This window comes from Agrobacterium salinitolerans, assembly GCF_027498475.1.
Taxonomy (GTDB): Bacteria; Pseudomonadota; Alphaproteobacteria; order Rhizobiales; family Rhizobiaceae; genus Agrobacterium; species Agrobacterium salinitolerans.
The window spans coordinates 1-57146 of record NZ_JAPZLN010000009.1 but is presented as its reverse complement, the minus strand read 5'-3'; the positions used below and the strand labels follow the sequence as shown (position 1 = coordinate 57146).

Sequence of the window (57146 nt, the reverse complement as noted above, 5' to 3'; positions counted from 1 at the left end):
AGGGCATCATCGAAAAGCATATCGAGGGCATGCGCGGGCTCGGCCATCGCATCGAACAGATTTCGCTTGCGGGTGAGACCGGCAGGGGCACCTTCGTGCCGCCGACGATCATCGAGATGAAATCGCTTGCCGATCTGAAACGCGAAGTCTTTGGCCCGGTGCTGCACGTCATCCGCTTCAAGCGCGACAATCTCGACCGGCTGATCGACGAGATCAACGCCACCGGTTACGGCCTCACCTTCGGCCTGCACACCCGTCTCGACGATACGATCCAGCACGTTCTGTCCCGCGTCGCGGCCGGTAATCTTTATGTGAACCGCAACATCATCGGCGCGGTTGTCGGCGTGCAGCCCTTTGGCGGACGCGGCCTCTCCGGCACCGGCCCCAAGGCGGGCGGCCCGCTTTATCTCGGCCGCATGACGCAAAAGGCGCCGAAGATCGACCGCATCGCCAGCCAGCAGGATCAGGCAGCCGTCGATCTCGCCCGCTGGCTGGATGAAAACGGCGAAACCGTCGCGGCCGAAGCCGCACGGCAGGCGGCAGCGCTTTCCGGCCTCGGCTTTGAAACCGAGCTGGCGGGGCCTGTCGGCGAGCGCAATGTCTATGCGCTGCATCCGCGTGGAAAGGTTCTGCTGGTTCCGGCAACCGAACAGGGGCTTTACCGCCAGCTTGCGGCAGCGCTTGCGACCGGAAACGCGGTTGTCATCGACAATGCTTCTGGACTGGAGAAGTCGATCTATGGCTTGCCGGCAACTGTAACCTCGCGCATCGTCTGGGCGGATGATTGGGAAAAATCCGGTCCCTTCGCCGGCGCGCTGGTTGAGGGAGACGCGGATCGTATCGTGACGGTCAATAAAAAGATCGCCGCCCTGCCCGGCCCGCTCACTCTCGTTCAGGCCGCGGCGACGGAAGCGCTTTGCGGGGAAAGCCAGCCCTATAATCTCGACTGGCTGGTCGAAGAAGTCTCCGTCAGCGTCAACACCACGGCCGCCGGCGGCAACGCCAGCCTGATGAGCATTGGCTGACGATATTGTCCGGCGGGTCTCGACCCTGCCGGTTCATGCCTTGTCCGTTGGTGCCGCCACGGCGAATAGAAATGCCGGCGTGGATGAAGCCGCGCCGGCATGGTGGATCAATTTCTCTCTGGAAGAGGCGATTATTCGATATCGAACGAAACACCCTGTGCCAGCGGCAGCGCCTTGGAGTAGTTGATGGTGTTGGTGGCGCGGCGCATATAGGCCTTCCAGGCGTCGGAGCCGGATTCACGGCCGCCGCCGGTTTCCTTCTCGCCACCGAAGGCGCCGCCGATTTCCGCACCCGAAGTGCCGATATTGACGTTGGCAATGCCGCAATCGGAGCCTTCCGACGACAGGAACCGTTCCGATTCCTGCATGTCGCGGGTGAAGATCGATGACGAAAGACCGGCGGCAACGGCGTTGTGGTCGTCGATCGCCTGATCGAGATCGCTGTATTTCATGACATAGAGGATCGGCGCGAAAGTCTCTTCCAGCACAGGCCCCGCCTGCTTCGGCATTTCGACAAGCGCCGGCTGGACGTAATAGGCATCAGGCGCACCCGTATCCACGCGGCCGCCGCCATTCACCACGCCATCATGCGCTTTCGCCGCTTCGAGGGCCTTCTGCATGCCGTCAAAAGCCGCCTTGTCGACCAGCGGACCGACGAGTGCGGAGGTTTCCAGCGGGTTGCCGACGGAAACGGACGCATAGGCCTTTTTCAGGCGCGGCACGAGCTGGTCATAGACACTGTCATGCACGAAGAGACGGCGAAGTGTGGTGCAGCGCTGACCGGCCGTGCCCATGGCGCCGAAGGCGATGGCGCGTAGCGCCATGTCGAGATCGGCGGAAGGGCAGACGATACCGGCATTGTTGCCGCCGAGTTCCAGAATGGCGCGGGCGAAGCGTTTCGCCAGACGCGGGCCGACATCACGGCCCATGCGGGTGGAACCGGTGGCCGAGACGAGCGGCACCTTGGGATTATCCACCAATGCCTCGCCAACGGCGCGGTCGCCGATCAGAAGCTGCGAGAGACCTTCCGGCGCATCGCCGAAGCGGGCGGCGGCGCGCTCAAAAATGCCCTGAACGGCAAGTGCCGTCAGCGGGGTCTTCTCCGAAGGCTTCCAGACCACCGAATTGCCGCAGACGATGGCGAGCGCCGCATTCCACGACCATACCGCGACCGGGAAATTGAAGGCGGAGATGACGCCGACAACGCCAAGCGGATGCCAGGTTTCCATCATGCGGTGGCCTGGACGTTCGGTGGCGATCGTGAGACCATAAAGCTGGCGGGAAAGACCGACGGCGAAATCGCAGATGTCGATCATTTCCTGCACTTCGCCGAGACCTTCGGACGGAATTTTGCCTGCTTCCAGCGACACGAGACGGCCGAGATCGCTCTTGAAGGCGCGCAGTTCCTCACCGAGCAGCCGGATCAACTCACCACGACGGGGAGCCGGCACATTGCGCCATGCCTTGAAGGCGGCGTCGGCCCGGTCGATCACGGCTGCGACACCTTCGACCGAAACGGTCTTCAGGCTCGCGACCTGCTCACCCGTCACCGGGCTGAAGGACGCCATATCGCCGCTGGTATAAAGTTCGCGGGCAACGCCCATCCTGTCGAGCAGGGCCGCCGCTTCCTGTTTCACATCGAGCTTCGTGGTCGCATCCATATCCGTCGTCCTTTTGGCTAAAAAAGGGAGGAAAGGCCGTTTTGATGCGGCGCTTTCAACTCCCGTCACTTTTCTTTCCCCGAATTTGTCATCCGTTCTCTGGAACTGGCGTTTTGCACCGTTCCATTCTTTCCCGTAATCATATATGGCTACAATAACGCTTTCTAATGAGGAAAGCGGGTAAGTTGATGCGAGAATGGAATGGATCCACGCAGAAGACTGGTCCCTGACATCGTTACCCTGCAAGCGTTCGAATGCGCGGCGCGGCACGGCAATTTTACGCGTGCGGCGGAAGAACTCAACCTCACGCAGAGCGCGGTGAGCCGGCAGATCGGTGAACTCGAAGCGCAGACGGGAATGCAGCTTTTCGAGCGCATCCGCAGGCGGGTCGTGCTCTCGGAGGCGGGCCGCAAATTCCTGCCGGACGTGCGACGCCTGTTGCAGCAGTCCGAACAGCTGATGGTGCGCGCGGTTTCAGCCGGAACATCGCACGCATCGCTTTCCGTCGCGACATTGCCGACATTCGGCAGCCGCTGGCTGATGCCGCGCCTCCGCCGCTTCATCGACAACAATCCTGATGTGGCAATCACTATCGGCTCGCGCTCCCACCCCTTCGATTTCGATGAGGAAGGTTTCGATCTCGCCATTCATTACGGCCAGCCGGTCTGGGCGCATGGCACCTGCACATTTTTATGCAACGAGGTGATCGTGCCGGTTGCGAGCCCCACCCTCCTGCGCCGCGCCAGCGTGAGCGTGCCGCAGGACCTGACCGGACAACCGCTCCTGCATGTGACGACGCGGCCGAAACTATGGACGGAATGGCTGGAGATGAACGGTGTGACGGCGGCTAACGCTTATCAGGGCAGCCGTTTCGACCAGTTTTCGATGATCATCGAGGCAGCCGCGAGCGGCATCGGCTTTGCCCTTCTGCCAAAATATCTCATCGAGGCGGAGATCGCCTCCGGCCGCCTCGAAATCGTCTTCGACATTCCCCTGCGGACCGACAAGAGTTATTACATCGCCCTGCCGGAAGGACGGCAGGACAATGCGCTGGCCCGCGCCTTTCAGGCCTGGCTGCTCGATCTGGTCGGCAAGCCGGTGTAATCCATCATCTGCTCAGAGAAAAGGGCGAAGGGAAACACCGTCAAGTTCCGGAAGATCGGGACCGACAGGCACGATACGGGTCGGATTGAGCGCCTTGATGGAATAATAACCACGCTTGATGTGATCGATATTGACCGTGTCGCGCACGCCCGGAACGTTCAGCACGCGCATCATATAGGCGTGTAGCGCGGAATAATCGGCGATGCGGCGAAGATTGCATTTAAACAGGCCGTAATAGGCGGCGTCGAAACGCACCAGCGTCACAAAAAGCCGGACATCCGTTTCGGTCAGAAGATCGCCGAAAAGGAAAGGCCCGCCTGAGACAAGACGGTTTTCAAGCTCCTGAAGCGTTGCGAAGACGTCGGCGAAGGCCTCTTCATAGGCCACCTGCGTGGTGGCGAAACCTGTTCTGTAAACGCCGTTGTTGAGGCGCGGATAGATGTGGTCATTGAGAGCATCGATTTCATCGCGCAAACCTTCCGGATACAGGTCCACGCCATCATCGGCCAGAGCGCCGAAACCGGAATTCAACATGCGCAGAATATCGGCGGATTCGTTGTTGACGATGGTTTTTGTTTTTTTGTCCCAAAGCACGGGCACGGTGGCGCGACCGGTATAATGCGGATCCGCGCTGGTGTAGGCCTCGTGCATATAGGTAAAGCCGTTGAGCGTATCGCGGTCCGAACCCGGATAGTCCCCGAATTTCCAGCCCTCATCGGAAAGCGCCGGCTCGACCACGGAAACGGAAATCACCTCTTCCAGCTTCTTCAGCTTTCGGCCGATCAGCGTGCGCGATGCCCAGGGGCAGATCAGCGCGACATAAAGATGATAGCGGCCACTTTCGGCCGCAAAACCACCCTCGCCCGTCGGCCCCGCCGAACCGTCAGGTGTCACCCAGTTGCGGAAGCCGGAGGTCTGGCGAACGAAGCCGCCCTTCTTGTCGGTCGCCTGCACCGGATGCCAGTCGGCGGTCCATTTTCCATCCACGAGCATTTGCGGCTCCCCGTTCATCTAAAGATGAAAGCCTTATGGGCCGGGTCGCCGCCGCTTCACAAGCCGCGCTTCGGTTGACGCACTGTTTCCGATCAAGGGTGAGTTCAAAGACGATTGCGGAAAAACGGGTTCCAGCGCACGGTGCCGAGCCTTACCTTCTCACGGATCATCGTCAGCAGTCCCGATGCGGCGATGACGGCGAGCCCAAGCACAGCAGTGGCGTCAGGATATTCGTGGAAGAAAGCAATGCCGATCGCCACGGCCCAGAGGATTTGCGAATAATGCGAGGGCGCGATCTGGCTTGCCGGCGCGATGCGGGTTGCGACCAGAAGGGTGATCTGGCCCGTTGCCGTGCAAAGCCCGATGAAAGCGAAGGCGAGCAACTGGTGAAGATTGGGCATGACGAAATCGGGGATCGACGCGATGCCATTAAAGGTCAAACCATAGATCAACAGCACGCCCATGATCGAGGTGCGCTTTTCCCTGCCCGCCAGCGAGCGCAAAAGAACGATGGTCATGGCCGCAAGGAATGCCACGCCGATCGCGGCAATATGCCCGAGCTCCAGTGTCTTGAAACCAGGCCGCACGACGAGAATGACACCGACGATGCCGGCCAGAACCGCCGCCCAGCGCCACGGGCCGATATTCTCCTTCAGCACGGCGGCGGAAAGGACGGTCACGAAGAGCGGCGACAGGAAGATCAGCGCATACGCTTCCGCCAGCGGAATGGTGGTGAAGGCATAGATTCCGAAAATACCGGCGAAGAGGCCGGAGATGGCGCGCCCATGCACGGCGAAGGGCCGGCTCATGCGCCAGAATTCACGCCACCTTTCTTCGCGCGGCTTGCTGAAGAAGATGAAGATGCCGGAGAAAAGAATGCTGAAAAAGCCGATTTCGAAAACGCTGATCTGCGATCCCAGCGACTTGATTGTGGCATCGCCCATGGAAAAGGTCGCATAAGCGAACAGACCGAGCAGAAAACCCTTTTGCATTTGACTTCCCCAACATCGACCGCAATGCAAAGCATCCCCCGGCCGCGTGACGCGACCTGGACTCCCCAACCAAGGGACAGACGGTCTGGCAGATTTGATCCTCGACCCTATGGCTAGACCCGGCTACCTATGAGTGCAAGCCGCAAAACAGGCAAAAATGGGCGATCTCACAGCATCGATGCAATCGGCTGCAAGGTGCGGCAAATTTGTCCCGCCACGGCCATCACATCACCGTCATGGAAAGAGGTTAGCCGGTGTTGATCGCAGCGCTTGGCGACGGACATGAAGGCGGCTAAACATCATCATGCGATTTTTCACCCGCCGATTTCCCCGGCCGGTGCAGCCGCGTTAACATGGCCTCGCTAACCGAAAGGAAAAAGAATGCGGATTGTGATGATCGGTTCGGGTTATGTCGGCCTCGTGTCCGGCGCGTGTTTTGCCGATTTCGGCCATGACGTGGTCTGCGTCGACAAGATGCCGGAGAAGATCGAAGCCCTGAAAAGCGGCCATATCCCCATCTTCGAGCCGGGTCTCGAAACAATCGTCGCCAACAACGCCAAAGCCGGTCGGTTGAGCTTCACGACCGATCTTTCCGCAGCGGTGGCCAATGCGGACGTCGTCTTCATCGCGGTAGGCACACCCTCGCGACGCGGCGACGGCCATGCCGATCTCGGTTATGTCTATGCGGCGGCGAAAGAGATCGCCCATGCGCTTGACGGCTTCACCGTCATCGTCACCAAATCCACCGTTCCCGTCGGCACCGGCGACGAGGTGGAACGCATCATCCACGAGGAGAACCCCTCGGCCGATTTCGCCGTGGTCTCCAACCCGGAATTCCTGCGCGAAGGGGCCGCCATCGAGGATTTCAAGCGGCCGGACCGCATCGTCGTCGGCCTTTCGGATGAGCGCGCCCGCCCCGTCATGACCGAGGTTTACCGCCCGCTTTACCTCAACCAGTCACCGCTGCTCTTCACTACAAGACGCGCTTCCGAACTCATCAAATATGCCGCCAACGCCTTTCTGGCGATGAAGATCACCTTTATCAACGAAATGGCTGATCTCTGCGAAAAGGTCGGCGCCAATGTGCAGGACGTCTCGCGCGGCATCGGTCTCGATGGCCGCATAGGCCCGAAATTCCTACATGCCGGCCCCGGTTATGGCGGCTCCTGTTTCCCGAAGGACACGCTGGCGCTCGCCAAGACCGCGCAGGATTATGATGCGCCGGTGCGGCTGATCGAAACCACCATCGCCATCAACGACAACCGCAAGCGCGCCATGGGCCGCAAGGTCATCAACGCCGTGGGCGGCGATGTGCGCGGCAAGAAGATCGCCGTGCTTGGCCTCACCTTCAAGCCGAATACCGACGACATGCGCGACAGCCCGGCAATCGCCATCATCCAGACTTTGCAGGATGGTGGCGCAAAAGTGGTGGGCTACGATCCGGAAGGCATGGCGAATGCCCGGCACCTGATGGAAGACATCGACTATGCGGCCGGCCCTTACGAAGCCGCGGAAAACGCCGACGCCGTCGTGATCGTGACGGAATGGAACCAGTTCCGCGCGCTCGACCTGCCGCGCCTCAAAGCCATCATGAAAAGCCCTGTGCTCGTGGACCTGCGCAATATTTACCGAACGGATGAAGTTGCCGGCCATGGCTTCATCTATGCCGCCGTCGGCCGCCCGCATGAAGGCAGCCCGGGCAACGGCACCTGAAGGCTGCGCTTTCGCAATTTCATCAAAAGATTTTCCGCGCTTCGGTCTAACCGCAAACGCACCAACGGATTCGGGACTTAGTCATCATGCGTTATCTGGTTACCGGCACGGCAGGATTCATCGGCTTTTACGTTGCGAAACGGCTGCTGGACGCCGGCCATTTTGTCACCGGCTTCGATGGCATGACGAAATATTACGATGTCAGCCTCAAGGAAAAACGCCACGCCATCCTTGCCCGCTCCAACGGCTTCCGGGCCGAGATCGGCATGTTGGAAGATACCGATGCGCTGAAGCGGGCGGCAGAAGCAGCAGAACCGGAAATCCTCATCCACCTCGCCGCACAGGCCGGGGTTCGTTACAGCCTTGAAAATCCGCGCGCCTATATCGATTCCAATCTCATCGGCTCGTTCAACATGCTGGAGCTCGCCAGAAGCCTGGAGGTCAAGCACCTGATGCTGGCGTCTACCTCTTCCATCTACGGCGCCAATGAAAAAATCCCGTTTGCGGAAAGCGACAAGGCCGACGAGCCGATGACGCTTTACGCCGCCACCAAAAAATCCATGGAGTTGATGGCGCACAGCTATGCGCATCTGCACAAGCTGCCCACCACCGCCTTCCGCTTTTTCACGGTCTACGGCCCGTGGGGACGACCGGACATGGCACCGATCAAATTCGTCGATGCCGTTTCCAACGGCCGGCCTATCGATATTTACGGGCAAGGCAATATGAGCCGCGACTTCACCTATATCGACGATCTGGTGGAGGGCATCGTCCGGTTGAGCCAGATCATCCCTTCCGAGGAAAACCGCGTCACGCAGGAGGGCGTGACCGACACGCTCTCGCACCATGCGCCCTTCCGCGTCGTCAATATTGGCGGCGGCCAGCCGGTGGAGCTGATGCATTTCGTTGAGACGGTCGAAAAGGCCGTTGGCAAGCCGGCGATCCGCAATATGCTGCCGATGCAGCAGGGCGATGTTCCCCGCACCTTCGCCTCGCCCGATCTCCTGAGGGCATTGACCGGTTATGTGCCGCAGACCCCGGTCGAGGAGGGCATCAAGGCCCTCGTCGCCTGGTATCGCGACATGAACGGCAAACTGAAAGAATAATAATAATCAGAGTGTCGCCAGCAGCCTGTTCGACAGGGCACCACCGGATGCCGCCTGCATCGACACCTTGGTTTCCACCGCCTCGATGATTGTATCGCTGAAGTCCACATTGGTGAGTTCAAGGATATTCGACAGCCCGCCCGGCGAAAACACGTTCACCTCCAATATCTTGTCGCCGACGATATCGAGGCCGACAAGGAACATGCCATCCTCCACGAGCTTCGGCCGCATCATTTCAGCCAGTTCAACGATCTCATCCGTCACCTTCACCGCTTCGGCCGTGCCGTTGGCGTGGATGTTGGAGCGCAGGTCTCCCTTGGCCGGCACCCGGCGAAGCGCGGCATATTGGCCATCGCGCATCAACGGCCTGCCATTCATCATGAAGAACCGAACATCACCCTCTTTCGCGGCCGGCAGATAGGCCTGCGCGATCAGATAACCCTCAAGGCTCACCGCCTCGAAAATCTGATTGAGATTGGTCTCCTTGCTCGACCCGATCTTGAAAACATTCTTGCCGCCGGAGCCCTGCAGCGGCTTGACGATGACGCCCTTCGGGTGCGCATCGGCAAAGGCGCGGATTTCCTCGACGTTGCGGGAAATCAGCGTCGTCGGGCGAACGATTTCAGGAAAGCTCTGGAAATAGAGCTTGTTCTGCGCAAGCGCCAGACCTTCGGGGTCGTTCAGCACCACCACACCGCGCTGCTCGGCAAGCCTGCCGAACAGAATACCGGCATGAACGGCCCATGGCCGGGTAGTCTGGTCGAGCGACGGATCGTTGCGCAGCATCAGCGCGTCGATTTCCTCCACGTCCATGGTCATGCGCTCAAGCGCCTTGTCCTGGAGTGCCGCATGGAAAGCCTCGGGCTTTTTGTATTTGCCCTTGCGGACAACAGTGGCATGAACCGCCAGCGTGTCATCGGAGCGCAGGGTAAAATCCCCCGGTGTCAGATAGACCACATCATGGCCGCGATTGAGCGCGGCCATGGCCAGCAGGCCCGTGGCGAAGGTCGGCCCCTCGGTTTCGATGGAATTGACGAAAAATGCGATACGCATGAAGCCCCTCCTATAAAGTCGCCAGTTCGGCGATGGATAATCCCGCCCGGATTTTCTCCAGGCGCTCATTGGCCTTGGCGGGCAATAAAAATGCAGGCCTGACCCCAGGCGGGCGTAACAGGCCGCGCAAGGCCAGCTCCTGCATGACAGGAAAATGCTGAGCGGCGATCTTACCCATCCAGAACGGATCGAGCGCCCCGCCCTTTCTTAGATGGTCCATCACCTCGGCCAGCCCGCGCAGATAAATCGCATCCTTGGAGAGACCGCCGCCGCGATAGATGCGCAGCACCATGTTGAAGGCGCCGGCCTCATCGAACCCGTGATCGCGGGTCATGATGCGGAAGGTCTCCACGAAGCTTGCACCATCCAGCATGGCGGCGCATCCGACAACGCGGCCAGCGATCAGCCGCAGGCGCTCACGCGTCATGCCGCCAGCCAGATATTCCGCCAGCACTGCCAGCCCCTCCTGCACGCCTTCGTAACCGGAAAGGCCGGTGCGGAAGAGCCGCAACCCCTGAAACGAGCCATTGAAATAGGTGAGAAGATGCACCCCGATCTCATGCGACAGCAGCGCCTCGACACGGCGCTGTTCCATGACGGTATGGCGGGAGATCAAAAGCTTCTCGCCCGTCACCATCATGCCCGGCGGCAGGTCGTCGCGGATTTCGACGCGCGCCTTGAACTCCGGTTCTTCCGCCAGATAGGTCTCGACCATCTCGCGCGACTTCTTCGCGACAGCATAACAATCGACCATGGCGATTTCGCCACTTTCCTGCCCGCGCGGGCAATCCTTGAGCACATGAAGCGCCAGCGTCAGAAGCGCGGGTTCGACGGCGCCGTAGAGCGCGCGGGAGAAATCGGTGAAGGTACGATGATGCAGGCTGGCCAGCATCGTCAGCTGCAGATCGATCTCCCGCTGTTTCTCCCGATAAAGATGATAGAGCACCGGGTCTTCGAGGTGATCGAAGGCGACGGAATAAAGCTTGCGCTTCTGCTCTTCCACATCCACGCCCAGCGGTCGGTAAAGCAGGCGCGGCGCGTATTGGAAGCCGCCGTCGCGAAACTCCTCGAAAGCCCGTCGCGCATTGATGGGCGTGACGGAGAGTAGAAAATCGAACGACGAGACGATGTCGTCGATAGATCGGTCGGCGCGTTTCACCGCATCCACAAAGGCCTTGCGACCCAGCGCCCTGTGACTGGCGACGTTTAACGCATCCATATCGGAGGAAAAAGACGAAAAGGCCTGCAAACCCGCATCGAAAAGATCGGCGATCATCGTCTCCCGCAAACCGGGATAATCGGCACCGGATTCCGGCTGGCGATAGATCGGCGCAAAACGCACGCTGATGCAGGGAAAATCCAGCCCGGCATTCTGAAACCGGAGGATCGGATCGGCTTCCGGTTCCGGCCGGGTGATGCGCGGCGTACGAAAGCGTACCTCGGCATCGCAGACTGCCTTTATGAAGACCCGACGCGCTTTCTGGGTTTCCGGTTCTGACGTGGCGGAGACCGAAACCTCAAAATGCGGCAGGAAAGGTGAATCGTCGGCCAGCAGGATGTCATGCTCCAGTTCGCCGATATCGAGCACGATGAAGGCGCCGAAACGCTGCCGCATGACCCTGCCAATAGCCTCGATCAGCGGCGCCGCCTCCTGAATGGTCGGCACGATCAGATAGGAGGCATGGGCGGCGGCGATTTCGCGGGCGGCGAGATTTTTCGTGCCGCCGGTCAGATGCAGGCACAGGAACGGCAGCGGCCGGTCGATATGCAGACGACCGTCTTTGCCGACATCGCGGCGGATGGCCTTGCCGGCCTCGAGGCAGGACACGACGTCATCAACCAGATCGGCGATGGGAGAGGGCGCGCTGGGGGCGGATGAAGGGTTCATCGCCGCGATCTCAGACATTCTTCGATTACTGGCTGGAGTGCCGCGATCGCTTGGCGAATATCCGCCACCACACGCTCATCCGGCTTTCCCGTCCACTCGTCCATGAAAAATTTCTTGAACTCGATTGCGATGGCGCAGCCATTTTCTGCGAACCTTTCGTGGATGAAACGGGTCTGCTCTCCCTTGCCCTGAAACGCCACGTTCTCGCGAACATCGAGGTGGCGTTCGCCGATGGTCGCTGACGCGAAATGGCGCCCGACCGCGCTCACGATATCGCCCCAGCGGCTGCGATCCATGGAAAAGGTGCCTATATTGATATCGGGCGCTTCCGCCTGCGCCGTCGGTGGCGCGGCCGCACCCTGCCGGCGATGATTATAGCTGTGTATATCGAGCACCACGAAAGCCCCATGCCGCCTTTCGATTGCGGAGAGCATAGTCTCCAGCATCGTGTAATAGTCGGCGTGAAAGTCGAGCGACTGCCGGACGGCGTCCTGCGCCGGCTCTTCTTTCCAGACCTCAAGCCCCCAGGATTGTTCCGGCTTCAGATAGATCGCCTGATCGGCCGCTCGGTTGAGATCGATTTCGAAACGTGAATGGTGAACGACGATACGGTTCGTCAGCCCGGCGATCATCTCACCGGTGAAAGGATCTTCCTCCCTCAGCCTCTGTTCCGGGGAAAGGGCCATGAGCCGCGACACGTCAGGTCTAATGCGATGGCCGTCATGGATGGCCGTGCCGATAACGGGCGAGCCGCCGAAATCGATCGACCAGAAGCCTTTGTTTTCGTGGTTATTCCGGTATTCGCCGTCGCTCTGTCTGGCTGCCATGCCGCCTCCCCTGCATCGGGGATAAAACAGCGGGACATGCCCGTTTGTTCCGGTGAAAAATTGCGCGCGATACATTCCGCTCGGCAATGACGCCGCCGGAAAACTACGGAACCTTACCGGAAAGATCACGTTGTTCAAACTGGAGGGGCCGCCGTGTCAAACGGACGCGATGGCGGTGAAGAACATCGGGATTTTTCCGTTTTCTCCCGATGGCCAACGAAACGGCAGCCGAGCTTCTTACCCATCCGGCGCCCCTCCGTTCCCGCTTTCGACGCACAAGGAGCCGCGACATGGAAAAGACCGAAACACGCAAACTTGCGGAAGAATATCTGCGTCTCGGCGGCACGCGTCAGGTGATGATCGACGATAACAAGACCTTCGTGCGCCAATGGGAGCACGAACCGGCGGAGGCCGAACGGTTCTGGCAAACGCATATCGAAAATCTCGATGCGGAGCGCCGCAAGGACGTGGAGTTTTTCCTGCCATCTATCAATTCCGACAAGGACGACTAAACCGACAAGGAGAAAGACATGACTGCTATCAACGCCGCAAAAATCCTCATTCTCGCAACGGACGGCTATGAGCGTTCCGAATTGCGCGTGCCCTATGACCAGCTGAAGGCCAAAGGTGCAGACGTGAAGATCGCCTCCATCGAGGAGGGCGAGATCAAGAGCTGGGACAAGAAGAACTGGGGCGACAGCATCGCCGTCGATCTCTTGGCGAAAGCCGTCAAAGCGGAAGATTTTGACGCGCTGGTTCTTCCCGGCGGCCAGATCAACCCAGATATTCTGCGTCACGACGAGGATGCGATGCGGGTGGTCCGCGATTTCGTCAAATCCGGCAAGGTGGTCGCCGCCATCTGCCATGCACCGTGGCTGCTTGTCGAAGCCGACGCCCTGCGTGGCCGCGACGCCACCTCCTATTGGTCGATCAAGACCGACCTCAAGAATGCCGGCGCCAACTGGAAGGATGAAAAGGTGGTAACGGACAAGGGGATCGTTACCTCCCGCAGCCCTGACGATCTCGACGCCTTTGTCGCCAAGATCGTGGAAGAGGTCGAGGAAGGCCGCCACGAACGCCGCGCCGCTTAAGACACGCACCTTTATTCCCGTGCCGCCGGTTTTCCGGCGGCACTTCTATTTGGGAGGAAGACATGAAAAGCAGATTGCTGGCAAGCGGCGCGGAGCGTACCTTCATCCTCGTCATTGATCCCGAAGAAGAAGCATTCGAGGCTATCAGGCGCTTTGCCAAGGCCGAGAACATCAACGCCGCCTCGGTGAGCGCGATCGGGGCTTTCGCCACGGCGACCCTCGCCTTTTTCGACCTTTCGACGCGGGACTACAATGAAATACCGGTCACCGACCAGAGCGAGGTTCTGAGCCTGCTCGGCGATATCACCCTTGACGAGAACGACACACCCAATCCGCACCTGCATGTGGTTCTGGGCTTTGCCGACGGCTCCACGAAGGGCGGCCATTTTCTCAAAGGAGTGGTGCGGCCAACGCTGGAAGTCGTCATCCGCGAAACACCTGCGGAGTTGCGGCGCAGTTATCGCCGGGAATTCGGCATCGCTCTCATCGATCCCGCGAAATAAACCCACGGAACCGGAAAAACACCATTGCGTTATCGCTCTGGACAGGGGGTAGCATGGTGGCGGCGATCAATCAAAGAGATGCGGATGATGACGAGGTCGGGCAATTTCTGATCGGTCTCGCACGCGGCACGGCGGGTGCATTGCTGTTTGCCCTGCCCATGCTGATGACCATGGAAATGTGGTTTCTCGGCCTTTACATCAATTCATGGCGGCTTTTTCTGCTTTGCATCCTCAACCTGCCGCTGCTGCTGCTTCTCGCCCGCCGCATCGGTTTCGAGAATGTTTACTCCTGGAGCCAGGCGCTGCGCGACGCGATAACGGCCTATGGGCTGGGCATCGCCGTCAGCGCCGCCGTACTCCTGCTGTTCGGCATTCTGAACGACCAGATCACCGCCTCCAACTTCATCGCCAAGATTGCGTTGCAATCCGTTCCAGCCAGCATCGGCGCGCTGCTTGGGCGCAGCCAGCTCGGTCAGCATTCTGATACGAAGGATGAAGAGGAGGGCGAATATTCGGGCGAGACGGGTTATCTGCACGAACTGTTCATGATGATGGTCGGCGCGCTTTTCCTCGGCCTCAATGTCGCCCCGACGGAAGAAATGATCCTGATCGCCTATAAGGTGACGCCCTATCACATTCTGGCGCTTTGCCTGCTGTCGATCGCCATCATGCATGGCTTTGTCTACGCGCTTCACTTCAAGGGCTCGCACCAGCTGCACGAAGGGCAGAAGTGGTGGCAATCCTTCATCCGCTTCACCCTGCCCGGCTATGTCGTCGCCATCGCCATCAGCATCTATACGCTTTGGACCTTCGAGCGCCTCGACCACACCTCGCTATCGCAGATCATGAATGCCGCCGTCATTCTCGGCGTGCCCGCCTCGATCGGCGCGGCGTCGGCCCGGCTGATCCTGTGAGGACAAGATGACGATATCCAAAAACGGAAAACAGATGGAAAGCGCCGATCCGCATTGGATCGAATGGGTGACGGGAACCATCTGCACGCTTCTGGTCGCCGCCATGCTAGGCTCGATCGGTTATGACATTTATCGCTACAGGCCGGAGGATGCCCGCTTCGACATCGCCGTTACCGGCGTAGAGGGGCAAGCCGGGCAATACCGGGTGAAATTCGACATCCGCAACCTTTCCATGACGACGGCGGCGCAGGTGCAGGTGCGCGGCGACCTGCAGCAAAACGACGCAACGCTGGAGAGCGCCGATGTGACATTCGATTACGTCGCCTCGGAGTCTCGCGACACCGGCACGCTTTTCTTCCGCAACGATCCCCGCAGCGCAACGCTCACCATCAATGTCGCCGGCTATACCGAGCCGTGACACCTTTCAGGATGATTTCATGCCGACATCGGAACTGACAAAAGAACGTGACCTCAGGGACTCAAAACCCGTGTGGGCGGATAGCCCGCGTATCGGCGTCCGCAGCAGGCGCACGCCGGAGGCCGACCATTACGATACGATTGTCGTCGGCGCCGGCATCAGCGGCGCACTCGTATCCCACGCCCTGCAACGGCCAGGTCAATCCATGTTGATCGTTGACCGGCGTGAGCCGGTCATGGGCAGCAGTGTCGCCAGCACGGCGATGATCCAGCACGAGATCGATACGCCGCTGACGCAGCTTCGAAAGATGATCGGCGGGCACGCGGCTGACAGGGCATGGCAGCGTTCCGCCCGCGCCGTCCTGCGGCTGGAGGAAATCGTCTCCTCGCTCGGCATTTCCTGCAGCATGAGGCGCAAACAGGCGCTTTATCTCGCCGGAGACGACATGGGATCGCGCGCGTTGAAAGCCGAAGCGGATGCCCGCAAAGAAGCGGGCATCGAGGCCCGTTTCCTCACCGCTGCGGAACTGAGAGAGCAATATGGGCTGGATCGGACCGCCGCCATCCTCAGCGATATCTCGGCCTCCGCCAATCCCGCACAGCTGACGGCCGGCCTTTTGCGCCACACGGCGGGCGCGGGCGCCGAAATCGTCTCGCAGCTTGAGATCACCGATCTTAGAAACCTCGGCGACGCGGTTGTCCTTGCCACCGCCGGTGGCAAAATCCTTTCCGCACGCAATGTCGTTTTCTGCACCGGCTATGAATTTCTGAAAATGCTCGAAAGCCCGAAGCACCAGATCATTTCCACCTGGGCGCTGGCGAGCAGAAAGGGGCTTGACCTGCCCGACTGGCTGGAGAACCACATCGTCTGGGAGGCCTCCGATCCCTATCTCTACCTGCGCACCGACCGGGAGGGGCGGATGATCGCCGGAGGCGAGGACGAGGAAAACCCCACCGCCTACCAGTCGGAGCGCAAGCTCGCCGCCAAGGCGGAAACGATCCGTCGCAAGATCGAAAAGCTTCTCGACATCGATGTGGGAGAACCGGAATATCGCTGGGCGGCGGCCTTCGGCACGACCACCACCGGTCTGCCGCTGATTGGCCCCGTGCCCGGAATGAACAACGTTTATGCAGTGATGGGTTTTGGCGGCAACGGCATTACCTTCAGCCAGATCGCCGCTGAAATCGTGGCCGCCGCCGTCAATGGCGGCAAGGACCCCGACGCCGATCTTTTCCGCTTCGACTGATGTCGTTTAGTCCTCCTTGATGCCCGCCGCCACCTGCATGCGGCGCAGCGTCCACAGGACGACAATACCCATCCCCGAAGCAAGAAGGGCAAGCGGCCACATGCCAAGGCCGGCCGAAAGGCCGATTGCCGCCGAAAGCCACATGCTGGCGCCCGTCGTCAAGCCTTTGACATCGCCTCTGGTATAAACGACCACACCCGCCGCGAGAAAGGCGATGCCGGCCGTCACCGCCTCCACCAACCGGATGGGATCGAGCCGTGCGGCTTCATGACCTTCCGCCATTGTCTCCATCATATGAACGGTGATGACGCAAAAGGTGACGGCGGCGAGGCCGATCAGCATGTTGGTGCGCAGTCCAGCGGTGTTCTTGTGAAACTCCCGTTCCAGACCGATCAGGCCGCACAGGATGACCGCGCCAAACACACGCACCAGCAGCACCTCGAAGGGGATGGAAATATTCATCGAAAATTCTTCTGCTAGGCTTTGGGGCAAGGTCGCATCTCCTCCGGCAATTTCTTCACACTAAGTTTAAGGAGACGTGTTGGTTCCACTCGGCAATATAAACGTTGCGCGCAACAGAGCCGGAACAATGGCCGAGGCAAAGGGTTTGCCTCCCGTGCGCATGGGCGCACGTCACATATTTTCACACATGGGAGAAGGACCAATGGCCGAGAAGAAACTCGACGATCTGTTTTATGACACGCTGAAGGATATTTATTACGCCGAGAGGCAGATACTGAAAGCCCTGCCGAAAATGGCCCGGGCGGCCACCGACCCGAAGCTGAAACAGGCTTTTGAAAAGCACAAAGAAGAAACCCAGGGCCAAATCGAACGCCTGCAGGAAGTGTTCGAAATCATTGGCAAGCGGGCTCAGGGCAAGACCTGCGAAGCCATTCAGGGCATCATCGCCGAAGGCGAAGAGATCATTGAGGATTTCAAGGGAACGCCCGCTCTCGATGCCGGCCTTGTCTCCTCGGCACAGGCGGTCGAGCACTACGAGATCGCCCGCTATGGCACGTTGAAGGCATGGGCGGAAAAGCTTGGCCACACAAAGGCCGTCGCACTGCTGGATGCCACGCTCAAGGAAGAGTCCAAGACCGACGAGGCCCTGACAGCGCTCGCCAAGACCTCTGTTAATGCCGCCGCAGAGAAAAAGGCAGCGTAAGGCGCTCTCATCCAAAACAAAAACCGGAATGGTCACCCATTCCGGTTTTTTTGTGCCTGAAGACCCGTAGACCCTATGGCAGCGTATAGGCGATGACGTAATCGCCGGGCTTGGTTCCAACCGAACCGTGGCCGCCCGCTACCATCACAACATATTGCTTTCCGTTTTCCAGCGAATAGGTCATGGGCGTTGCCTGACCGCCGGCCGGCAGACGCGCTTCCCAGAGCTGCTTGCCGGTCGTCAGGTCATAGGCGCGCAGATAGTTGTCGACGGCAGCACCGAGGAAGGCGACGCCGCCCTTGGTGATCATCGGCCCGCCAATGCCCGGCACGCCCAATTTGAAGGGCAGCGGCAGCGGCGTCATGTCATGGACCGTGCCGTTCTTGTGCTTGTAGGCGATATCGCCGGTGCGCAGGTCAGCGCCCGCGACGTAACCCCATGGCGGGGCCTGGCAGGGAATCTGCAGCGGACCGAGGAACGGGCCCATGAACACGCCATAGGGCGCACCGTCGTTGCGGTTCAGGCCCTGTTCGCTGCCTTTCTCGTCCTGACCCTTCGGCGGAATGTCGGCGCGCGGCACGAGCTGCGAAGTGAAGGCCAGATAGGTCGGCATGCCGAACATGACCTGACGTTCGGGATCGACCGCCACGCTGCCCCAATTGAAGGTGCCGAAATTGCCGGGATAGATGATCGAGCCGTTCAGCGAGGGCGGCGTATAGCGGCCCTCGTAGTTCAACTGATGGAAGCGGATGCGGCAGGCGAGCTGGTCGAACATGGAAACGCCCCACATGTCCTTTTCCTGCAACGGCTCCGGCTTGAAGGACAGCGCTGTCGTCGGCTGAGTCGGAGAGGTGAAATCCTCGGGGATTGCCCCGCCCGGTGCAGGCTCTTCGGTGATCGGCAGCAGCGGCTCGCCGGTGCGCCGGTCGAGAACGTAGATATCCCCCTGCTTGGTCGGGCCGACGAGGGCCGGCACGGTCTGGCCGTCCTTGGTGATGTCGAGCAGCACCGGCTGAGCCGGCACGTCCATGTCCCAGAGATCGTGATGAACCGTCTGGCGCACCCAGCGATCCTTACCGGTATTGATATCCAGCGCGACGATGGAGGAGGAGTATTTCTCCACATTCTCGCTGCGGCCCATGCCGAGCTGATCCGGCACCTGATTGCCGAGCGGGACATAAACGAGACCGAGGCCTTCATCGTAACTGAAGACCGACCAGCTGTTGGGCGAATTGGTGGTGTAGGTCTCACCCGCCGCAATCGGTTCGGTTTTCGCCGGATTGCCGGAATCCCAGTTCCAGACGAGCGCGCCGCTGTTCACATCGAAAGCGCGGATGACGCCGGACTGTTCCTGTGTGGAATAGTTGTCGTTCACCGCACCGCCAATAATGATCTTGCCCGCGGCGATGACGGGTGGCGAGGTTGAATAATAATAACCGGCAGGATTGTATTTCATGCCCTGCTCAAGATGCAGCACACCCTGATCGGCAAAGGACGTGCAGACCTGACCGGTGGCAGCGTCAAGAGCAATCAGCCGCGCGTCCGAGGTCGGCAGGTAGACGCGTTGTGCGCAGGCCGTGCCTTCAGCGGCATTCGGCTCGGCATAATAGGAAACGCCGCGGCAGGTCTGGTGCTGGCGGTCCGGATTGAGACCGACATTGGGGTCGTATTTCCACTTTTCCTTACCGGTGGCGGCGTCGATGGCGATCGCCCAATTATGCGGCGTGCAGATATAAAGCATATTGCCGATCTTGAGCGGCGTCACCTGATAGGTGGTTTCACCCACGTCATCTGGCAGCTTCACATCACCCGTCTGGTAACGCCAGGCTTCCTTGAGCTGCGAGACGTTGTCGACATTGACCTGTGTGAGCGGTGAATAACGCTGGCCATAGGGCGTGCGGCCATATTGATGCCAGTCACCGTCAGGGACATCGCCACCATAAACGGGCGTGGCCGAGGCCGTTTCCTGCGGCAGGGAACCTGCCGTATCGTGCGGATCCTGCGCCATGGAATATCCGGCAACGACGATGGAGGCGAGGACGGAAAGGGCAAGAGGCCAGGCATTCGGCCCATAGCTATGTCCGGTCGGGCTTGCAAAACCGAGCGGCTTTCTGACCCATGGAACCAGAAGCCAGAGACCGATGAGAATGATGACGCCGCCGCGCGGGCCAAGTTGCCACCAGTCGAAGCCGACTTCCCAGATGGCCCAGGCAAGCGTCGCGACAATGAAGACGGCATAGACATGGAGGGCTGCGCGATTGCGCTTGAACAGCAGAAAGGCCGTCAGCAGAAAGGCAAGCCCGGAAAGAACGTAATAAAAGCTCCCGCCCAGCATGACGAGCTGAGAGCCGAAACCGAACAGCGCGAGGCCGATCAGCGTGAGAAAAACTGCAGTGACGGTGACTGCCATGAATGAAACCCCCGATTCCTGTCACTTTGCGTGAAATGAAATCGGGCGCGATATGGTTCCATGAAAATCATCGTCGTCGCGAAAAAACTTCACGCCATGGTGGTCACGGGTTTTGTGGGGCTCCGGTCGAATCCTGCGGTACGGGATTTGTCTCTGTCGACGATGGCGGCTGGGCACGGCCATTTGCCGGATTGTTGTCGAAGGTTCCGGACCCGGACGGCTGCTGCGGCACGGGCGCTGTTTCTGTCTGCGAATTCTGCGGCCGGTTTTCGTCGGGTTCGAAAACCGAATATTCGACAACGGCCCACACCACCAGTGCAAGAAACACGCTGACGATCAGAATGACAAGGACGGGACGCCCGCGCGATCCCTGCCGCGCACGTGTTGCCGTTTCGCTTTTCGGCGCATCCCGACCGCGAAGATAGCTGGCATTATCTCTGGCCATGTCTTTCACTCCCTGTAACCCTGCTGATCTAATCCCCGGGGTCAGGGTTTTGTTCCAGATCACCGGAGCGCCTTAACCGCACTCGACCGGTATACGAGACCTCTCTGAGCCGTCGCAGCCTGTCACATCCACCGCGCTGAAGCTTTGCCCGAGCCCAAGCCAGGAGACCGGCAAGTGCACTCCGTCATCATCCATTTCCCATAACTCGTCTGGCAGGCCGTCCAAATCCGCCAATAGCGAGGGCGATGGCGCCTTGAGAAATTCGGCGTCCGAAAAAGAAAAGTATTTTTTCACCGCAGGGCGCCATCCGCGCCACAGGTCCAGAAAAGCAAGAATTTTCAGCATCATGATTGTCAGGCAATATATCTAAAAAAATAACCTCGCCTTTTTGGCACGTCTGGCGGCCATGCGCATCCCCGTTGCGCCGCAACTGCAGCGAATGGTCGAATTGTGCCAACAAGCCGCCATTGAGTGCCAGATTAACGCCCGACCAGGCGTGATCAGCGGCCGAGCCGTACGATCCAGCGTGTCCATTCGGCGCTATCCGGCTTCAGAATATCCGGTGCAATATCATGGCTTTCCAACGCGAAATGCCGCATCTGGCGCGGCGAAAGGCCGAAGGTCTTCTTGAAGACGCGGCTGAAATTTTCCGGATTGGTGAAACCATAGGACGCAGCCACCTCGGCAATCGTCATATGCGCCGATTGCGGCGCCCGCAGGAAATCCATCGCGCGCTCGAGACGCCGGTGGGTGATGAAGGCCGAAAACCCACCCAGCGGCTCGAAGAGCCGGTAGACGGTGCGTCGCGACACGCCGAATTCGCCCACGACCTTTTCCACTGACAGCGCCGGATCGAGCAGGTGATTGTCGATATAACGCCGGATGGATGCCCTGAGCGCCCGCTGCACGCCCTGCGCATTGCCGTGCCCGACATGATTGTTGATGGCGGCTGCAGCAAGTTCCAGAAGCGGAGAGACCGTGGCTGCGCCTTCACTGGCGTTCATGACGTCGAAATGGCGATAGATGCTCGTCATCGTTTCGCGCAGCAGCGATACCAGCGGCAGACCGGCCGGCAGCACGCGTTCATGATGATTGCCGGAACCGCAAAGCCTGCCTTCCAGCAGCCGGCGCGGCACGACGAGGCTGAGATGATCGTGATCCGACGTAGTAGTGGCCAGCGGCTGCGCCATATCGATGAGATAGAGGTCGCCGGGGCCTGCTGTCTCGCCCGATCCGCGCCGCGACATGCTACGTCCGCTGGCGTAGAACTGCAGGAGAAAACCATCCATGCCGTCGCGGGCGATCTTATGGCGCGAACGGTCGAAATCCTGCGCGAACGACTGGGTGCGGCCAAGCGCGACATTGCCGATGAAAGCGGCATCGACACTGGCGAAGAAACCGTCATCCTGCGATCGCCGCAGGCGGGCATCGAACAGCACATTGATCGAATCCCGCCACAGCGCCATGGCGTCGCGTTTCAGCGCCTGGCGCGTATCAAAGCGTGAGCGCGCCAGCGGCGCCTCAAAAGACCCTGTGTTCGTCATCCCGCTTTTCCGTGAATACGGCGCTGAACCCCGCCGTCCACGAAAATTATACAGGATTGAAACCGTTCAACAATGACGGAAGTCGACGAGACGGTTCGCTTAAAGCGGGTATGCGAAAATTATTTCGCGGTCCAGCCGCCATCGATGGAGATGGTGGCACCGGTGATGGAGCGGGCCATATCGCCCGCGAGATAGAGCGCCATTTCCGCCACTTCTTCCGGTTGTACAAACCGTCTGGTCGGCTGCGGCGCAAGCATTACCTTTTTCACCACGTCCTCCTCGCTCATGCCATGCACGCGCGCCTGATCGGCGACCTGGGCGGCGACAAGCGGTGTCCAGACATAACCGGGGCAGATGGCGTTGCAGGTAATGCCAAGTTCGGCCACCTCCAGCGCCACGCTTTTCGTCAGGCCCACCACCGCATGTTTGGTCGCCACATAAGGCCCCTTGAAGGGCGAGGCACGCAAACCATGGGCGGAGGCGATATTGACGATGCGACCCCAGCCCCTTTCCTTCATGCCGGGCAAGGCCGCATGGATGGTGTGAAACGCGCTGTCGAGCGAGATGGCGACGATGCGGGAGAAATCGGCGAAATCGAACTCGTCGATCGGCGCGACCTTCTGAATGCCGGCATTGTTGACCAGGACGTCGATATGGCCGAACTCGGCGATGACGGTTTCCGGCAGATGCGCGCTCTCGTCATAATGGGCGAGGTTGGCGGCAAAATAGACCGGCCTGTGCCGCGCCGCCTTCGCGACCGCCTCCAGCGCCGGCGTCGCCTCCTCAGCCGCCTCTATGCCATGCAACGCGACCCGAAATCCCGCTTCGGCGAAACGCTTGGCGATGGCAAGTCCAATGCCGCTGGTGGAGCCCGTGACGAGCACGGTTTTCGGTTGATCCTCCATAGGCCTAGTCCTTCAGCTGCGGCAGGTTGCGGAAAAGTTCAAGCGCTTCGGGATTGGCCAGCGCATCGACATTCTTCACCGGCCGGCCATGGATGGCGTCGCGTACCGCGATTTCGGAAATCTTGCCGGAACGGGTGCGGGGAATGGCGGCAACGGCAATGATCCTTGCCGGCACATGCCGCGGCGTCGCGCCTGAACGGATGCAGCTGCGGATGGTCTTTTCCAACTCCTCCGTCAGGGCAGTGCCTTCTTTCATGCGTATGAAAAGGATGACCCGCTGGTCGCCATCGATATCCTGTCCGACGGCAATGGCCTCCTCGACTTCGGGGACGGTTTCCACCTGCCGGTAGATTTCCGCCGTCCCGATGCGGACCCCGCCGGGATTGAGGGTCGTGTCCGAACGCCCATGAATGACGTATCCGCCGGAGGGGCGCAGCTCGGCAAAATCGCCATGCGCCCAGATGCCCGGAAACCGGTCGAAATAGGCGGCCTGATACCGTGAACCGTCCACATCGCCCCAAAATTTCACCGGCATGGACAGATGAGCGTTGCGGCAGACAAGTTCACCGGCGACGCCGCGAACGGAACGGCCCTCGTCGTCAAGCGTATCGATATCCATGCCGAGCATCGCGCCCTGCAATTCGCCGCGATGCACCGGCTGCAAAGGGTTGCCGCCGAGGAAACAGGCGCAGATATCCGTGCCGCCGGAAATGGAGGCGAGGTGCACGTCGGCCTTCCAGTCGCAATAGATATAATCGAAGGATTGCGGGATGAGCGGCGAGCCTGTCGAAAGGATCGTCCTGAGCGATGAAAGGTCATGGCTTTCACGCGGCTTCAGCCCAGCCTTCAGGCAAGCGTCGATGAACTTCGCCGATGTGCCGAAAGTGGCGATCCGTTCGGCGTCGATGAGATCGATCAGCCGCGCGGAGGTTGGATAACCGGGATTGCCGTCATAGGTGACAAGCGTTGCGCCGAGCGCCAAACCGGATACCTGCCAATTCCACATCATCCAGCCGCAGGTGGTGAAATAGAAGAAACGCTCGCCTTCCTGAATGTCGCATTGCAGCTTCTGCTCCTTCATGTGCTGAAGAAGCAAACCGCCGCCGGAATGGGTGATGCATTTCGGTTTGCCGGTCGTGCCCGAAGAATAAAGGATCGCCAGCGGCGCCTTGACGGGCAGACGGTTGAAGGCAATCTCACCCCCCGCATAAGGCGCGACGAAATCCGTAAGCGTCACGCAGCCGAGATCGGCAAGGCTTTTGGGAACGGCATCGCCGATCAGCACGATCTTTTCGGGACTTGCACTTTCCGCCACCGCACGGATGGTCGGGGCTACATCGATGCGCTTACCAGCATAACCATATTCCGGCACGGCGATGAGGACTTTCGGGTCGATCTGGGAAAGGCGGTCCGAGGCCCCGGCGGGGCCGAAATCGGGGGAGCAGGACGACCAGATCGCCCCGATGGCGCTGACAGCCAGATAGCTGACGATCGTCTCGATATCGTGGGTGACGATGGCGCCGACACGGTCGCCTTCCCTCACACCGGCTTGGGCAAGAGCCTGCACCATGCGGGACACTTCGGCGTAAAGCTCTTTGCGAGTAATCTCGCGCCTTGTTCCATCGTCGCGATAGGCGATGATGGCCAGCCGCTCATCCGCATCGCGCAGCAGGTTTTCGGCATAATTGAGCCTCGTGCCCGGATAGAACTCGGCCTCCCGGATCGTCGCGCCCGGTTTGAACGCCACGTCGCCTCGCGTGCCGATAATGCCGAGTTCGTCCCACAGAGCATCGTAAAATTCATCCGGCGCGTCGATGGACCAGCGCAGCAGGCCGGCATAATCATCGGCGGCCTGCCCGTGCAGCTTTGCCGTTTTCGTCGCGAAGGAAAAAAGCGACGAATGCTCCAGCCTTTCACGCGGCGGCACCCACAGAATATCGGAAGGCGTGGCGTCCATCATGCATCGCCCCCACGCAGCATCTCAACGATGGCGGAAAAATCGCGCCCGCCGCTTCCCGCATCGACGAAGTTTTCATAAAGCGCCGCCGCCGCCGCGCCGAGCGGGGTGGAAGCCCCGGCTCCATTCGCCGCCTCCTGCGAAAGCTTCAGATCCTTCAACATCAGGGCCGCCGCAAAACCGGGCTGGTAATCCTTGTTGGCGGGCGATGTCGGCACCGGCCCGGGCACCGGGCAATAGGTGGTGAGCGACCAGCATTGCCCGGAAGAAGTGGCGGCGACATCGAACAGCGCCTGATGGGAAAGCCCGAGTTTTTCGCCCAGCACGAAGGCTTCCGAGACTGCGATCATGGAGATGCCGAGGATCATGTTGTTGCAAATCTTCGCCGCCTGGCCGTTACCGCCCTTGCCGCAATGCACGATCTTCTTGCCCATTGCCTCAAGCACCGGCTTTGCCGCAGAGAAGGCCGCAGCCTCACCGCCGCACATGAAGGTGAGCGTGCCGGCGGCAGCTCCGCCTGTTCCGCCCGATACGGGCGCGTCAACCGAGGAGCAAGCGGCGGAAGCGGCGAGTTCATGCGCCTTCAGGGCGCTTTCCATATCCACCGTCGAGCAATCGATGAGAAGCGTTCCAGCAGGGATTTTCCGAACCAGATCGCCATAGACCGACACGACGTGTTCGCCCTTCGGCAGCATGGTGATGATTACTTCAGCGGCTTCGATGGCCTCGGCCGAATCCGAGGCGACGGGAACGCCCGCCTCTTTCGCCGCCGCGCGGCAGGCGTCGGCAAGATCATATCCCCTGACGGCATAACCTGCCTTGACGAGATTGGCGGCCATCGGCAGGCCCATATGTCCCAGCCCGAGAAAAGCGACGGTCTTCATAGGTGCGCTCCTTTCAGCGATTATCCGCAAGGATCATGTCGGCAGCCTTTTCGGCAATCATGATCGTCGGCGAATTGGTGTTTCCGGATGTAATGCGCGGCATCACCGATGCGTCGGCGACGCGCAGCCCGGCGAGCCGGCGGAATTTCAGCCGCGCATCGACAACGCTTTCCATATCCGACCCCATGCGCAGCGTGCCGACAGGGTGGAAGATGGTGGTGCCGATATCGCCCGCCGCTTTGGCAAGATCATTGTCGTTTTCAAAGGAGGGACCCGGCTTGTATTCCTCCGGCTTGAAGCGCGCGAAGGACGGCTGGGCCACGATGCGGCGCGTCAGCCGCATGGCGTCGATGGCCACCTGGCGGTCGCCTTCGGTGGAAAGATAGTTCGGGCGGATTTCCGGCTGCATGGCGAAATCCGGTCCTTTCACATGCACTGAACCCCGGCTTTCCGGCCGCAGATTGCAGACACTTGCGGTAATGGCCGGAAAATTGTGAACCGGATCGCCGAACTTGTCGAGTGAAACCGGCTGGACATGATATTCCAGATCGGCGGTTTCCTTTTCCGGCGAGGAGCGGGTGAAGACGCCGAGCTGGCTGGGTGCCATCGACATCGGCCCGGAGCGCGTCAGCGCATATTCCAGCCCGATCCTCGCCTTGCCGAACAGGGTGGAGGCCCTTTCATTCAGCGTCAGGACGCCGGAGACCTTGTAGACCATGCGCAATTGCAGATGGTCCTGCAGGTTCTCGCCCACACCCTGAATCTCGGCCACGGTGTCGATACCGGCCGCCTGCAGCACATCGCCACGGCCGACGCCGGAAAGCTCCAGAACATGCGGCGAACCGATCGCGCCGGCGGACAGCACCGTCTCGCGCCGCGCCCGCATCGTTTTCAAGACGCCGTCATGGTGAAACTCGACGCCGGTCACCCGGCCCTCTTCGATGATGAGACGCTTGACATGCGCCTTGGTCAGCACCGTCAGGTTCTTGCGACCAAGCACCGGCTTCAGAAAGGCTTTCGCCGTGTTCCAGCGCCAGCCGGCCCGCTGGTTGACATCGAAATAACCGGCGCCTTCATTGTCGCCCCGGTTGAAATCATCGGTCGCTGGAATGCCCGCTTCGCCCGCTGCCTTCTGGAAGGCGTCCAGCACATCCCAGCGCACCCGCGCCTTTTCCACGCGCCATTCGCCGCCGGCGGCATGCAGATCGCTCTTGCCGCGATAGAAGTCTTCCGACTTCAGGAAATAGGGAAGTATATCGTTCCACCCCCAGCCCTCGCAGCCGAGCTGCCGCCACATATCGTAGTCGCGCGCCTGGCCGCGCATATAGATCATGCCATTGATGGAGGAGCAGCCGCCAAGCACCTTGCCGCGCGGATAGATCAGCGAGCGGCCGTTAAGCCCCGGCTCTTCCACCGTTTTGAAACACCAGTCGGTGCGCGGATTGTTGATGCAATAGAGATAACCGACCGGAATGTGGATCCAGTGGTAATTATCGTTGCCGCCCGCTTCCAGAAGCAAAACGCGGTTGTTCGGATCTTTCGAAAGGCGGTTGGCGAGAACGCATCCGGCACTCCCCGCTCCGATGACGATATAGTCATATTCGCCCATGCTCTTCTCCACGCGTCACCCTTGCCGCACCGTTCCGGACGCGGAGGCCGCCTTCCAAGTGTTTTAAAAATGTCTAGCTGCGGTGCTGAAAGCCGAGTTTTCTCCCGAGCCGCGACGCGTAAAATTCGCCGATAAGACCACGCCGGAACACCAGGACGCAGGCCATGAAGACAAGGCCGGTAATGATGGTGACCGGGAAATCCGATGTCGCGAGATAGTTCTGCAAGGTAACGACAAGGCCTGCGCCAAAAATCGGGCCGATCATGGTGCCGATACCGCCGAGCAACGTCATCAGGATCACTTCGCCGGACATCTGCCAGGTGACGTCGGTGAGCGTTGCGAACTGGAACACCAGCGCTTTGAGGCCTCCCGCAAGACCGGCCAGCGTCGCCGACATGACGAAAGCACCGAGCTTGTAGCGCTGCACGCTGTAGCCCAGCGAAATGGCGCGCTGCTCGTTTTCGCGGATCGATTTCAGGATCATGCCGAAGGGCGAATTGACGAAACGCCAGATGACCAGCAGTGCCAGCACAAAGGCTGCAAGCACCGTGTAATAGATATTGAGCGGCGCATTAAGGTCGAGAAGGCCGAAGAGATGGCCTCGCGGCACGCCCTGCAACCCATCCTCGCCATGGGTAAACGGCGCCTGAAGGCAGAAGAAATAAAACATCTGCGACAGTGCCAGCGTGATCATGGCGAAATAGATGCCCTGGCGGCGGATGGCGAAAAAGCCGATGACCAAGCCGAGAAGGGCCGCCCCTGCCATGCCGATGACAAGGCCGATTTCCGGCGTCACGCCCCATTCCTTCACCGAATAGGCCGTGAAATAGGCCGCACCGCCAAAGAATGCCGCATGGCCGAAGGACAACAGTCCCGTGTAACCGATCAGCAGATTGAAGGCGCAGGCAAAAAGCGCAAAGCACAGCAGCTTCATCAGAAAGATCGGATAAACGAACATCGGCGCGGCGACGAGGACAGCAAGGCCAGCCAGAATAAGCACGGTCTTGATGGCGCCGGCGGTCGCAGAGACTTCGGTTTGCGGCATCGCACCGGCGGTGGGGTTGTGGGTGGCTTTGGACATATCAGGCGTCCTTTCCGAAAAGTCCGGCGGGGCGGATGAGCAGCACAAAGGCCATGATGACGAAGATGACGATGTTGGAGGCTTCCGGATAAAACACCTTGGTCAGGCCTTCGGCGACGCCCAGCATGTAGCCGGTGACGATGGCGCCCATGATCGACCCCATGCCGCCGACGACGACCACGGCGAAGACGACGATGATAAGGTTGGTGCCCATCAGCGGCGAGACCTGATAGATGGGCGCTGCGAGAACTCCGGTGAAACCGGCAAGGCCAGCGCCCAGGGCGTAGGTCAGCGTCAGCAGCACCGGCACGTTGATGCCGAAGGCCTGCACCAGTGTCGGGTTTTCCGTCGCAGCACGCAGATAAGAGCCGAGACGCGTCTTTTCGATCAAGGCCCAGGTGGCGATGCAGACGATGAGCGAAATCACGACGACAAAGGCGCGGTAGTTCGGCAGGAACATGAAGCCGAGATTGGTGCCGCCGGCAAGCTCACGCGGCACCGAATAAGGCTGGCCGGCAGCGCCGTAAAGCCAGCGGAACGTGCCTTCCACCACAAGCGCCAAGCCGAAGGTGAAGAGCAGCCCGTAAAGCGGATCGAGATCATAAAGCCGCGACAGCAGGAAGCGTTCGACGATCGCGCCGAAAAGCGCAACAACGAGCGGTGTCACCACCAGCGCCGCCCAGAAATTGATGCCGAAATATTGCAGGCCGAGAAAGGCGACAAAAGCGCCGAGCATATATTGCGCCCCATGCGCAAAATTGATGACGCGCAGCAGGCCGAAAATGACGGCAAGGCCCAAAGACAGCAGCGCATAAAAGGACCCGTTGATAAGGCCCACCAGCAATTGCCCGAGCAGCGCCTGAATTGGAATACCGAAGAGCATCGTCATCGTTAAACCCCCAGCACTTTGTTGAGTTCGCCCATGCGGCCAGAAAGCTCGCTGACCGGAAAATTGCTGACCATCTGGCCGTGATCCATCAGGTAGAAACGGTCGGCGATACGGCTGGCGAAACGGAAATTCTGTTCGACCAGAACAACGGTCATGCCGCGACTCTTCAGCTTTTGCAGCACCTCGCCAATGCGCTGCACGATAACGGGCGCAAGTCCCTCTGTCGGTTCGTCGAGCAAAAGCACCTTGACGCCGGTGCGCAGGATGCGCGCCATGGCCAACATCTGCTGTTCGCCGCCAGAAAGCTTGGTGCCGGGGCTGGTGCGACGTTCGTATAGATTGGGAAACAACTCGTAGATTTCATCGAGCGTCATGCCACCGGAGGCGACGACGGGCGGCAGCATCAGATTTTCCTCGACACTCAGCGTCGCGAAGATGCCGCGTTCCTCCGGCACGAAACCGAGGCCGTATTTTGCCGTGCGATGCAGCGGCACCGGCATCATATCCTTGCCGCCCAGCTTGATGGAACCCTTGCGGTTGCGGATGATACCCATGATGGTGCGCAGCGTCGTGGTCTTGCCCACACCGTTGCGGCCGAGAATGGTGATGGTTTCGCCCTCGCCGACCGTCAGATCGACACCGTGCAGCGCCTGGCTTTCGCCATACCAGGATTTGAGGTTGGAGACTTCGAGCATTGCCGCCATATCAAGCCTCCTCCGTGCCCATATAGGCCGTGCGCACCCGCGGATCGGCTGAAACGGTGGCATAATCACTCTCCGCCAGAATTTCGCCGCGCTGCAACACCGTGACCTGATGGCAGATATCCGCCACGACTTTCAGATTATGTTCCACCATCAGCACCGCGCGAGTCTTGGCCACCTCCCGGATGAGTTCGGCCACATGGGAGACATCTTCCCCGCCCATGCCGGCCATCGGCTCATCGAGCAGCAGAACCTTCGGATCGAGCGCCAGCGTGGTGGCGATTTCGAGAACCCGCTTGCGGCCGTAAGAAAGATCGGCCGCAAGCGCATGTTTTTCCCGTGTGAGGCCGACCGTGGCGATCAGTTCCTCGGCGCGGGCGTTCAGCCTGTCGAGTGAGGAGAGCGGCAGCCAGAACTGCGTTGCAAGGCCATTCGGCCGCTGCAACGCCACCCGCACATTTTCCAGAACCGTCAGATGCGGAAACACCGCCGATATCTGGAAAGACCTGACGAGGCCGAGACGCGCCACCTTGTCCGGCGGCGTCCTTGTTATATCCGTTCCCATGAAGGTGATCGCCCCGCCCGTCGGCTGGAGAAACTTGGTCAATAGATTAAAGACCGTTGTTTTGCCGGCGCCGTTCGGACCGATCAGCGCATGCACGCGGGCATGGTGGACGTCGAGATCGACGTTTTTCACGGCCGCGAATGCGCCGAAGGTCTTGGAGAGACCACGCGCCGAAAGAACGACGCGAGGTTCGGCCTGCCCGGCGGGGGCGGGAGCGATCATCATCAAGCTTTCCCCTTTTTATTCTTCTTTACTGCGTTACCAGCGGGCAACCGCTTTTTGCGGGGTCCATGAAGGCTTCCTTGCCGGGAATGGTGGCCAGCACCTTGTAATAATCAAAGGGCTGCTTGCTTTCGTCCGGCTTCTTCACTTCCATGAGATACATGTCGTGAATCATGCGGCCGTTGGCGGCGACCTGGCCATCCTTGGCGAAGACGTCATTGACCGGCATTTCCTTCATGGCCTTTGCAACGGCATCGGCATCGTCGGTGCCGGCCTTTTCGATGGCCTTCAGGTAGTGCAGCACGGCGGAATAGGTGCCGGCATGGACCATGTTCGGCATGGCGCCGGTGCGCTCCTTGAAGCGTTCGCCGAATTTGCGCGATTCATCGTCGCGATCCCAGTAAAAACCTTCCGTCAGCGTCAACCCTTGAGCCGCTTCGAGACCGAGGCCGTGAACTTCGGCGAGTGTGAAGAGAAGCGCCGCGAGCCGCTGGCCACCGGCGACGATGCCGAACTCGGCCGCCTGCTTGATGGCGTTGGAGGTATCGAGACCGGCATTGGCAAGACCGATAACCTTCGCGCCCGAGGACTGCGCCTGCAAAAGGAAGGAAGAGTAATCCGTCGTGGCGAGCGGATGGCGCACGGAACCCAGCACCTTACCGCCATTGGCCTTGACGAAATTGCCGGTGTTTTCTTCCAGCGAATAACCGAAGGCATAATCGGCGGTCAGGAAGAACCAGCTGTCGCCGCCCTGCTTGACGAGCGCACCGCCGGTGCCGACCGCCAGCGAATAGGTGTCATAGGCCCAGTGGAAACCATAGGGGCTGCACTGCTTGCCGGTCAGTTCGGTGGTTGCCGCACCCGTATTGATGGTGATCTTCTTCTTGTCCTTCGACAGCGCCTGCACAGCCAGACCCACCGACGACGAGGTCAGTTCCATGATCGAATCGACCTGTTCGGTATCATACCATTGGCGGGCGATATTGGAGGCGACATCCGCCTTGTTCTGATGATCGGCGGTCACCACTTCCACCGGCGCGTCGAGCACCTTGCCGCCAAAATCCTCAACCGCCATCTTCGCGGCCTCATAAGAGTATTTGCCGCCGAAATTGGCGTAGACGCCCGACTGGTCGTTCAAAATGCCGATCTTGACCTTGCCGTCCGAAATCTCGGCGGCATAAGCGGCGGTGCCAGCGGCCAGCACCATGGCCGTGGATAAAACGATACTCTTGCGCATGACTTCTCCTCCCAGAGATGATTGCGAGCCTCAGATTGTCTGTGCAACGGTGAACGAAACCATTGCACCTGAACGGTCACACCGCCCTCCTCAAAGCGATGCATCCTGAGCCTAGACTTCTCGAATTCGGCCGTTGACACAAGAGCGGGGCATCATCAAATTGCGAACAGGAACTGTTCATTTTTGAACAGAACTTTTGATGGGAGACGAATATGGCCACCCCTTTCACCTGGGACGACCTACAATATTTTCTGGCCGTGGCCCGCACCGGGCAGCTCTCATCGGCCGCCCGAAGCCTGCGCACCAGCCACGCCACCGTCTCCCGCCATATCGACCGGCTGGAATTTTCCCTGAAAACCAAGCTGTTCGAGCGCAATCCGCGCGGTTATGAACTTACGACCGTCGGGCGGCGGCTGGTCGATACCGTCGAGCGCATAGAGGCTGAAGCGGAAAGGCTGCAATCGGACATTTCCGAAAGCGGCAGCTTGCTGCGCGGCGTGGTGCGCCTTAGCGCGCCTGAAGGTTTTTCCAATTTTTTCTTCGTGGAGAGGCTGAAAGACTTCGCCGTCACCCATCCCCACATCATGGTGGAGATGGTGACGATCCAGCAGATCATGGCGCTGTCCAAAAAAGAGGCGGATGTGGCGGTAACGCTCGATCCGCCAAAGGCCGGTCCTTACATCAATGAACAGATCATCGATTACACGCTGCATATCTATGCCTCGCGTTCCTATCTCGCCGGGCGGCCGAAAATTGTAAAGCGCGAGGACCTGCTCGACCACTTCTTCATCGGCTACGTGCAGGACCTGATCTTCTCACCGGGCCTCGATTATATGCGTGACGTGCTGCCCGGTCTGCGGCCGAGTTTCCAGTCCTCGAGCATTTTTGCGCAGCTGACCGCAACGCTAAGCGGCAGAGGGCTGTGCATTTTGCCGAATTTCATCGCCGCCCGCTTTCCGGATCTGCAAATGGTGCTTTCCGGTGAAGTGGAGCTGCGTCGAGGCTATTGGCTGACGAGCCACCAGGACCTTGCCAACGTGCCGCGGGTGCGCTCGCTTATGGATTTCATTCTCACCACCGCCCGCGCCCACCAAAATCTCTTCGTGCTCGATCGAAAGACGACCGCTTGAGCGGCATCGTTCACATTTCGGCGACACCGTGTCTACCGGTGGCGAATTGGAGAACGCGCCCAACTGCTTATATGACTGACAACAACAAAGCTGGCTGGCAAAGCCGGCATCCTCCGACATCTGGAAGGTCATCATGAAAAAGATCGGATTCCTGTCCTTCGGCCACTGGACGCCCTCGCCCCAGTCGCAAACCCGCTCGGCTGCGGACACGCTGCTGCAATCGATAGACCTTGCCGTGGCTGCGGAAGAACTGGGCGCTGACGGCGCCTATTTCCGCGTGCACCATTTCGCCCGCCAGCTTGCCTCACCCTTTCCGCTGCTGGCCGCCGTCGGCGCGCGCACGAAGAAGATCGAGATCGGCACCGGCGTCATCGACATGCGCTATGAAAACCCGTTCTACATGGCGGAGGACGCCGGTTCGGCCGATCTCATCGCCGGCGGGCGCCTGCAGCTCGGCATCAGCCGCGGCTCGCCCGAGCAGGTGATTGATGGTTGGCGTTATTTCGGTTACCGCCCGGCCGAGGGCCAAAGCGAAGAAGACATGGCGCGCCAGCACACCGAAGTCTTCCTCGAGCTTCTGAAGGGCGAAGGTTTCGCTGAGCCGAACCCGCGCCCGATGTTCCCCAACCCGCCCGGCCTTCTGCGGCTAGAGCCGCATTCCGAAGGGCTGCGCGAGCGCATCTGGTGGGGCTCAAGCTCCAATGCGACGGCGGTCTGGGCGGCAGAGCTTGGCATGAACCTGCAAAGCTCCACCCTGAAGACGGATGAAACGGGCGAACCTTTCCATGTCCAGCAGGCGCAGCAGATCCGCACCTTCCGGGAAGCCTGGAAGGAAGCAGGCCATAACCGCGAGCCGCGTGTATCGGTCAGCCGCAGCATCTTCGCGCTCGTCAACGACCGCGACCGGTCCTATTTCGGTTACGGCAACGAAGGCGACGACAAGATCGGTTATATAGACGACAAGACGCGCGCGATCTTCGGGCGCAGCTATGCCGCCGAGCCGGAAAAGCTGATCGAACAGCTGAAGGCAGATGAAGCCATCGCCGAGGCCGACACGCTGCTCCTGACGGTGCCGAACCAGCTGGGCGTCGATTACAACGCCCATGTGATCGAAACGATCCTCAAGCAGGTAGCACCGGCCCTCGGCTGGCGCTAACGGCACGCTTGGAAATGAGGGCGGCGCATTTTATGCGCCGCCCTTTTATTTCACCGCCTTGCCGTAGCGGGCGAAGCTTTCCGCTAGCGGCGTGGTGCTAGCGCCGGGGCGCTCCGGACGTTTGTAAACACCGTCCCGCACATGGATCGGCTCTTCGAAATGATCCTTGATCCACGGAATATATTCGAGAACAGTCGAGGCCGGGTGCCAGTAGCTCAGATGCACATGCACCTGGCTCATCTCGCCGGCATGCGGCACAACGGGCAGGCGATGGGCAAGCGCCAGATCGGCGACCTGAATATATTCGGTGATGCCGCCGAGCCGGGTCACATCCGGCTGGACATAGGCGACCGCACCCGCATCGATGAATGAGCGGAACGCATCCACCGTGTAGAGCTGCTCCCCGAGCGCAATCGGAATGGATGTATTGCGCGCCAGCCGCGCATGGCTCGTCACATCGTCATACCAGAGCGGCTCCTCGAACCAGTAAATGTCCAGATCCTTCGCCGCCGCGCAGAAACGCAGGCAGGTCGGCAGATCCCACTTGCCGTTGCCGTCGATGGCGATGCGGATGGACGAACCGACACGCTTGCGCACGGCCGCAAGGCGGGCAATGTCGATATTCGGATCGTCATGCCCGACCTTGATCTTCAGGCGGGTGAAACCGTCTTCCTCCACCGCCCTTGCGCTGCCCGCCAGCAAATCTTCCAGCGCGAAGGAAAGCCAGCCGATATCGGTATTATAAGCCTCCACCGCCGCCGTGCGCGCGCCGCCGAGATAGTGCCAGAGCGGCACGCCCGCCTTTTTCGCCTTCAGGTCCCAGAGCGCAACGTCCACTGCCGCCAGCGCCAGATGGGTGATGCCCGCCCTGCCGACCCATTGTAGAGCCGGATAACGGGCCAATTTCGTCCAGAGCCTCGAATGCTCCGACGCATCCTCCCCCACCAGCAAGGGCGCGTAACAATCGCTGATGCAGGATGTGATCAGCCTGTCCGACGGCAGATGCGCGTGGGTGCCGGTAAAACCATAGCCCTCAAGGCCATCGCTGGTGGTGATCTTTGCACCGACGACGCCCCAATGGGTGATGCTATGGGTGGAATCGGAAATGGACTCCGATGTCAGCGGCAGGTGCAGGATGAAAGGTTCGACAGCGGTAATTCTCATGATCGGTCACTCCTCGATGCTTGATCGCTTCCGGGGAGGAATAGACGCCGCGCGCCGCGACCACGGGCCGCGAAGATGGCTTTCGGGAAATTGCCAGACCGCCCTCCTCCAGCAGCCGGCTTCCAATGACGGATAGAGCTAAAGCAAAAATGGCCTTTGTAAAATAAAAAATTTTTTATTTTTAATATTCTACCATTGCCAGTTCTGCAAAGCTGGGCGATGATGCCGCCATGAACTCGCTGGTCAAAGTCACGCTCGCCGAACAGGCGCATCAGGAACTGCGCGCGCGCATTGTCAGCGGCAGATTGCGCGGCGGCGAACGCCTGCTCCCGAACGAGCTTGCCGCCGATCTCGGCATCAGCCCCACGCCGGTCAAGGAAGCGTGCCTGAAACTCGAGGCCGATGGGCTGGTGGTCAATTCCTCCCGGCGCGGCATGGTGGTTCGCGATTTCACCGTGGAGGATGTGGAGGAACTTTACGCCGCCAGAATGCTGCTCGAAAAAGGTGCGGTGGAAGTGGCCTTCGATGCCGGGCAACTGGATGGAGCCCTGCACGCGGAGCTTCTGGAAAGCCTTGCGAAACATCGCGAATTCGCCAAAGGCTCGACGCTCGACGAATTGTCGAAAGCGCTTTTTTACGACCGCAGCTTCCATGCGACCCTTGTGTCGGCGGCGCGCATTCCGGTCATTTCCGGCTCGCATGATCGCATTCTCGACCAGACCCACACGGTTTTCGTCTCTATCCTCGGCGATTACGCCCGCTCGGTTGAGGAGCACCAGAATATCGCCGATGCCATCTCCGCCGGCAGCAAGGCCCAGATCGTCGATGCCCTGTGGCGGCATCTCGAGCGCAGCCGCCAGAATACGCTGCGCCAGGTCCGGCTGCTCAAAGAGGCCGGCGCCTGATCATTCCGCATGTAAGGGGAGGAACCGACATGATGCGCCACAAGCCGGATGCCGCAACGAGAGCGGCGCAAGCCACAACCGCCCCGTTCCGCATGGGGATTTTGCATCGATGACAGATCGGCTTTCCGCTGCAACCCTGCCCCGCCTGGCGCAATCCGTCACGACACCCGCCTATGACCGTCAAAGCGTCACGCCCGGCATCGTCCACCTCGGCGTCGGAGCCTTTCATCGGGCGCATCAGGCGGTTTTCATCGACGATTGCCTTAATCGCGGCGAAACCCGATGGGGCATCGTCGCGGCATCGCTGCGCAGCCCTGATACGCGCGACGCCATCGAGCCGCAGGATAATCTCTACACCTTTTGCCTGCGTGACGGTGAGAGCGAGCGCATGCGCGTGATCGGTTCTATTCTCGAAACCATCGTCGCGCCGGCAGAGCCTGAACGGCTGTTGGAGCGGATGGCCGATCCGCGCGTCCTCATCGTCACCCTGACCGTGACGGAAAAAGGTTACCTGACCAATCTCGCCTCCCGCAGCCTGCTGCGCGATCATCCCGATATCGTCCATGATCTCGAAAACCAGGAGCGGCCGCGCTCCATCTTCGGCTTCATCCTTGCGGCCACACGGCGCAGGCGTAAAGAGGGTTCCCGGCCCCTGACGCTCCTTTCCTGCGACAACCTGCCCGCCAACGGCCATGTGCTGCAAAAGCTTCTGCTGGAGTTTGCGGAATTGACCGATCCGGAACTGGCATCCTTCATTAGAACCAATATTGCCTGCCCCTGCTCGATGGTGGACCGGATCGTTCCCGCCACCACGGATGCCGATCGCGAGGCGATTTCGACCGCACTCGGCCTCAGCGACGCCTGGCCGGTGGTGGCCGAACCCTATTTCCGTTTCGTCATTGAAGACCGTTTTCCGCATGGAAGGCCGGCGCTCGAGAAATCGGGCGTGGAATTCGTCGGCAATGTCGAGCCATACGAGCATATGAAGCTCAGAATACTGAATGGCTCCCACAGTGCCATCGCCGCCATCGGCCAGATTGCCGGCCTTGCGACGGTGGCGGATGCATGGGATGAAAAGCCCGTGCGCGATTTCATCGATGCCTATTGGCGCGAGACCGAACGGACGCTCGACCCCGCCGTCGACGGGGCGGAATTCGCAGACGGCCTGCGGGAGCGTTTCGCCAACCCCTCATTGCAGCACAAGACCATGCAGATCGCCTCCGATGCGTCGCAGAAAGTGCCGCTGCGCATTCTTGGCCCCTTGCGCGAATTGCTTGCGGAGAAGGCTGAAAGCCGGGCGGTCATTTTCGCCGTCGCGCTCTGGATCAGGTCCTGCGCGGACAAGAATGAAAAGGGGCAGCCGATCACCATTCTCGATCCCGCTTTCAAGGAGTGGGATGCGCCGGATCAACTGGCAATGACGCCGGATGCAGTCGTCGACCGATTTTTGACTTTCGAGCGCACATTTGGCAGCGACCTGCCCAGGAACGAAACCTTCGTCCTAGCGCTGAAAGCCGCCTATCGCGACATTCGCGAACAGGGCGCGCTTGCGGCAATCGAGCGTTTCCTGAAGTCCTGAAAAAAGAACAGGCCGGAAATCCGGCCTGTTCTTAACCTCGGTCGTCAGCCTTCAGGCCGTCGCTGCCAGCCGTGCCGCCTTGCGGCGTTCCACGCGGGCGCGGATGGCATCGACATCCGTGATCGGCGTCGCGGCGAAAAGCTGGCGGGTATAGGGGTGCTTCGGATCGGCGAAGAGTTCCTCGCGCGTGCCCTGCTCCACCGCCACACCCTTCGAAATGACCATCACATCGTCGGCGATGTAACGCACCACCGAAAGATCGTGGCTGACGAAAACATAGGTCAACTCGAATTCTTCCTGAAGGTCGGCGAGAAGGTTCAGCACCTGCGCCTGCACCGAAAGATCGAGCGCGGAGACCGGCTCATCCAGCACCAGCAGCGCCGGGTTCAGCATCAGTGCGCGCGCAATGGCGATGCGCTGGCGCTGGCCGCCGGAGAACATGTGCGGATAACGGTTGAAATGTTCAGGACCGAGACCGACCTTCACCAGCATGGCTTCGGCCCGCTCGCGTCGCTCGGAAGCCGGCATCTTGGTATTGATGACCAGCGGCTCCATCAGGACGTCACCCACCTTCTGGCGCGGATTGAGGCTGCCATAGGGGTTCTGGAACACCATCTGCACCTTGGAGCGCATCTCCGTATCGGGACGGCGTCTGGCGATGTCAACCGGCTTGCCTTCAATCTTGAGTTCGCCGCCGGATGCCGGATCGATCAGCGCGATGATGCGGGCCAGCGTCGATTTACCGGAGCCGGATTCACCGACGATGGCGAGCGTCTTGCCGCGCTCGACGGTAAAGTCGATGCCCTTCAGGGCCTGCACCGTCTTGGCGCCGCCGAACATGCCGCCGGGAACGTGATAGTCGCGGGTAATGCCCTTGCCTTCGACAACGATACTCATTGAACGCCCTCCTTGCCGAAGAAATCGGAAACCGTGGGCAAACGGTCGCCGGTGGCATTTTCCGGCAGGGCCGAAAGCAGTGCCTTGGTATAGGGGTGCTGCGGGGCTTCGAACAGGCTCAAGACATCCGCCTCCTCCATCTTGCGGCCCTTATATTGTACCACGACGCGGTCGGCGGTTTCCGCCACGACGCCCATGTCATGGGTGATGAGAATCAGCGCCATGCCGTATTCTTCCTGCAGATTCATCAGCAGATCGAGGATCTGCTTCTGGATCGTCACATCAAGGGCGGTGGTCGGCTCGTCGGCGATCAGCAGGCGCGGCTTGGAGGCGATCGCAATCGCGATCATCACGCGCTGGCACTGGCCGCCGGACATCTGGTGCGGATAGGCCTTGAGCTTGGTTTCCGGCTCGGGAATACCGACAGCCCGGAACAGTTCAAGGGCGCGGGCGCGCGCGGCAGCGCCGCTCATGCCGAGATTGAGGCGCAGAACCTCCTCGATCTGGAAACCGACCGTGAAGGACGGGTTGAGCGAGGCGATGGGCTCCTGGAAGATCATGGTGATCTCGCGGCCGATCAGCCTGCGGCGCTCCTGCGGCGACATGGCCAACAGGTTCTTGCCGTCGAAGGTCATCTCATCGGCAGTAATCGTCGCCGTATCGGGCAGAAGCCCCATGACGGCGAGCATCGATACCGACTTGCCGGAACCGGACTCGCCGACGATGGCCAGCACCTCGTGTTTGTCGACGGAGACATCGATGCCGTTGACGGCCGTGAAGGCGCCGGTGGCGGTGGCGAATTTGACGGTGAGGTTTTTGATTTTCAGCAGGCTCATTGCTCAGCTCCGCTTCAGTTTGGGATCGAGCGCATCGCGCAGGCCGTCACCCATGAGGTTGATGGCGAGCACCGAGATCAGGATCGTCAGGCCCGGAAGGGTCACGACCCACCAGGCGCGCAGGATGAACTCGCGCGCTTCCGCCAGCATCGTTCCCCATTCGGAGGCGGGCGGCTGCGCGCCCATGCCGAGGAAGCCGAGAGCGGCGGCATCGAGAACCGCGGACGAGAAGGAGAGCGTCGCCTGAACGATCAGCGGTGCAAGGCAGTTCGGCAGGATGGTCTTGAACATCAGCCGGAAATTGCCGGCACCGGCCACGCGGGCGGCGGTGACATATTCTCGTCTCAACTCAGTCATGACGGCCGCACGCGTCAGACGCGCAAAATGCGGTTGGTAGACGATGGCGATCGCGATCATGGCATTGGTGAGACCCGGCCCGAGGACCGCAACCAGCACCAGCGCCAGAAGCAGCGACGGAAACGCCAGAATGACGTCCATGACGCGCATGATGACGGTGTCCACCCAGCCGCCGAAGAAACCGGCGACAAGACCGATGACGATGCCGCCGACAAGGGCGATGGAGACGACGACGATGCCGATGAACAGCGAATATTGCGCACCATAGATCAGGCGGGACAGCATGTCGCGGCCCACCGCGTCGGTGCCGAAGAAGAAGGCGGCACGACCGCCTTCCTGCCAGACCGGCGGCACGAGCAGCGCATCGCGATATTGTTGTGTTGGATCATGCGGGGCCAGGATGGGCGCGAAGATCGCCACCAGCACAAGCAGGATGAAGACGGCAAGCCCGATGACGGCGCCGCGGTTCTGGCGGAAATAGAACCAGAAATCGGCAAGCATCCGGCGGCGGATGGCGGCGTCCGAAAGACGGACGCCGGGAGTGGTGGTCACATCGGTCATTTGTGACGGATCCTCGGATTGATGAGGCCATAGGTCAGATCGACGAGCAGGTTGACGATCATCACCAGACCCGCAATCAGGAGCAAGCCGCTCTGCACGACAGGATAGTCGCGGCGCGAGATGGAATCGATCATCCACTTGCCGATGCCCGGCCAGGAAAAGATGGTTTCGGTCAGGATGGCGCCCGCCATCAGCACGCCGATCTGCAGGCCGATGGTGGTGATGACCGGGATCATGGCGTTGCGCAGCGCATGGATGCCGACGACACGGGCTGGAGACATGCCCTTGGCGCGGGCGGTGCGCACATAGTCCTCACCCATGACTTCCAGCATGGCCGAGCGCGTCTGGCGCGCAATCACCGCCAGCGGAATGGTGGCGAGCACGACGGAGGGCAGGATAAGATGCGAAAAGGCCGACACGAAGGCGCCCTTCTGGCCCGAAATCAGACTGTCGATCAGCATGAAACCGGTGACGGAGGGGAAGAAATACATCAGCGAAATGCGGCCCGACACCGGCGTCCATTGAAGAATGCCGGAGAACATGATGATCAGCAGCAGTCCCCACCAGAAGATCGGCATGGAGAAGCCGACAAGCGCGGTCGTCATGGAAATCTGGTCGAACCAGGAACCGCGACGGATGGCAGCGATGACGCCGACCGGCACGCCGATCAAGGTTGCGATGATGATGGCGACGAGACCAAGCTCGACCGTCGCGGGGAAGAGCGACAGGAACTCGGTCAGAACCGGCTTCTTGGTAACCAGCGAATTGCCGAGATCGCCCTGAAGCAACCGTCCGAGAAAATGAAGATATTGTTGCCAGATGGGCTGGCTGAAACCGAGTTGTTCGGCAAGCTGCGCATGCCGTTCGGGTGAAATGCCGCGTTCGCCCGCCATCAGCAGCACGGGATCTCCCGGCAGGACGCGCACGAAGGAGAAGGCGACAAAAGTGATCCCGAGAAATGTCGGAACGAGATAGAGAAGTTTGCCGAGAATGAACCGGATCATGGCTTTTTCCTGAAAAGACGCGCGGAAGAACAGGGTCCTTCCGCGCGTCCGTTGTTTGGGATTATTCCGCGATGTCGACGTTTTCGAAGGTGAAGTCGCCAAGCGGGCTCATGGTGAAGCCGGAGACCTTGGCGGACATGGGAACGAACTGCGTGGAATGCGCAAGCGTCGCCCACGGAGCCTGTTCCTTGAAGATCACCTGCGCCTGTTCGTAAAGCTTGGTGCGCTCGGCAACGTCAGTCGCCTGCTTCGCCTTGGAAATCAGGTCGGAGAACTCCTTGTTGCACCACTGCGCACGGTTTGTGCCGCCTTCGCCTGCCGAAGCGCAGGAGAGCAGAACGCCCATGAAGTTATCAGGGTCACCGTTGTCACCGGTCCAGCCGAGGATGACGGCGCCGTCGCGGTTCACTTCCGTCGACTTCTTGAGATATTCACCCCATTCATAGGAGACGATCTCGGCCTTGACGCCAACCTTGGCGAAATCCGCCTGGATGAGTTCGGCGGTGCGGCGCGCGTTCGGCATGTAAGGACGCTGAACCGGCATTGCCCAGATCTTCATCGACAGATCCTTGACGCCAGCGGCTTCGAGAGCCTTTTTGGCCGCTTCCGGATCGTACGCATCGTCCTTGATGCTGTCGTTATAGGACCACATGGTCGGCGGGATCGGGTTCTTGGCAACCTGACCGGCGCCCTGGAACACGGCGTCGATGATCGCCTGCTTGTTCATCGCCATGTTCAGCGCCTTGCGGACTTCCGGCTTGTCGAAAGGCGCAACGGTCGTGTTGTAGGCGAAGTAAGCGACGTTCAGACCCGGCTGCTCATCGAGCTTCAGGTTCTTGTCGGCGCGGATGGTCGCCAGATCAGCCGGAGCCGGGTATGGCATCAGGTGGCATTCGCCAGCCTTCAGCTTCTGCAGGCGAACGGCGGCGTCAGGCGTGATCGCGAAGATCAGGTCGTCGATCTTCGGAGCTTCACCCCAATAGTCGGCATTCTTCTGGTAGCGGATGACCGCGTCCTTCTGATAGGCGACGAACTTGAACGGGCCGGTGCCAATCGGCAGGTTGTTGAAGTCTTCCTTGGTGCCGGCCTTTTCCAGCGTATCGGCATATTCCTTCGACACGATGGAGGCGAAAGGCATGGCGATATTGGCGAGGAACGGCGCTTCCGGACGCGTCAGCACGAACTTGACGGTGTAATCGTCGACCTTGACGATGTCCTTGATCAGCGACGGCATTTCCATGGAGTTGAAATATTCGTAGGTGATGCCTGCGATATACTGGTTCCACGGGTTCTTAGCATCGCGCTGGCGGTCGTAGCTGAAGATCACGTCATCGGCGTTGAATTCGCGGCTCGGCGTGAACTTTTCGTTGGAGTGCCACTTCACGCCCTTGCGCAGGTGGAAGGTATATTCCAGACCGTCGCTCGAAACTTCCCATTTTTCGGCAAGGCCGGGCTCAACTTCGGTCGTGCCCTTCTTGAACTCGGTCAGGCGGTTGTAGACCGGATGCGCGGAAGCGTCGAAGGTGCCGCCGGCGGTGTAGGGCGACGGATCGAAGCCTTCCGGCGATGCCTCGGAGCAATAAACGAAGGTCTTCGCCATGGCGGGCATGGCGGAAGTGATCGCAATCGCAGAGGCGATAAGCAAACTGCGGGTCAGCGTTTTCATCTGGTGGTCCTTTCCCTCTTTTTCTGAGTTCCTGCGGCCCCGTCCGGGGGCCTACCTCTTCTGGTCAGCAGCGACGCGGGAGCCCCATGTCGCCGTTCGGTCCTTTGCCTCCCGACCAATTACCCGGCGACCGGCTGAAACAACCGGTCGAGGTTCTTCTCCGGCGGGCAGAACCAGAGCGGTCCCGCCTCCGTCATATAGGCTATGTCTTCGAGACGGACGCCGCATTCGCCATAAACGCACAGCATCGGCTCGATGGAAAAACACATGCCCGGCTTAAGCGCCGTGGTGTTTCCTGCAACGATATAGGGTTCTTCGTGAATATCCAGCCCAAGCCCGTGGCCAGTGCGGTGCGGCAGGCCGGGAAGCTGATAATCCGGGCCGAAACCGGCCGCTTTCAGGCTCTCGCGCGCGGCCCTGTCCACATCCGAACAGGCAGCGCCGACTTGGGCTGCGGCAAATGCCGCCGCCTGCGCGTCGCGCTCGGCGTTCCAGAGGAAACGCTGCCGTTCCGTCGGTTTGCCGAAGACATAGGTGCGGGTGATATCGGAACGATAACCGTGAAGAATGCCGCCGAGATCGACCAGCACCATATCGCCTTCGCTGAGCGTCTGCGCATGGGGCACGCCATGCGGATAGGCCGTCGCCTCGCCGAACTGGACGGCCACGAATAGCGGCTTCAGGCCAAGGGCAATATGCGCCGCGTTGACGAAATCGGCGACTTCCGTGGTGGAAACGCCGGGACGCAGCCCTTCGAAAACGGCCTTCTGCACGCGGTAGCTCGCGTCCATCGCCGTCTGGATGATGGCGATCTCGGCTGCGGATTTGACCTGCCGCTGGGCGACGATCATCGGCTGGGCGGAAATGATGCGGCCTTCCAGACGTTGCATGAGGGCCGATGCGAAGACAAAGGGGGTGGCGGGATCGATGGCAACAAGATGACCGGGACAGGCCAGCGCCTCAATGCGCCTTGCCATCAGGTCGAAGGGGCTTTCATCCTCTTCCCAGACGGCAACCTCACCCGGAATGCGGATGAGCGTCTGAAGCTTCGGCTCCTCGAAGGTCGGACTGACATAGACCGGAGGGCCTTCCGACGGCACCAGGGCGCCATGAATGCGCTCGGAAAGACCAAGCGACAGGCCGGTATAATAGGTCAGCGACGATGATGCATCGAGCCAGACCGCCTTGATATTTTGCTGGATCATTCGCGCCTGCAGGCCGCGTAGCCGCAACCCGAGCTCGTCTTCAGCGATCGATGAAACCGCGATCGGCTGAAACCGCTTCAGCGTCTCTAGAAAGTCTGCCATTCTCTCCCCGCCGCTTTCGGGCCGCAGACACAGGCGTGCCGGCAACCTCCCAAGCGTTCTTTTGCACATGCTTAAACACAGGGCGGGGGCTAAGCAATGGCCCGGCCGGGCGCACCACGACAAAACTGTGCAAATTTATCTAGACATAACGGAAATGTGATCGACGCACGCCTGATTTCAACACGCGTTGCCTTGACGGAGAAATTCAAAATCCCCTGGAAATCCAAGGGCGATCACGGCTCGCCCTCGGCACTGAGCCAGCGCGCAGGAAGCCGTCAGCCAAAAATATTCAAGGAAAACACGCCCAAAAAGGAAAAAGCCTGCCGCGGGAGGAGGTGCGGCAGGCTTCAAACTTGATCGGCGATTGGGAGGAGGAGTACCACCGATCCACATCGAGCGACGCTGGGAGGAGGAGTGCGTCGCTTCGATGATTTGAATATAGCGGTATCCGTGATTTTTAACAGAGCAAGTCTCGCAATGCAGCATTGCATTTCTGCATAGCTCTGCAATTCCTGCCCGGTTTTTCAGCACTCCCCGGAATCGTGGGAAAATCAGCTTTCCCGATAGACCTGGAAACCGGCGAAGGACTGGTTGACCGGCATGAGTTCGAGGCTGTTGATGTTGATGTGCTTGGGCTGCGAGGCGACCCAGTGAATGGTGTTGGCAATATCGTCCGCCGTGATCGGATTGACGCCCTTGTAGAGATTGTCCGAGGCTTCCTGATTGCCGCCGGTGCGCACCAGCGTAAATTCCGTTTCGCACATGCCGGGCTCGATGGATGTCACCCGCACGCCCTTGCCATGCAGGTCGGAACGCAGGCCAAGCGAAAACTGCCGCAGGAACGCTTTGGTGCCGCCATACACATTGCCGCCCGTATAGGGGTAATGTGCCGCCACTGACGAGAGGTTGACGACAATACCCTTGCGCCCGATCAGCGTCGGCAACAGATGATGGGTGACGTTGAGGAGACCGGTGATGTTGGTGTCCACCATGGTCTGCCAGTCTTTCAAGGGCACCTGCGGTGCGGGCGCGGTGCCGAGTGCCAGACCGGCGTTGTTGACGAGAACGTCGATATCCCGAAAGCCCTCCGGCAACCCGGACAGCGCCTTTCCAGTCGCCTCCTCGTCGGTGATATCGAAGGCGAGGCCATGAAAGGCGGAGCCGAGTTCAGCGGAAAGCGCCTCCAGCCGCTCCGCCCGCCGACCCGTACCGATGACCTTCCAGCCCTCCTTGACGAAGCGCCGCGCCGTGGCCTGTCCGAAGCCGGATGTCGCGCCGGTGATGAGGATGGTTCCGCTCATGATGATGCCTCCACTCTATTCGTTTTTTCAGGGTCAATCGGTGTCAGTAACTTTTCGGCCGCCGCCGCGAGACAGCGCCTGTAGGCCTCGAGATCCGTATACAAGGCCTCTTCGGGAGCATCGCCAATGATGATGACGCCGCCGCGCCGCAAAATCCCGCCATGCAGCATGAGATTGTCGACCATGTCGAAATTCTCGATCGACAGCCCGTCCGGCCCGCGATAACGGCCCGTTTCATCCAGGGTGGCGACGCCGCCATAATGCGCCTTGATGCGGGTGAAGTGATTGGCCGCAACATTGGTATAGGCAAAGACCGGCTTGCCCAGCGCGCACATGAAACCCAGTTCATAGCTGGTTCCCGTATCGGCCGCGATGCCGCGAAACGGCGTGAGATTGGCGATCACCGCATCCGCTTCCAGCATCATCCGCTCATCGACGGCATTGATGTTGCAGCCGTGACCGACCCTGGTATCCGCCGGCGGGATTTGCAGATCGCCCGGCGAAAGCGGCGTGAAACCGGCTTCCCGCGCCAGCGAGGCCTTGAGATCGAGCATTTCGCGCGCGTTCGGCAGGAAGACTTCCGGTCCGGCGAGATAGATTTTCTTTGTCATCAGGAATTCATGCGATTTGTCAGGAAAGAATGTCTGACCCTAACCCGGGGACTTTCGCAAAGGCAAGTACCAAGGGCGGTGGAGCGCGATGCGCTGGGCGAGCCGATAAAACGGTATCGTCCCGCCGCTCTTTCCGTTATAGCCGGAGCAGGAAACTGGAATTTCTGGAGCAGGACATGGCAGCACCCATCCGTTACCACGAAGGCGATATTTCCGCCGAAGATGCCGCGCGTTACAACGGCGCCATCGCAATCGATACGGAAACGCTGGGACTGGTGCCGCGCCGCGACCGCCTCTGCGTCGTTCAGCTTTCGCCGGGCGACGGCACCGCGGACGTCATTCGCATCGCCGCCGGCCAGAGGCAAGCGCCAAACCTCGTGCGGATGCTTGCCGACCCCGCCCGCCAGAAGATCTTTCACTATGGCCGTTTCGATATCGCTGTTTTGTTCCACACCTTCGGCGTGACGACCACGCCGGTCTTCTGCACCAAGATCGCCTCGCGGCTGACCCGCACCTATACCGACCGGCACGGGCTGAAGGATAATCTCAAGGAAATGCTGGAAGTCGATATTTCCAAGGCCCAGCAATCTTCCGACTGGGCTGCCGAGACCCTGTCGCCGGCCCAGCTCGAATATGCAGCCTCCGACGTGCTGCACCTGCACGCGCTGCGCGACAAGCTGAAGGGGCGTCTCGTGCGTGACGGCCGCCTCGACCACGCCGACGCCTGTTTCGCCTTTCTGCCGACCCGCGCGAAGCTCGATCTCCTCGGCTGGGAAGAAACCGATATTTTCGCCCATAGCTGAGCCTTCTGCCGCTTCGTTTAAGCACTGATTTACCAGAATTGCCTATTCTCGGCCGCAACTTTGGGCGGCCGGGGATTTTCCAGATGATTACTCCGTTACAGCGGACGGCGGGCATTGCAGTCAGCGACCTCATGCGCTCGATGGTTGAAACCATCGAAGAACGCCAGCGCGAAGAGCAGGAAAAGGCCAACGGCACCAAAAAGAACGATGCGGTCAAGACAAACCCCCTCCCGGACGAAAGCCAGCGCGCCGCCAACGAGAAGATAAGCGCCTATCTCTTCGGCGCCATGAAACTCGATCCTGACGCTTTCTTGTCCCTCATCTCCCGGTTTGTTTCTGCGCTTGGCGTCACGCAGGAAGCAAACGAATCGAGCTTTGCCTTCGCAAGCCGGCTCCAGGACGCGCTTACGCTGACCCAGTTCGAAAAATCCGACGCACTGGGAAATGCCAGGAAAATTTCCCTGATATCCTTTGGCGTTTCGGAAGCGCAGGTCGTGGATGTGCTGAACAGCGGCGCCAACGCCAAGACCGCCCCCATGGCCGCGCTTGCCGCCCGCATTGCGAAGGGCGCAGGCCTGACCGGCACGGAAGAGGATTTCGGCGAGCAGATGTCGAATGCCATCATGGCGGCGCGCGCGACCCTGCCGAAAAACGTCGACGATCTGGAAGAATCGACCGGCATCAAACAACTCGGCGTCTCCGCCCGGCAGATAATCGCCGCCATCGCCAACCCCTATGGCGATGAGGCGCGCGCCGTTAAGGACGCGCTGAACCACCAGACGCAGAGCGCCAGTTTCATGACGCGTGAAACCCTGAAGGTCATCCAGCGTCTGGAAGACGTCGCCGATCCCAAAACCAAGGAAGAGTTGCAGGCCGAACGTGGTGAAGAACGCATCGGCGAGATCAACGATGCCGAAGTGAAGGCCGAAAGGAAACAGGATATTCAGGCCCGCGATGCGCAGGGCAAGCTTGACGACGTTAAAGAGCTCCAGGACGTCGTGAAGGAGCATATCGAAGCTTCCGGCGACGAAAAAACGGCAGGCGACGACCCGCAGGCGCCGGCCGACACGTCATCGGAAACGACACTGATCTCCGTACTTGCAGCTGCGCCCGCTGAGCAGGCCCCGGCGGAAACCGAAAATGTGCCCGCGGAGACAGACACCGGCCGCAATCGGGCCGAGACGGAAACGGGCGGCCAAAAACTGCTCGATGCGCAGGCGCTTGTCGAAGACGCCCGCAGAGCCATTTTGCCGATCTCGATCGACGACAATGGCCTTTATGAACTGCTGAAGAAGAAGGCGGCATGACTGCCGCTCCCGATCATTCCCTTGAACAAAACATGATGTGAGTTCAGACATGACCGATATTTCCGGCCTGGCTGGCAGCGCCGCTTACGACACAGAGCCTAATGCCGCGCAGGCGCTGCTATCCATGGCCGCCCCGCCGCTCGTCCCCGATGATGCGGCCTTCACCGCGCCCGCTGAGGAAGCCAGCCCCATCGACCCCGCGAACGCTCAACCCGAAAGAAGACTTCCCAAGGCAAGCTGGCTCGACGCCATGCCGCCGGAAGCTTTTGAGACGGCACCCAGCGATCCCGACCATATTTCCTCTGTCAATTCCGACGATAACGGCCTTTACCGGATGTTCATCGGCGTTTCTCCCTAACGGACGCCAATTCGTTGGTTAGCCAAATCTTAATATCTGCAAGCCAAGATTGAGCTTGATGATTCTGTATGCGCTGCAACCGGCATTGCGGCCAGAGGCGTATACGGCGCTCCCGCATGAGCGGGCGAGATGACACCTGTCCATCACCGGCGCGGCGATTTTTTCAACATTCAAGCCAGATGCGGATCACAGAGCCAATGGGGATTGGCCCTTTCGCCGCCAGCGGCGGTCACCGATAGAAACGGAGCGCAGCATGTTACCGCCTGTCGCGAAAATTGCGGCAACCGACGCCGCCTATGGAGCCACGGTTTCACTGACACCGCGCGAGCAGGTGAAAGAGATCGCACCGCCATTGCCGAGCACCCCCGCCCCTGAAAACAGCAGCCTTTTTGCCCGTGCGGCAATCGCCTCCCTTACCAGTGAGTTTCAGCTCTCGCGCAGCACCGCTATTCTCGCGGAAGCGCTCGGCAAGCTGATGAACCTGCCGCGGCGGGATGGCGAGGCCATAGAGACCTATGTGACGCGGCTGACGGAAGCGCTCCGCACCCTGCCGGCGTCACAACGCCTGGCGTTGGAACAGCAGGTCGGCAAGGCCCTGCAGGGTCTGACCCTTTCGATGCTCGCCGAAATCCTGAAACAGCCGACCGGACCGGATGCCGCCCGCCTCGCGCTACTGGTCGAGCTTTCCCGTTACAGGGGAATGGATCTTGCGGCGAAGGCGGTGATTTCCTCCTATCAGCAGAACAATTCCTCCAATCCCGCGCCCGCGCAATCGGCCCAGCCGAAACAGCAGAACGCGCAGAGCCAGAATGCGGAAGCTCGCCCGTCTCCGGCCGCGACAGCGCAGGCGGCAAATTCCGCCACCGTCAGCCGGTTCCTGCCGCTGCTCATCGGGCCGCTCTCCCTCAGCGGCGCAGCAATGAAAGCAACGGTGGCGGCGCTAACGGCGCAACTGGACCCCCGGCCTGCGCCTTCCACTCCGCCTGCCGACACACTTGAGATGCCGACCAATGCCGCAAAGCCGGATGGAAGAGCCGAAAACGCGGCACGTCCGCTTCCGCCACAAACCGGCAGCGTGACGAAGGAAGTATCGGCCGAGGTCCGCCCGGCAAATCCGCCCCGCGCCGAAACGGGCGAAGCCCGCCCCGCCCTTCCGCATCGGGAGACGATGAAGCCGGAGCAGAAAGAAATCCGCACGGGATTTTCCCCGCCATCCGGTCCGCTCGCGGACGACGCCGAGACCGTGAACACCCTGCTGCTTGCCGCCACAGCCGGCAAGCTTCCTGCCAAGGCAGCCGGTACACAGCAGCCTCTGCCCACGCCGCAAAGTGGCGCACAGCAACCGCCCGACGACCAGGCCGCTGAAAAAGCCACCGTCGCAACGGCCGCCGCCCGCCCCTCGGGTGAAGAAACGGAGACGGCGACCCATCGTCCAGAAGCCCAGCCCCTGTCGCGCGCCACACTGGACCCGGAAGCGAGAATGGCGATGCTGGAGCAATCGGCTTCGCAGTCATTGATCGCCGCCGCCCTGGTAAAAGACGGCACGCCGCTGCCGCTCATCGCCTATCCGCCGGCGGACGAAGACTATGAATCGGAAACACCGCCACGCGGAGGCGGTCCCTTTTCCGAGGATGAGGCGGAAGGTGAGGCCGAGACCGAGGCTGAAAATTCCGATGGTCAGGATGATACGGAAGAACGCATTGCTGCCAATGACCCGACCGACGAGCAGGAGAGCACGCCTGCAGCGGCTTCCGACGACAACGCAGAAAATTATTATCTCAAGATGAGCGGCATGCTCTGACAAGCGGGGGCCATTGCCCGCCCACCGGCGCGACCTGGAAGCAACAAAAAACCCGCCGGAAAATTCCGGCGGGTTCTTCATTTCAAAGATCGGAGCGATTATTCGCCGCGGTTCTTCAGAGCCGCGCCGAGGATGTCGCCGAGCGAAGCGCCCGAGTCGGAAGAACCGAACTGTGCGACGGCTTCCTTCTCTTCAGCGATTTCCAGAGCCTTGATCGAAAGCATGACCTTGCGGTCCTTCTTCGAGAAGTTGACGACGCGGGCGTCGACAACCTGGCCAACCGAGAAGCGCTCAGGGCGCTGCTCGTCACGATCACGGGAAAGGTCCGCGCGACGGATGAACGAGGTGAGGTCTTCGTGGTTGACGAGCTTCACTTCGATGCCGCCATCGTTGACCGCGGTGACTTCAGCGGAAACGACTGCGTTCTTGCGCAGGTCGCCGGAAGAAGCGGCTTCGCCAACAGCGTCCTTGCCGAGCTGCTTGATGCCGAGCGAGATGCGTTCCTTCTCAACGTCAACGTCGAGAACGACAGCCTTAACGACGTCACCCTTGTTGTACTCTTCGATGACCTGCTCGCCCGGACGGTTCCAGTCGAGGTCCGACAGGTGAACCATGCCGTCGACATCGCCTTCGAGGCCAATGAACAGGCCGAATTCGGTCTTGTTCTTGACTTCGCCTTCGACTTCCGTGCCAGCCGGATGGCTGTAAGCGAATGCCTGCCACGGGTTTTCAAGCGTCTGCTTGAGACCGAGCGAGATACGGCGCTTGGACGGATCGACTTCGAGAACGACAACGTCAACTTCCTGGCTCGTGGACAGGATCTTGCCGGGGTGTACGTTCTTCTTGGTCCAGGACATTTCGGAAATGTGGATCAGGCCTTCGATGCCCGGCTCCAGCTCAACGAATGCACCGTAGTCGGTGATGTTCGTGACCGTACCGGAGATCTTCTTGCCAACCGGGTACTTGGCGGAGATGCCATCCCACGGATCGGACTCGAGCTGCTTCATGCCGAGCGAGATACGGTGGGTTTCCTGGTTGATGCGGATGATCTGAACCTTGACCTGCTGGCCAATGTTGAGGATTTCCGAAGGATGGTTGACGCGGCGCCATGCCATGTCGGTGACGTGCAGCAGGCCGTCGATGCCGCCGAGGTCAACGAACGCACCGTAATCGGTGATGTTCTTGACGACGCCGTCAACAACCTGGCCTTCTTCGAGGTTCTGAACGATTTCAGAACGCTGCTCGGCACGCGACTCTTCGAGAACCGTACGGCGCGAAACAACGATGTTGCCGCGACGCTTGTCCATCTTGAGGATTTCGAAGGGCTGCGGGTTGTGCATCAGCGGGGTAACGTCGCGGATCGGACGAATGTCGACCTGCGAACGCGGCAGGAACGCAACAGCGCCGTCCAGATCGACGGTGAAACCACCCTTGACCTGGTTGAAGATGACGCCTTCGACGCGCTCGCCAGCTTCGAACTTGGCTTCGAGCTTGACCCAGCTTTCTTCCCGGCGAGCCTTCTCACGCGACAGAACAGCTTCGCCGAGAGCGTTTTCGATGCGCTCGACGTAAACTTCGACTTCGTCGCCGACCTTCAGCGTGCCGTCCTTGGACTTCGCGCCGAATTCCTTGAGCGGAACGCGACCTTCGACCTTGAGACCGACGTCAACGATCGCGACGTCCTTCTCGATTGCCGTTACGATACCCTTGGCAACATAGCCTTCGGCAAGATCGTTCGAGGCAAAGGATTCTTCGAGAAGCGCTGCGAAATCGTCGCGCGTGGGGGTAGATACTGACATGAAATCTCCTGAATGCATCCGCGTGAGCGCGAATACAAAGCGCCGGTGGGCTAGTGTTGTTGATACCCGAACCCATGCCCGCCTTTTCAAAAGGCTTTCCGGCGCAAGGACATGTCTTCAGGCAATTCCGGACTAAACGCAGAGGGCGGCAAGCCGTTCCGCGAAAAACCTATCTCTTCAGGGCGGCGTCGATAATCGTGCGCGCGGCCTGAAACGCCGCCTCTATACTCATTTCCGACGTATCTAGCAAGTGCGCGTCTTCAGCCGGCTTCAACGGGCTGTCGGCGCGGCCCATATCGCGCTCGTCGCGCTGTTTCACCTCGGCGAAAATGGCATCATAATCGCCATTGCCGCCATTGGCCAGAATTTCGTCATAACGGCGCCGCGCCCGCACGTCGGCAGAGGCCGTGACATAGAGCTTCACCGGTGCGTCAGGGCAGACAACCGTGCCGATATCGCGGCCGTCAAGCACCGTGCCCGGCTCTCTCAAGGCAAAAAGCTGCTGGGCCTTGACGAGCGCCCGCCTCACCGGCGTCATGACAGCGATTTTCGACGCCGCCTCGCCAATCTCGTGCCGGGAAAGAACGGCGCGGTCTAGCCCGGCAAGATCGAGTTCCAGCGCCATTTTTTCCGCGACCGCTTCATTATCGAGCGGCAGGCCGGCATCCAGAAGCGCTTTGGCCGTTGCCCTGTATGTCAGCCCGGTATCGAGATGATGAAAGCCATAGGTCTCCGCGATCTTCCGCGAAAGCGTTCCTTTGCCCGCCGCAGCCGGCCCGTCTATGGCAATCGTAAAGGTCATGAAGCGTTCCGTCCGTGCATTCGTCGTCATTATAATAAAGTGTGCAAAGCCTCTCCTATTACATCAGCATTGACGCATAGGGCTTGCGCCAGCGGAGGCCGCACCCGAAGTTTGTCTTTGACACGAAAGAGCGCAACGATTAAGGGGACCGGCTATAAATTTTACCGTCTATGCCGGTTTTACGGCGTACACACCGAAACTCATTCGACAATTTGAGGCTTAGACAGTGGCAAAAGCGGAACTTGGTACCAAGCGCACAGACCCCGATACCGGCAAGAAGTTCTACGATCTGAACCGCGATCCGGTCGTTTCTCCCTACACCGGCAAGTCCTGGCCGCTCTCCTTCTTCGAGGAAAGCACCGCCCAGGCCAAGATGGAACAGGCTGAAGAAGAGGAAGTGGCGGAAGTCGATACCGAAAACACGGAAGTCGAACTCGTCTCGCTGGAAGATGCCGACGGCGACAACAGCGGCGACGATATCCCTGATCTGGGTGACGACGACGACGTCGAAATCGATGACGACGACGACACCTTCCTCGAAACCGACGACGAAGATGACGACGACGATATGTCCGGGATCATCGGCGTACCCGGCGACGACGAAGAAGCTTGATTTTACTTGATAATTCGGCCCGACGACAAAAAAATGACGCCGGGCCGTTTTTTATGCTTGCACTCGCCGGAAAGCCGCAGTAGTAAGCCGCCACCGAACGGAACAACAACCGCTTCGGTTCCCGGAACCGGAAGAAATGCCGGAACCCTTATGGGGCTATAGCTCAGCTGGGAGAGCGCTTGCATGGCATGCAAGAGGTCAGCGGTTCGATCCCGCTTAGCTCCACCAATCACTTTTGCGGTGATATTTTCCCTTTAAAAACAATATCTTGCACTTTTGACTGCTTGCGTTGCGTACCCCGCTTTGTACCCCATCTACGTACCCCGCGTGGGAATAAGTTCGGTGCTCAACGACCAAAGGCCGCTTAGAAGCCCCAAGGAAGAATCATGGGGCAACCAAAGGCGCGGCTGGCATCCTGACGCCCGCTTACCTCTGCCTTCCCGTGGTCCTTCTTGGGGGCTTCGCTTCCACGCCTTCCGAACAATGCGGGAGGTGCAGTGCTTATCAGGGGACATTTTATGCGCAACATCATCACCCGTAACGACATGCACAATGATGCCGTCGAAGCTCTCACCAAACGCATTGTCGAGCTGGAGGCGGCGCTTGCGCTCGGAAAATACAATGTCGAGTTCCTGAAAAATCAAGGCCGGAAGAGTCGCGGAAAAACCAGGGCCATCAAGCAGGGGTACTCCCAAGCTCGTAACCATCTTAGTCAGGCGCTGGACAGGGCAGAACGGGCGGAGCGCTTTAGTGAGCAGTATGCGCGGCTGGCTGGACGCTAATTAGAACCCACCATTAGAGGCTCGCAAACCAGCAGACGGCTGAATTACCCCTCACCATAGAGTTTCTCTCGCCCCGACGATGGTGGCGCGAGAAATCCTTTTTCGGGCCACCCTCAGTTTTTCTTCATGAAAGCTGGCGGTGGCGTTTTTCATTTCCATCACCGGGCTTCCGGTCCCACCTTTCATTAGCTCGGCACCTTTTTCGGCTGCCAGAAGGAACTCCTATGACAAAACTACCGGGATTGACCCGACAAGATGACCGCCCCTCAGTGGGTGGTGCGAACCGTGGCCGTGTGCAGGTTCGGAATCCCATCGGGGACGTAGCCTTGCAGCCGCAGGCTCGCCCGGTGGATACCTATAGCCGCCCTCAGGCCGCACCTTCTGGACCCAACGGTCTCCAGCAGCTCGCCGGGGCGCTTGCTCAAATCAGCCCCGCGCTCACCAACTATCTCGATAACACTTCCGCGAAGGCACAGAAGGACGCCGAGGACCGCGCTATGCGACGGATTGGCGGCATGAGCTTCCAAGAGGCTCGTGAAGCTGTGAACAGCGGCAAGATGAGCGAGATGGATAATCCGTGGTTCAAGGCTGCTTTCATGAAACAGTACGGTGAGCGGCTGGCCTATGAGCGCGTCAACGAGCTTTCGACGGAATACGAGACCAACTTCGACAAGAACTCCGGTGATGTCGATGGTCTTATCCGGGGCCGTACCTCTGATGACTTGGACCAATACGGTAACGACCCTCATTTTACTGGAGCGTACACCAAGGTCATGGATGGCTTCGGTGCCAGGGCAAAGACCGCCCAAGCTCAATACAAGACCGAGCAGGTGAGCCGACACTGCGTCCCTACGGTGATCGTAAGACGTCATCGTGCCATAACGACCGTCTGAGTAATCCTCTTTAGGTACCTCATAGCAAGTGGTTTGCACGTCGTATCAGCGTGCCCAACTCTTCAACTTTTGTGCGCAAATCGAGGATACTCAGATCAGTGATCGAAGCCAAAGCTGCACGAGCGACGGCCACTTTATCAACTGTCCTCTCCAAAAGATCATCGCTCCCAACGTTATGCTCCTTACGTCTTGCCTTTGGTGCATTCCTGTAAAAATAAAGGGGATGATCATACCGACCTCCCGCAGCCGGGTATGCATAAACTCCTTCGTAAACATCCTGCACAGCTGATTGAAGCATGGTGTGATCAACATAGTTTTCGATTTCGCGACCAGCGGTGACCCATGCCAGTCCACGGCCATTACTAAGCTCATCAACCAAACGCGATTTAGTAGAATTTATCGTGTCGTTTTCGCTCTTTAGGTCACTATCGATGACAATTGCCATATTTTGATTGAGCGACTTAAGCTCAATAAAGTCTTCTACCCATCCTTCGACTTCGCCATCATCATCATCTGACGCGGAAAGGTGACTCAATAGGCGCCCGCCGTAAAACATAATCGAATAGTGGATACCCTCTTGGAGTTCCGGGAACGCAAGGCTCAGCCAATGCTTAATATAAATTCGGTCAGACGGCCCCTCCACCCACACAATTGAATTGGCCTGAACGATATCCGAGGCTTTATAGCCAAGATCGGCACATATGCTGACGCGAGATGAACGAAGCACACTCTCCGATATTCTGGTCTGTTCGCCATCATTTGAAACGTGGAAAATCGTAGACCCCGGGGTATCGATAAAGCTCGCAGAATGTGTAGCTATAAAGTACTGATTGGAGGTATTTTCCTGTAGGTATTTGATAAGTTTTCTTTGGAGCAGAGGGTGCAAATGTATTTCCGGCTCTTCAATGCAGACGATTTTATTTGTTGCGATTGTACAAAATGCTGCAATCATTATTACTTCATGAACTCCAGTTCCGAGCGAGGACAAAGGTAAAACTTTATTGTCCATGTGGACTAGTACATGCGCGCGGTGATGTGGTATTTCTACGCGCGCATCACGCTTCCCCGTTACCGTCTGTAGAAAATGATTGATTTTTTCGAACAGCTTGCGGTCTTCGAGCTTGTCATAACCAGGGCTTTGGATCTCTGCTAATCTGTCGATTAAACCGCCTCCTTTGAAGTCAAAGGCAGTTCCAGACAACTCGATTTGACGTTTCGCTGGTATTATCTCTACAGTCGGAATATCGATTTTCTGCGCACCAATTAACCTTCTTATTGTTTCAGGAGCCCAATTGGACTGTATGCCTCCGCCGAAGGCCGTCTGCCCTGATTTGGTGATTGGCTTTAAGTCCATGCCTTATGTCAT

The 57146-nt window shown here is 59.7% G+C and carries 54 protein-coding genes and 1 tRNA gene (1 of these 55 running past the window's edge); 23 read left to right on the top strand and 32 right to left on the bottom strand.

Going from position 1 to position 57146, the window contains the following annotated elements; genetic code table 11:
* Nucleotides 1–1025: the end of a trifunctional transcriptional regulator/proline dehydrogenase/L-glutamate gamma-semialdehyde dehydrogenase gene (putA, locus tag O9X91_RS22730; protein ID WP_269833265.1), read on the top strand. 2650 nt of this gene lie to the left of the window's left edge; only the last 1025 of its 3675 coding nucleotides appear in the window; the start codon falls outside the window, past its left edge; the stop codon is at nt 1023–1025.
* 131 nt (nt 1026–1156) lie between these two features.
* On the opposite strand, the gene amaB is transcribed toward putA, so the two are convergent.
* Nucleotides 1157–2686, bottom strand: a complete 1530-nt coding sequence (gene amaB / locus O9X91_RS22725) for an L-piperidine-6-carboxylate dehydrogenase (protein ID WP_077984952.1) — start codon at nt 2684–2686, stop codon at nt 1157–1159.
* Between the two features lie 201 nt (nt 2687–2887).
* Here amaB and O9X91_RS22720 point away from each other — a divergent pair, with 201 nt between their 5' ends.
* Nucleotides 2888–3790 carry a LysR family transcriptional regulator gene (locus O9X91_RS22720; protein WP_142913457.1) on the top strand — a complete coding sequence of 301 codons (903 nt, stop codon included), beginning with the start codon at nt 2888–2890 and terminating at the stop codon, nt 3788–3790.
* A 12-nt stretch (nt 3791–3802) separates the two neighbouring features.
* On the opposite strand, the gene O9X91_RS22715 is transcribed toward O9X91_RS22720, so the two are convergent.
* Both O9X91_RS22715 and O9X91_RS22710 read right to left on the bottom strand, forming a co-directional pair.
* Entirely contained in the window at nt 3803–4783 is a 981-nt protein-coding gene (locus tag O9X91_RS22715) for a glutathione S-transferase family protein (protein ID WP_142913456.1), read from the bottom strand.
* A gap of 104 nt (nt 4784–4887) precedes the next feature.
* A complete protein-coding gene (locus O9X91_RS22710; protein ID WP_142913455.1) occupies nt 4888–5775 on the bottom strand; it encodes a DMT family transporter in 888 nt (295 codons plus the stop codon).
* Nucleotides 5776–6156: 381 nt separating this feature from the next.
* Between O9X91_RS22710 and O9X91_RS22705 the strand changes: the two genes are divergently transcribed.
* Complete coding sequence (locus O9X91_RS22705; RefSeq protein ID WP_137412451.1) at nt 6157–7488, top strand: UDP-glucose dehydrogenase family protein; 1332 nt, start codon at nt 6157–6159, stop codon at nt 7486–7488.
* Between the two features lie 86 nt (nt 7489–7574).
* Nucleotides 7575–8594 (top strand): NAD-dependent epimerase, encoded by a 1020-nt coding sequence (locus O9X91_RS22700; protein ID WP_142913454.1) that lies wholly within the window; start codon nt 7575–7577, stop codon nt 8592–8594.
* Between the two features lie 6 nt (nt 8595–8600).
* On the opposite strand, the gene O9X91_RS22695 is transcribed toward O9X91_RS22700, so the two are convergent.
* From O9X91_RS22695 to O9X91_RS22685, 3 genes are read right to left on the bottom strand one after another with little or no spacing between them, the layout of a single operon-like run.
* On the bottom strand, nt 8601–9647 hold the full coding sequence (locus tag O9X91_RS22695; protein WP_077984958.1) for a glutathione synthase: 1047 nt from the start codon (nt 9645–9647) through the stop codon (nt 8601–8603).
* Nucleotides 9648–9657: 10 nt separating this feature from the next.
* Complete coding sequence (locus O9X91_RS22690) at nt 9658–11535, bottom strand: flavohemoglobin expression-modulating QEGLA motif protein (RefSeq protein ID WP_142913453.1); 1878 nt, start codon at nt 11533–11535, stop codon at nt 9658–9660.
* A complete protein-coding gene (locus tag O9X91_RS22685) occupies nt 11532–12362 on the bottom strand; it encodes an N-formylglutamate amidohydrolase (protein ID WP_142913452.1) in 831 nt (276 codons plus the stop codon). Before O9X91_RS22685 ends, O9X91_RS22690 begins: the two co-directional genes overlap by 4 nt.
* A gap of 290 nt (nt 12363–12652) precedes the next feature.
* On the opposite strand from O9X91_RS22685, the gene O9X91_RS22680 reads away from it, so the two are divergent.
* The 6 genes from O9X91_RS22680 (at nt 12653) to O9X91_RS22655 (ending at nt 16534) form a co-directional block, all read left to right on the top strand.
* Nucleotides 12653–12874 (top strand): hypothetical protein, encoded by a 222-nt coding sequence (locus tag O9X91_RS22680; RefSeq protein WP_077984959.1) that lies wholly within the window; start codon nt 12653–12655, stop codon nt 12872–12874.
* Between the two features lie 18 nt (nt 12875–12892).
* Nucleotides 12893–13453, top strand: coding sequence for a type 1 glutamine amidotransferase domain-containing protein (locus tag O9X91_RS22675; RefSeq protein WP_137412456.1), 561 nt, complete (start codon nt 12893–12895; stop codon nt 13451–13453).
* A gap of 62 nt (nt 13454–13515) precedes the next feature.
* On the top strand, nt 13516–13956 hold the full coding sequence (locus tag O9X91_RS22670; RefSeq protein ID WP_077984961.1) for a PPC domain-containing DNA-binding protein: 441 nt from the start codon (nt 13516–13518) through the stop codon (nt 13954–13956).
* 53 nt (nt 13957–14009) lie between these two features.
* Nucleotides 14010–14870 (top strand): TIGR02587 family membrane protein, encoded by an 861-nt coding sequence (locus tag O9X91_RS22665; protein ID WP_142913451.1) that lies wholly within the window; start codon nt 14010–14012, stop codon nt 14868–14870.
* Nucleotides 14871–14877: 7 nt separating this feature from the next.
* Nucleotides 14878–15288 carry a TIGR02588 family protein gene (locus tag O9X91_RS22660; protein ID WP_142913450.1) on the top strand — a complete coding sequence of 137 codons (411 nt, stop codon included), beginning with the start codon at nt 14878–14880 and terminating at the stop codon, nt 15286–15288.
* Between the two features lie 19 nt (nt 15289–15307).
* Nucleotides 15308–16534 (top strand): NAD(P)/FAD-dependent oxidoreductase, encoded by a 1227-nt coding sequence (locus O9X91_RS22655; RefSeq protein WP_269833266.1) that lies wholly within the window; start codon nt 15308–15310, stop codon nt 16532–16534.
* Nucleotides 16535–16540: 6 nt separating this feature from the next.
* Here O9X91_RS22655 and O9X91_RS22650 read toward each other — a convergent pair whose 3' ends face one another.
* Complete coding sequence (locus O9X91_RS22650) at nt 16541–17026, bottom strand: MgtC/SapB family protein (RefSeq protein WP_137412460.1); 486 nt, start codon at nt 17024–17026, stop codon at nt 16541–16543.
* 172 nt (nt 17027–17198) lie between these two features.
* On the opposite strand from O9X91_RS22650, the gene O9X91_RS22645 reads away from it, so the two are divergent.
* Nucleotides 17199–17699 (top strand): YciE/YciF ferroxidase family protein, encoded by a 501-nt coding sequence (locus tag O9X91_RS22645; RefSeq protein ID WP_137412461.1) that lies wholly within the window; start codon nt 17199–17201, stop codon nt 17697–17699.
* Between the two features lie 73 nt (nt 17700–17772).
* Here the strand turns inward: O9X91_RS22645 and O9X91_RS22640 are convergent, their stop codons facing one another.
* From O9X91_RS22640 to O9X91_RS22580, 13 genes are all read right to left on the bottom strand, one after another.
* On the bottom strand, nt 17773–20109 hold the full coding sequence (locus O9X91_RS22640; protein ID WP_269833268.1) for a glucose/quinate/shikimate family membrane-bound PQQ-dependent dehydrogenase: 2337 nt from the start codon (nt 20107–20109) through the stop codon (nt 17773–17775).
* Nucleotides 20110–20212: 103 nt separating this feature from the next.
* Nucleotides 20213–20554 carry a flagellar basal body-associated FliL family protein gene (locus tag O9X91_RS22635; RefSeq protein ID WP_077984967.1) on the bottom strand — a complete coding sequence of 114 codons (342 nt, stop codon included), beginning with the start codon at nt 20552–20554 and terminating at the stop codon, nt 20213–20215.
* A 187-nt stretch (nt 20555–20741) separates the two neighbouring features.
* Nucleotides 20742–21011: a hypothetical protein gene (locus O9X91_RS22630; protein ID WP_191218065.1), complete on the bottom strand. Its 270-nt coding sequence runs from the start codon at nt 21009–21011 to the stop codon at nt 20742–20744.
* Between the two features lie 43 nt (nt 21012–21054).
* Nucleotides 21055–22098 (bottom strand): helix-turn-helix domain-containing protein, encoded by a 1044-nt coding sequence (locus O9X91_RS22625; protein WP_142913447.1) that lies wholly within the window; start codon nt 22096–22098, stop codon nt 21055–21057.
* Between the two features lie 119 nt (nt 22099–22217).
* Nucleotides 22218–23003 (bottom strand): 3-hydroxybutyrate dehydrogenase, encoded by a 786-nt coding sequence (locus O9X91_RS22620; RefSeq protein WP_142913446.1) that lies wholly within the window; start codon nt 23001–23003, stop codon nt 22218–22220.
* Between the two features lie 4 nt (nt 23004–23007).
* Entirely contained in the window at nt 23008–24963 is a 1956-nt protein-coding gene (locus O9X91_RS22615) for an acetoacetate--CoA ligase (RefSeq protein WP_269833269.1), read from the bottom strand.
* Nucleotides 24960–25844 (bottom strand): 3-hydroxyisobutyrate dehydrogenase, encoded by an 885-nt coding sequence (gene mmsB / locus O9X91_RS22610; RefSeq protein WP_077984972.1) that lies wholly within the window; start codon nt 25842–25844, stop codon nt 24960–24962. Before mmsB ends, O9X91_RS22615 begins: the two co-directional genes overlap by 4 nt.
* Nucleotides 25845–25857: 13 nt before the next feature.
* On the bottom strand, nt 25858–27453 hold the full coding sequence (locus O9X91_RS22605) for a GMC family oxidoreductase (protein WP_269833270.1): 1596 nt from the start codon (nt 27451–27453) through the stop codon (nt 25858–25860).
* A gap of 73 nt (nt 27454–27526) precedes the next feature.
* Entirely contained in the window at nt 27527–28534 is a 1008-nt protein-coding gene (locus O9X91_RS22600) for a branched-chain amino acid ABC transporter permease (protein WP_142913443.1), read from the bottom strand.
* A gap of 1 nt (nt 28535) precedes the next feature.
* Nucleotides 28536–29423 (bottom strand): branched-chain amino acid ABC transporter permease, encoded by an 888-nt coding sequence (locus O9X91_RS22595; RefSeq protein ID WP_077984974.1) that lies wholly within the window; start codon nt 29421–29423, stop codon nt 28536–28538.
* A gap of 2 nt (nt 29424–29425) precedes the next feature.
* On the bottom strand, nt 29426–30127 hold the full coding sequence (locus O9X91_RS22590; protein WP_173991393.1) for an ABC transporter ATP-binding protein: 702 nt from the start codon (nt 30125–30127) through the stop codon (nt 29426–29428).
* 1 nt (nt 30128) lies between these two features.
* The gene (locus O9X91_RS22585) at nt 30129–30914 is read right to left on the bottom strand and encodes an ABC transporter ATP-binding protein (RefSeq protein WP_269834394.1); all 786 of its coding nucleotides are present in this window, start codon (nt 30912–30914) and stop codon (nt 30129–30131) included.
* Nucleotides 30915–30939: 25 nt separating this feature from the next.
* Nucleotides 30940–32148 carry an ABC transporter substrate-binding protein gene (locus tag O9X91_RS22580; protein WP_077984977.1) on the bottom strand — a complete coding sequence of 403 codons (1209 nt, stop codon included), beginning with the start codon at nt 32146–32148 and terminating at the stop codon, nt 30940–30942.
* Between the two features lie 212 nt (nt 32149–32360).
* Here O9X91_RS22580 and O9X91_RS22575 point away from each other — a divergent pair, with 212 nt between their 5' ends.
* Together O9X91_RS22575 and O9X91_RS22570 are read left to right on the top strand one after the other, a co-directional pair.
* Nucleotides 32361–33278: a LysR family transcriptional regulator gene (locus tag O9X91_RS22575; RefSeq protein ID WP_077984978.1), complete on the top strand. Its 918-nt coding sequence runs from the start codon at nt 32361–32363 to the stop codon at nt 33276–33278.
* Between the two features lie 133 nt (nt 33279–33411).
* Nucleotides 33412–34434: an LLM class flavin-dependent oxidoreductase gene (locus O9X91_RS22570; RefSeq protein WP_142913441.1), complete on the top strand. Its 1023-nt coding sequence runs from the start codon at nt 33412–33414 to the stop codon at nt 34432–34434.
* Between the two features lie 45 nt (nt 34435–34479).
* Here the strand turns inward: O9X91_RS22570 and O9X91_RS22565 are convergent, their stop codons facing one another.
* Nucleotides 34480–35598: a mandelate racemase/muconate lactonizing enzyme family protein gene (locus O9X91_RS22565; RefSeq protein WP_142913440.1), complete on the bottom strand. Its 1119-nt coding sequence runs from the start codon at nt 35596–35598 to the stop codon at nt 34480–34482.
* Nucleotides 35599–35828: 230 nt separating this feature from the next.
* On the opposite strand from O9X91_RS22565, the gene O9X91_RS22560 reads away from it, so the two are divergent.
* Both O9X91_RS22560 and O9X91_RS22555 read left to right on the top strand, forming a co-directional pair.
* Entirely contained in the window at nt 35829–36503 is a 675-nt protein-coding gene (locus O9X91_RS22560) for a GntR family transcriptional regulator (protein WP_142913439.1), read from the top strand.
* A gap of 109 nt (nt 36504–36612) precedes the next feature.
* Complete coding sequence (locus tag O9X91_RS22555) at nt 36613–38082, top strand: mannitol dehydrogenase family protein (RefSeq protein ID WP_142913438.1); 1470 nt, start codon at nt 36613–36615, stop codon at nt 38080–38082.
* Between the two features lie 51 nt (nt 38083–38133).
* Here O9X91_RS22555 and O9X91_RS22550 read toward each other — a convergent pair whose 3' ends face one another.
* From O9X91_RS22550 to O9X91_RS22515, 8 genes are all read right to left on the bottom strand, one after another.
* Nucleotides 38134–38979 (bottom strand): ATP-binding cassette domain-containing protein, encoded by an 846-nt coding sequence (locus tag O9X91_RS22550; protein WP_142913437.1) that lies wholly within the window; start codon nt 38977–38979, stop codon nt 38134–38136.
* Entirely contained in the window at nt 38976–39815 is an 840-nt protein-coding gene (locus O9X91_RS22545; RefSeq protein ID WP_142913436.1) for an ABC transporter ATP-binding protein, read from the bottom strand. Before O9X91_RS22545 ends, O9X91_RS22550 begins: the two co-directional genes overlap by 4 nt.
* Nucleotides 39816–39818: 3 nt before the next feature.
* Entirely contained in the window at nt 39819–40733 is a 915-nt protein-coding gene (locus O9X91_RS22540; RefSeq protein WP_080794364.1) for an ABC transporter permease subunit, read from the bottom strand.
* Complete coding sequence (locus O9X91_RS22535) at nt 40730–41737, bottom strand: ABC transporter permease subunit (RefSeq protein WP_077984821.1); 1008 nt, start codon at nt 41735–41737, stop codon at nt 40730–40732. The genes O9X91_RS22540 and O9X91_RS22535 overlap by 4 nt, the downstream gene beginning before the upstream one ends.
* 61 nt (nt 41738–41798) lie before the next feature.
* Complete coding sequence (locus tag O9X91_RS22530) at nt 41799–43403, bottom strand: ABC transporter substrate-binding protein (RefSeq protein WP_142913435.1); 1605 nt, start codon at nt 43401–43403, stop codon at nt 41799–41801.
* 119 nt (nt 43404–43522) lie between these two features.
* Entirely contained in the window at nt 43523–44710 is a 1188-nt protein-coding gene (locus O9X91_RS22525) for a M24 family metallopeptidase (RefSeq protein WP_142913434.1), read from the bottom strand.
* 551 nt (nt 44711–45261) lie between these two features.
* Nucleotides 45262–46011, bottom strand: coding sequence for an SDR family oxidoreductase (locus O9X91_RS22520; RefSeq protein ID WP_142913433.1), 750 nt, complete (start codon nt 46009–46011; stop codon nt 45262–45264).
* Complete coding sequence (locus O9X91_RS22515) at nt 46008–46622, bottom strand: nucleoside 2-deoxyribosyltransferase (protein ID WP_077984818.1); 615 nt, start codon at nt 46620–46622, stop codon at nt 46008–46010. The genes O9X91_RS22520 and O9X91_RS22515 overlap by 4 nt, the downstream gene beginning before the upstream one ends.
* A gap of 176 nt (nt 46623–46798) precedes the next feature.
* On the opposite strand from O9X91_RS22515, the gene O9X91_RS22510 reads away from it, so the two are divergent.
* The 4 genes from O9X91_RS22510 (at nt 46799) to O9X91_RS22495 (ending at nt 50891) form a co-directional block, all read left to right on the top strand.
* Complete coding sequence (locus O9X91_RS22510) at nt 46799–47425, top strand: ribonuclease D (RefSeq protein ID WP_142913432.1); 627 nt, start codon at nt 46799–46801, stop codon at nt 47423–47425.
* An 83-nt stretch (nt 47426–47508) separates the two neighbouring features.
* A complete protein-coding gene (locus O9X91_RS22505) occupies nt 47509–48732 on the top strand; it encodes a hypothetical protein (RefSeq protein ID WP_269833271.1) in 1224 nt (407 codons plus the stop codon).
* A 49-nt stretch (nt 48733–48781) separates the two neighbouring features.
* Entirely contained in the window at nt 48782–49090 is a 309-nt protein-coding gene (locus O9X91_RS22500) for a hypothetical protein (protein WP_137412480.1), read from the top strand.
* Between the two features lie 253 nt (nt 49091–49343).
* Nucleotides 49344–50891, top strand: coding sequence for a hypothetical protein (locus tag O9X91_RS22495; RefSeq protein ID WP_142913430.1), 1548 nt, complete (start codon nt 49344–49346; stop codon nt 50889–50891).
* Between the two features lie 98 nt (nt 50892–50989).
* On the opposite strand, the gene rpsA is transcribed toward O9X91_RS22495, so the two are convergent.
* Both rpsA and cmk read right to left on the bottom strand, forming a co-directional pair.
* Nucleotides 50990–52690 carry a 30S ribosomal protein S1 gene (rpsA, locus tag O9X91_RS22490; RefSeq protein WP_063947182.1) on the bottom strand — a complete coding sequence of 567 codons (1701 nt, stop codon included), beginning with the start codon at nt 52688–52690 and terminating at the stop codon, nt 50990–50992.
* Nucleotides 52691–52859: 169 nt separating this feature from the next.
* Complete coding sequence (gene cmk / locus O9X91_RS22485; protein WP_142913429.1) at nt 52860–53492, bottom strand: (d)CMP kinase; 633 nt, start codon at nt 53490–53492, stop codon at nt 52860–52862.
* A gap of 226 nt (nt 53493–53718) precedes the next feature.
* Between cmk and O9X91_RS22480 the strand changes: the two genes are divergently transcribed.
* From O9X91_RS22480 to O9X91_RS22465, 4 genes are all read left to right on the top strand, one after another.
* On the top strand, nt 53719–54105 hold the full coding sequence (locus O9X91_RS22480) for a TIGR02300 family protein (protein WP_063947181.1): 387 nt from the start codon (nt 53719–53721) through the stop codon (nt 54103–54105).
* Between the two features lie 152 nt (nt 54106–54257).
* Nucleotides 54258–54333, top strand: a tRNA-Ala gene (locus tag O9X91_RS22475).
* A 290-nt stretch (nt 54334–54623) separates the two neighbouring features.
* A complete protein-coding gene (locus tag O9X91_RS22470) occupies nt 54624–54887 on the top strand; it encodes a hypothetical protein (RefSeq protein ID WP_269833272.1) in 264 nt (87 codons plus the stop codon).
* Nucleotides 54888–55213: 326 nt separating this feature from the next.
* Nucleotides 55214–55780, top strand: coding sequence for a hypothetical protein (locus O9X91_RS22465; protein WP_269834393.1), 567 nt, complete (start codon nt 55214–55216; stop codon nt 55778–55780).
* 19 nt (nt 55781–55799) lie between these two features.
* Here the strand turns inward: O9X91_RS22465 and O9X91_RS22460 are convergent, their stop codons facing one another.
* Nucleotides 55800–57134 (bottom strand): ATP-dependent nuclease, encoded by a 1335-nt coding sequence (locus O9X91_RS22460; RefSeq protein WP_269834392.1) that lies wholly within the window; start codon nt 57132–57134, stop codon nt 55800–55802.
* Between the last annotated feature and the right edge of the window lie 12 nt (nt 57135–57146).

Coding starts and splice junctions, on each gene's coding strand:
- O9X91_RS22640 (WP_269833268.1), bottom strand. CDS start 20,109: ATGGCAGTCACCGTCACTGCAGTTTTTCTCACGCTGATCGGCCTCGCG.
- O9X91_RS22605 (WP_269833270.1), bottom strand. CDS start 27,453: ATGGGCGAATATGACTATATCGTCATCGGAGCGGGGAGTGCCGGATGC.
- O9X91_RS22590 (WP_173991393.1), bottom strand. CDS start 30,127: ATGGCGGCAATGCTCGAAGTCTCCAACCTCAAATCCTGGTATGGCGAA.
- O9X91_RS22570 (WP_142913441.1), top strand. CDS start 33,412: ATGAAAAAGATCGGATTCCTGTCCTTCGGCCACTGGACGCCCTCGCCC.
- O9X91_RS22500 (WP_137412480.1), top strand. CDS start 48,782: ATGACCGATATTTCCGGCCTGGCTGGCAGCGCCGCTTACGACACAGAG.
- O9X91_RS22680 (WP_077984959.1), top strand. CDS start 12,653: ATGGAAAAGACCGAAACACGCAAACTTGCGGAAGAATATCTGCGTCTC.
- O9X91_RS22505 (WP_269833271.1), top strand. CDS start 47,509: ATGATTACTCCGTTACAGCGGACGGCGGGCATTGCAGTCAGCGACCTC.
- amaB (WP_077984952.1), bottom strand. CDS start 2,686: ATGGATGCGACCACGAAGCTCGATGTGAAACAGGAAGCGGCGGCCCTG.
- O9X91_RS22720 (WP_142913457.1), top strand. CDS start 2,888: ATGGATCCACGCAGAAGACTGGTCCCTGACATCGTTACCCTGCAAGCG.
- O9X91_RS22685 (WP_142913452.1), bottom strand. CDS start 12,362: ATGGCAGCCAGACAGAGCGACGGCGAATACCGGAATAACCACGAAAAC.
- O9X91_RS22495 (WP_142913430.1), top strand. CDS start 49,344: ATGTTACCGCCTGTCGCGAAAATTGCGGCAACCGACGCCGCCTATGGA.
- O9X91_RS22595 (WP_077984974.1), bottom strand. CDS start 29,423: ATGACGATGCTCTTCGGTATTCCAATTCAGGCGCTGCTCGGGCAATTG.
- mmsB (WP_077984972.1), bottom strand. CDS start 25,844: ATGAAGACCGTCGCTTTTCTCGGGCTGGGACATATGGGCCTGCCGATG.
- O9X91_RS22585 (WP_269834394.1), bottom strand. CDS start 30,914: ATGATGATCGCTCCCGCCCCCGCCGGGCAGGCCGAACCTCGCGTCGTT.
- O9X91_RS22655 (WP_269833266.1), top strand. CDS start 15,308: ATGCCGACATCGGAACTGACAAAAGAACGTGACCTCAGGGACTCAAAA.
- O9X91_RS22690 (WP_142913453.1), bottom strand. CDS start 11,535: ATGAACCCTTCATCCGCCCCCAGCGCGCCCTCTCCCATCGCCGATCTG.
- O9X91_RS22635 (WP_077984967.1), bottom strand. CDS start 20,554: ATGGCCAGAGATAATGCCAGCTATCTTCGCGGTCGGGATGCGCCGAAA.
- cmk (WP_142913429.1), bottom strand. CDS start 53,492: ATGACCTTTACGATTGCCATAGACGGGCCGGCTGCGGCGGGCAAAGGA.
- O9X91_RS22675 (WP_137412456.1), top strand. CDS start 12,893: ATGACTGCTATCAACGCCGCAAAAATCCTCATTCTCGCAACGGACGGC.
- O9X91_RS22540 (WP_080794364.1), bottom strand. CDS start 40,733: ATGACCGATGTGACCACCACTCCCGGCGTCCGTCTTTCGGACGCCGCC.
- O9X91_RS22705 (WP_137412451.1), top strand. CDS start 6,157: ATGCGGATTGTGATGATCGGTTCGGGTTATGTCGGCCTCGTGTCCGGC.
- O9X91_RS22470 (WP_269833272.1), top strand. CDS start 54,624: ATGCGCAACATCATCACCCGTAACGACATGCACAATGATGCCGTCGAA.
- O9X91_RS22535 (WP_077984821.1), bottom strand. CDS start 41,737: ATGATCCGGTTCATTCTCGGCAAACTTCTCTATCTCGTTCCGACATTT.
- O9X91_RS22565 (WP_142913440.1), bottom strand. CDS start 35,598: ATGAGAATTACCGCTGTCGAACCTTTCATCCTGCACCTGCCGCTGACA.
- O9X91_RS22515 (WP_077984818.1), bottom strand. CDS start 46,622: ATGACAAAGAAAATCTATCTCGCCGGACCGGAAGTCTTCCTGCCGAAC.
- O9X91_RS22660 (WP_142913450.1), top strand. CDS start 14,878: ATGACGATATCCAAAAACGGAAAACAGATGGAAAGCGCCGATCCGCAT.
- rpsA (WP_063947182.1), bottom strand. CDS start 52,690: ATGTCAGTATCTACCCCCACGCGCGACGATTTCGCAGCGCTTCTCGAA.
- O9X91_RS22710 (WP_142913455.1), bottom strand. CDS start 5,775: ATGCAAAAGGGTTTTCTGCTCGGTCTGTTCGCTTATGCGACCTTTTCC.
- O9X91_RS22715 (WP_142913456.1), bottom strand. CDS start 4,783: ATGCTCGTGGATGGAAAATGGACCGCCGACTGGCATCCGGTGCAGGCG.
- O9X91_RS22560 (WP_142913439.1), top strand. CDS start 35,829: ATGAACTCGCTGGTCAAAGTCACGCTCGCCGAACAGGCGCATCAGGAA.
- O9X91_RS22525 (WP_142913434.1), bottom strand. CDS start 44,710: ATGGCAGACTTTCTAGAGACGCTGAAGCGGTTTCAGCCGATCGCGGTT.
- O9X91_RS22520 (WP_142913433.1), bottom strand. CDS start 46,011: ATGAGCGGAACCATCCTCATCACCGGCGCGACATCCGGCTTCGGACAG.
- O9X91_RS22670 (WP_077984961.1), top strand. CDS start 13,516: ATGAAAAGCAGATTGCTGGCAAGCGGCGCGGAGCGTACCTTCATCCTC.
- O9X91_RS22600 (WP_142913443.1), bottom strand. CDS start 28,534: ATGTCCAAAGCCACCCACAACCCCACCGCCGGTGCGATGCCGCAAACC.
- O9X91_RS22620 (WP_142913446.1), bottom strand. CDS start 23,003: ATGGAGGATCAACCGAAAACCGTGCTCGTCACGGGCTCCACCAGCGGC.
- O9X91_RS22555 (WP_142913438.1), top strand. CDS start 36,613: ATGACAGATCGGCTTTCCGCTGCAACCCTGCCCCGCCTGGCGCAATCC.
- O9X91_RS22530 (WP_142913435.1), bottom strand. CDS start 43,403: ATGAAAACGCTGACCCGCAGTTTGCTTATCGCCTCTGCGATTGCGATC.
- O9X91_RS22625 (WP_142913447.1), bottom strand. CDS start 22,098: ATGACGAACACAGGGTCTTTTGAGGCGCCGCTGGCGCGCTCACGCTTT.
- O9X91_RS22575 (WP_077984978.1), top strand. CDS start 32,361: ATGGCCACCCCTTTCACCTGGGACGACCTACAATATTTTCTGGCCGTG.
- O9X91_RS22580 (WP_077984977.1), bottom strand. CDS start 32,148: ATGCGCAAGAGTATCGTTTTATCCACGGCCATGGTGCTGGCCGCTGGC.
- O9X91_RS22695 (WP_077984958.1), bottom strand. CDS start 9,647: ATGCGTATCGCATTTTTCGTCAATTCCATCGAAACCGAGGGGCCGACC.
- O9X91_RS22665 (WP_142913451.1), top strand. CDS start 14,010: ATGGTGGCGGCGATCAATCAAAGAGATGCGGATGATGACGAGGTCGGG.
- O9X91_RS22615 (WP_269833269.1), bottom strand. CDS start 24,963: ATGATGGACGCCACGCCTTCCGATATTCTGTGGGTGCCGCCGCGTGAA.
- O9X91_RS22510 (WP_142913432.1), top strand. CDS start 46,799: ATGGCAGCACCCATCCGTTACCACGAAGGCGATATTTCCGCCGAAGAT.
- O9X91_RS22700 (WP_142913454.1), top strand. CDS start 7,575: ATGCGTTATCTGGTTACCGGCACGGCAGGATTCATCGGCTTTTACGTT.
- O9X91_RS22460 (WP_269834392.1), bottom strand. CDS start 57,134: ATGGACTTAAAGCCAATCACCAAATCAGGGCAGACGGCCTTCGGCGGA.
- O9X91_RS22545 (WP_142913436.1), bottom strand. CDS start 39,815: ATGAGCCTGCTGAAAATCAAAAACCTCACCGTCAAATTCGCCACCGCC.
- O9X91_RS22550 (WP_142913437.1), bottom strand. CDS start 38,979: ATGAGTATCGTTGTCGAAGGCAAGGGCATTACCCGCGACTATCACGTT.
- O9X91_RS22645 (WP_137412461.1), top strand. CDS start 17,199: ATGGCCGAGAAGAAACTCGACGATCTGTTTTATGACACGCTGAAGGAT.